Here is a 57,671-nt window from a genome sequence, read left to right as displayed (position 1 = left end):
AGGTGCGTCCACAGCTGCTTTAGCTTCAAGTAAAAAACCTCCAGTGATATAATAGTGTTGGTTCGCAGCCACACAAGCACATCTGAGGAGGTTATCCAAATGGATATAAGTAGTTTATCACATTCAAAATGGAATTGTAAGTATCATATAGTTTTTGCACCAAAATATCGCAGAAAGGTAGCGTACGGAGAATTAAAGCAGGATATAGCAAATGTGCTAAGTATGTTATGCAAACGAAAAGGTGTGGAAATAGTAGAGGCAGAAATATGTCCAGATCATGTTCATATGTTAGTGAGAATACCACCAAATATCAGCGTATCAAGTTTTATGGGATATTTAAAAGGTAAGAGTACGCTAATGATATTTGAGAGACATGCGAATTTAAAATACAAATATGGAAACAGACATTTTTGGTGTCGTGGATATTATGTAGATACAGTGGGAAAGAATGCAAAGAAGATACAAGAATATATACAAAATCAATTAAAGGAAGATTTAGAATATGATCAAATGACGTTAAAAGAATACATAGACCCGTTCACGGGTGAGCCGGTAAAGCAAAGCAAATAAAATGAGCCCTGTTGGGCTCAGCAGATAAATGTTTGTGCGGCTGTGGATTTTTTTCGAAGAGCCTTTAGGCTCCAACGTCGGTAATAACCCCTTATAGGGGTAGAGCAAACCACCCGTTCAACGGGTGGTTATGATTTTACTTACCAGGAAAAGGAATATGACCCTTTGATTGGGGGAATTATTCAATGAACAGTCATTTCTCGCCTATTCGTGTGAAATCTCTGTGAAAATGTAGAAATTCCCCTTTTCATTTGTTACAATATGGTCAGAAATAAAGGAAAAGAAAAAGGATCTGATTTCAGGAGGTTGCGATGGAACAGCTAAAAATATTAGTGGTTGATGATGAATCCAGAATGAGAAAGCTGGTAAAAGATTTTTTGAGTGTGAAGGGATTTACCGTAGTTGAGGCTGCCAATGGAGAGGAGGCTGTGGACGTATTCTTTGAACAGAAAGATATTGTACTCATTATCCTTGATGTTATGATGCCTAAAATGGACGGCTGGGAAACCCTTAAGACCATCCGCAAATATTCTCAGGTCCCTATCATCATGCTGACGGCAAGAGGGGAAGAAAGAGATGAGCTTCAGGGCTTTGACCTCGGTGTGGATGAATATATCTCAAAGCCTTTCAGCCCTAAGATTTTAGTTGCAAGAGTAGAGGCCATCTTAAGAAGAAGCAATGCAGTACCAGCCGACGAGGTAGAGATCGGAGGAATCTGTATTGATAAGGCGGCCCATCAGGTCACCATTGATGGAACCAACATTGAATTAAGCTTTAAGGAATTTGAACTGTTGGCCTATTTCCTTGAAAACCAGGGAATCGCCCTGTCCAGGGAAAAGATATTAAATAATGTATGGAATTACGATTATTTTGGAGATGCCAGAACTATAGATACCCATGTAAAGAAGCTTCGAAGCAAGATGGGGGAAAAAGGAGATTACATCAAGACCATATGGGGAATGGGATATAAATTTGAGGTGAGTCAATGAAACATTCCATAAAAGCACGATACGCCATTATTTTTGTAGGACTGATGGCGTTTGTGCTTATTTCGACCTGGTGCGTCAATAGCTGGTTTTTAGAAACCTTCTACACCATAGATAAAGTGCACATTCTGGAACGCGCCTATAATGAGATTGACCAAGTGGTGGCAGAAGCCAATGAAAGTGGAAAAGGAATCATTGGGTATTATAAGGATACCTATGATAAGGACTTTAAAAATGAAGGCCCTGTCCAAAAGATGTTTCGCATCATGGGAGAGAAATATAACCTTGCCATGGTCTTAATCGACAGCTCCACAGATGAAGCTCTTATGTCAACCAGCGGAGACCGACAGTTTTTAACCAATCGTGTGGAGGATTATATCTTTGGAAAAGATATGCCGCACACGAATATAATGAAGAAGTACGACAATTACGTGATTCAAAAGACCTATGATACCAGGTCGGATTCTTATTATCTGGAAAGCTGGGGATATTTCTCCGATAACAGGACCATTTTCCTCATATCCATACCCCTGGCCAGTATCCGGGAAAGTGTATCCTTATCCAATCGGTTCCTTGCTTATGTAGGAGGTGTCGCGCTTTTGGTCGGAAGCATTATTACCTATTTAACCACCAAAAGAGTCACTTCCCCCATACTTGCATTGTCTAACCTGTCGGAAAAGATGTCTGGCCTGGATTTTGATGCTAAGTATACAGGAAAAGAAGAGGATGAAATCGGCATATTAGGAAACAGTATGAACAAGCTTTCTGACCGGTTAAAGGATACCATAGGAGAGCTGCGGGCTGCCAATGAGGAGCTTCAAAAGGATATTGAAGAAAAAGTAAAAATCGACGACATGCGTAAAGATTTTATCGCGAATGTATCCCATGAATTAAAAACTCCCATTGCCTTAATTCAGGGATATGCCGAGGGGCTCAACGAGGGAATGGCAGATGATCCTGAAAGCAGGGAATACTACTGTGAAGTAATTATAGATGAAGCCAATAAGATGAATAAGATGGTCCGTCAGCTATTAAATCTTACTGCTATTGAATTTGGAAACGATGCTCTGCAGCTGGAGCGGTTTGATATAACGGAGCTCATTCGTGGAGTGATAAATTCAGCTGGAATCCTGATTCAGCATAACAATGCAACCGTAACGCTTGAGGACTGCGGGCCCATTTACGTCTGTGCCGATGAATTTAAAATAGAAGAAGTCATTACCAATTATCTGAATAACGCCTTAAACCATCTGGGGGGAGATAGAAATATTATCATTACCGCAGAAGAAAAAGGAACCGAAGCGCTTGTAACGGTGTTTAATACCGGTCAGAACATTCCGGAAGAAGACATACCTAAGCTTTGGACTAAATTCTTTAAGGTTGATAAGGCCCACACAAGGGAATATGGTGGGAGCGGCATCGGACTTTCTATTGTTAAGGCGATTATGGATTCTCATAAGAAATCCTGCGGGGTGCGCAATGTCTTAGGTGGTGTTGAATTTTGGTTTACCCTGGATTGCTATAAAGAATCGTAATTTCATACCAGCCTGTTATCAGAAGCTTATTAAGTCCGATATATAATAAGAAGCAAAAGATAATAAGGATTGCAGTTTCGACTGCATGAAAGGAGAACGAATATGGACGTCGCTGCATTTAGCATGGATATGAGCATGGCAAAGGTTCAGCAGGAGGCAGGTCTCTCTATAACGAAAAAGGCCATGAATCAACAAGAACAGCAGGCAGCCGGACTTCTCGATATGATAAGCCGCGCAGCTCCTGGCCAGATACCTTCTAGTGGTGTTGGACAGATCGTAGATACAAGAGCATAATGAAAAGACTCCCTGTTAAGGCAGAAGATATATTTCGGCCCTGACAGGGAGTTTTGTTTATTTTGGCTTTGTTGCAAGGACCAGATACCGATTTAGGTGTTCTGATCTGCCTGGATTTAATACCGCAGGCAGAATTGCCTCAAAGATACCATTGGCATTAGGCCTCAATCCCTGTCCGCTTAAAATAGATACGACTTCGTTTAAAGGAATGAGCGTGATTGAGTGCTTTCCATTTAACAGTCTCTCTTCCTCCAGCTCTCTTTTTAAGCCAAGAGAATAAGGGTTGGTTAAATAAAAGGATATCACTCCTCCAGGCTTCAAGCGAGATGCGCATTTCTTTAACAGTTCAGAGTAATCAGGGTAAAGAGATATCTCCTTTCCAATGGAGATATACTGAAAGCTTCCGTCCGGGAGAGCCCGGTGCATATCATACATAGATTCTGCAATGGAGACAGTCCCCTTTAAAGGCTTTAAGTCATCAGCTAGATTGGAATCACCAATGGCAAAGGAAAAGGTAACCTTTTTTCCCAAACGCCTTAATCCTGTCATAAGCTGTATCACATCAGCTCCAAAGCCGGGGTCGATCCCAAGAATCGGGGTATCCTCTGGAAGATCAGGAAAGGTGGTTTCTAAATGAGTCAAAAGGTAAGGATCATAGCAGAAGTTATGGCCCCATGGGTCAACACCGTGTTTCTGAATAAACAGACTTCTTCCATTTTGCAGCGTCCGGTACTTTAGCTGGTCTTCCTTTCCTGAAACACTGCCAAAGTGGTAACACCAGGTATCCTTGCACAGTATTTGCTTGTAACCAGCTCTCCGGGCCCGAAGGCTGAAATCATCATCCCAAAATTCCATGGTATAATAAAACCGGTCTGCAAACCCAATGGTATTTACTTTATCAATATCATAAAGGGCAATTACAGGCATTAGCCGGCATTTCTCTTCCCATAAGTAGGGACATTTGACGTTGTGGGACTTCGCTTTTTCTTCCGCATTCTCCGGTGTAAAATCATCCACCATGCCCTGTCGGTTACTGGTATTAGGCGTACTGGGAGCTACAGATATGATATCCGGATCAGATTGAATGCAGGTCAGCAGATTATCCAGCCAGTTGCTTGTTAATATGGTATCGTTATTAATAAAGGCAGCATATTTTCCTTCACAAACCCGGTACATTAGGGAAAAGATCATGGCTTTTACATTTCGTTTTAAGGTCAGTACCTTTCGAATGCCCAATTCCTTGAAATATTCTTCCGTTTCGTCCGTAGAACCATCATTCAGAAGAATCAGTTCGCAGGAGTGTCTGGTCAGGTTTGTATTTCGAAAAAGGCTTTCCAGACACTTTTTTGTATACTCTACCTTATTATAAACAGGAATGAAAATGGAGACCAGATAATCCTTTCCCCTGTCCTCATAGGTATTCCGGTGATTTGGTATAAATTCATGTTCATAATAATGGCTCATTTTTTCTTTATCAGGATAAATCAGCAGCCAGAAATAGGTATCCTCCTTCCATTCCTTAAGAAATGGGATCAATTGAAATTCTGCCAGATCCTCCGCTTTCTTTCGTTGGTCCGTCTCTATATATTCCGTTAATTTGTCAATGGTCCACTTGGTATTTTCATACATGGCTAGGTAGGAGACTGGAATTTCCAGTATTTTCGGATCGTGGCAGATGAATTCTAGTCGGGACAGACCAATGGAGAGGATTCTTATATGACTCATGCTATAAGTAAGCTCTTGATTTCTTATGGCAGCTGGCAGCTGGCTGGCAATGGAAATAAGAAACTCCTGAAGTCGGACCGCTTCTTCATACTGCTTTTCAGAAGTGTCTTCCTGAATGGCATCTGCAGTTAAATTTTCTATACTCATTATAACTTCCTCTTTCATTCTAAAATTTGCTTTCAGATTTCATAATTTTGTTTATCGTTCTATTATATGAAGACAAATCTCATTTCTTGAATCCAGCTTTTCATGTAAATATTTATCTTTTGCTCTTTATAATTTATGATTTTACATGGCCTGACAGCTGCATTTTCATGCTTTTATCCTTTATTCCTGGATAGCGGGTATTAAGATACTGATAAAATGACAAAAATCGACTAAAATCGCTTATTATTTTGACTTAGGTTTCGATATAAATATAGAAAAGTTAATAATTAATAGAAATATAACCAAAAAGTGAAACCAAAACTTATGGGAGGTATCAAAATATATGCCTTTGATACCATATATTATCTTGGTAACGTAACGTAAATGTTCCTATTAAAAGAATATGTAAAATTTATTGCGGATTCTTTGGATTCTCTTTTAGTAGTATTGGGTTTGAGGAATTTGCTGAATTTCATAAAAGAAACTATGTATCTAGGTCACAATGTGTGGGGTAAGGAAAGCGCAGCAAGAAGGGTTGTGCTGGAGGCGGCTTTTAAAGTAAGGGGGGAGAGGCTTGTACAGAATATTAGCAATTGATGACACTTCTTTTTTTCTTAGGGTATTAGAAGACATGCTCTCAGAATATTATGAGGTGTTTACTACTGTTTCCGGAGAAATTGCATTCCGGTATATGGAACAGATAAGTCCGGACCTGATTCTTTTGGATCTGGCAATGCCTAAGATTGATGGCTGGCAGATTATGAAACAACTAAAAACCAGACCGGACTGTTCTGACATACCAGTTATTTTCATAACGTCGCAAACGGATAAGGCCATTGAAGCGGAATGCCTAAAGATGGGAGCCTACGATTTCATCTCGAAGCCAGTGGTAAAGGAAGTCCTTTTATGCAGAGTCAGGCGGGCTCTGGAAACAAAAGATTCTAACAGACAGCTTAAGAGAAAGCTGGAGCAAAAGACAAAAGAGCTGGAAACCATTTCTCTGGCCTCTGTTAATGCAATAGCAGCTTTAATAGACGCCAGAGACAACTACACAAAAGGACACTCAGAGCGAGTGGCCAGATATTCTGTCTTAATAGGGGAGAATATGAATTGGTGTAATGAAGAAATCAGGCGTTTATATGAGATTGCCCTTCTTCATGATGTGGGAAAAGTAGGAGTACCGGACGAGATACTTCTTAAAACCACGGAGCTTACAGCGGAAGAAAAGGAGATCATGAAAACCCATACAGTCATTGGGGGAGATATTCTAAAAGACATTTCCACCGTCAGAGACTTGGAGCTGGGAGCAAGGTATCATCACGAACGGTTTGACGGGAAAGGATATCCGGAAGGACTGATGGGGGCTCAAATCCCTTTACTTGCAAGAATCATCTGCGTAGCTGATTCCTTTGATGCCATGAGCAGCAACCGATGCTACCGCCCAAAGCTTGACCCGGAGGTAATAAAAAAGGAGCTGCTTAGAGGAAGCGGAAAGCAGTTCGACCCGGAGGTAGTATGGGCATTTTTGAAAACCTGGGAGGACCTGCCTGTAATGGGAGAAAAAAAGCAACGGAGGGTCTGATGGCATTCCTGGTAAACTCATTATACAAAATGCCGGATAGTGAGTAATATTATAACCAGTATTTGGATATTGGCTTAATAGAACTTTCTTGACAATATATGTAATAAAATGTAAAATAAAGTAAGTTTTGAATTACAAAAAAAATATAATTTTGGAAGAGCTTGTCGAAATTTTAACTACATTTAGAAGTTTACAGCCCTAAAAAGTTTTAGGAGCATTTTCTGGAAGAAGTGAAAGTGAGGAACAATCCGATGAATTTAATATTTGGAAACAATATTTCCATGGCGGAGAAGACTCTGGATTATCTGTGGTCAAAGCAGAAGGTTACCCTTAACAACATAGCCAATGGAGATACTCCGGGATACAAAGCCCAGTATGTAACGTTTGAAGATGAATTCCGCAAACGTTTGATGACAGGAAAGAAGGGTACATCTCAGGACATAGGCAATATCATTGGAAGTTCCAGACATTTCATTAGAAATACGGATAATGAATCAGCAAGAATGGATGGAAATAATGTGAATATGGACGTGGAGAATGTGGAATTAGCAAGAACAACGTTGCAGTACCAATATGAACTTAATGCTTTAAACAGCGAGATAAGCAGACTACGTACGATAATTAAAGGTTAAAACAGGAGGTACATAATATGGAACAGATGTTCATAACACCCATCATTCCCTTGGATTCCATAGGAAATATTGGAAGTGACAAGAAGGTAACATCCGGAAATGCAGGAAGTACTGTATTTCAGGATGTTTTTAGAGAGGCCATTCAGAATGTAAAACAGACGGACAAGGATTTGACCACCCAGGAATATTTACTGTCCACAGGTCAGATCGATGACGCTCATACCGTTCCGGCAGCAGCAGCAAAAGCCCAGTTATCAGTAGAACTTTTAACAGCACTTCGTAATAAGGCACTGGAATCTTATAACGAAATGATGAGAATTAGTATTTAAGATGGATAACGGGGCGGACAGAGGCGATGGAAAAAATTAAGGATTTTATAAACGGTCTTAGCAGTAAGACAAAGAAGATAGCAATAGCCTCAATAGTAGGCGTATTGGTTGTGGCCGGATCAGTGATCCTGGCATTGTCCATGAGAGCTAAGCCTTTTGAAGTAATGTTTACAGGCATTGGCAACGAGGAAGCCAAGCAGATTATAGGTAAACTGCAAGAGGATGGGGTTTCTTATCAATATGAAAACGGAGATATTCTGGTACCGGTTGAGCAGATGGACACGACCAGAGCCAAGCTGGTTTCAGAAGGTTATCCCAAAAGTGGATTTACATACGATGTATTTAAAAATAATGTTAATTTAATGACTACGGATTCTGATCGTAAGACCTTTAAGCTTTACGATCTGGAGACCAGAATTGGTTCAACCATTCAGCTTTTTGATGGTGTAAAAGAAGCATATGTAACGATAGCCCTGGGAGAGACTTCCAAGTATGCGCTGTCTGAGGATAGTGCTAAGGAAGCGAGCGCCCAGGCTGTTGTTGTGATGAAAGACGGCGGTTCACCTACTGAGGAGCAGGCAAAATCCATTCAGCTCCTTATTTCCAGAAGTATTCCTGGAATGGTCATTGATAATGTTTCCGTCTTTGACGGGAACGGCAGAGAGATTACAGTAGATTCCGAAGAAGAGGATATTAATACAGGAAAAGCAAGCGAGGAAATTGCTAAGGTAATTGAAGACCAGATTTCAGCCAAGGTCATCAATGTGCTGGGACCGGTATTTGGCAACGGAAACGTAAAGGTATCTGCTAAATGTACGGTCAATATGGATAAATTGATCCGTGAGAGCATTGTATATAATACTCCGGATAAGATTGACGAGAAGGACAAAACAGGTATTATTTCAGAAGAGTCCATTAACAGAGAATTCTCCGGAGATAAGCAGACAGCATCTGGCGTTGCCGGATCAGAAGCAAATGCTGATATTCCGGAATATAATGCAGCAGGAACAGGAACCGGCGGAGATGGTTCCTACGCTTCCAGTGGTCTAAACAGAAAGTACCTCATTAATCAGATTAAGGAGCAGGGACAGGTAAATCCCGGAAGTCTTGAAAATCTTACAGTTTCCGTAGTTGTGAATGGGACTGATTTTGGTACACTGACAGTGGATGATATCCGTAACCTGGCTGGTAATGCAGCAGGCATTGCTCAGGCGGACAGAGCGGAGAAAATCACTGCAGTAGCTGCACCGTTCTATACGGTTGATGTGCCGAAACAGCCGGAAACATCAGAAGTAGCAGGGGCTAAGGGTATGATTGTGAATCAGTGGATACTGATTGCGGCTGCAGTCGGTGTGTTATTGCTTGTATTGATCGTCATATTGGCAATTAGAAGGGCAAACAAAAAGAAAGCCATGATTGTCGAAACGGAGGACAGTCAGGAGGATGTTCCGGTGATTCCCGACATACCAGAAGTGGAAGAAGAAACAGTGGAAGAAGAAGTGGAACCGGTTGAACCTGAGATTTTCGTTCCGGAAGTGGATCGGGGCGCAGAGCTGCGTGAAAGCATCCGTGAGTTTGCAGACCAAAATCCTGAGATTTCGGCCCAGTTGCTGAAAGCATGGTTGAACGGAGGAGACAATAATGACAACTAGTCTGAGACCAGAACAAAAAGCGGCAACTGTTATTGTTTCGCTCGGAGTAGAGAAAGCGTCGAAAATATATAAATATCTTTCAGAAGAGGAAATCGAAAAACTTACAGTCGAAGTGGCAAAGCTGGGACATGTAGAAGCTAAGGCCACAGAAGAAGTACTGGATGATTTCTATAAAACTTGTCTGACTCAGAAGGTCGTGACCGATGGTGGTCTTGAATATGCCAGAACCGTATTAGAGAAAGCATTTGGTGAAAGCACAGCAAGCAACCTCCTCCAAAAGGTGACACAGTCACTGAAATCCAGGTCCTTTGGATTTATCAGAAAAAGTGATTCTAAGAATCTGTTTTCTATCCTGCAGCATGAGAGGCCTCAGACCATTGCTTTGGTTCTCTCTTATACCACAGAGGATATGACAGCAGAGCTTATTTCAGAGCTGCCTCCTGAGAAGAGATTTAAAGTAGTAGAGGCCATAGCCCGAATGGAGAGTGCTTCTCCCGATGGCATTAAGATTGTGGAAGATGAGATCAAAAGAAAGTTCTCCGGTATCATTACCACGGATTACACAACTGTGGGCGGTATCGATTACATTGCAAACGTAATGAATCGTATGGACCGTGGAAACGAAAAGCTTATCTTCGAAGAGCTGGGGAAAAAGGATTCCGATCTGGCAGATACCATCCGCAAGAAGATGTTCGTATTCGAGGATATCGTTACCATGGACAATCGTTCCATTCAGCGTTTCATTCGCGAGTGCGATATGAAGGATATGGTTTATGCTCTTAAAGGAACCAATGAGCAGATTTCCGAAGCTATCTTTGCTAATATGTCCAGCCGTATGAGAGAGAGCATTATGTCTGATATGGAAGTTACCGTTAATGTTCGTGTGAAGGATGTACAGGAAGCTCAGCAGAGAATCGTTGCTACCATCAGACGTCTGGAAGAAGAAGGCGAGCTGATTATCAGCAAGGGTGGAAAGGATGATATCATTGCCTAATATTATTAAGGGGATAAAGACAGAAGATCGTGTTCTGGAATATGCATTTGACAGGACATTTGATGATATCATTAAAGTTGCAAAAGAAGAAGAGCATCTGGAAGAACTGGCAGTTGAGGAATTTGTTGATCATATTACTGATAAGCTGAAAGAAGAAGCGGAAATCATATACAAGCAGGCTTCTGATGCATATGAGGAAGCCACGCGGCGTTCGGAAGAGCTACTTTTGCAGGCCAGAGAAGAAGCCGCCAGGCTTTTAGAGGAAGCCAGAGAGAATGGTTACCGGGAAGGATATGAAGCAGGTCTGCTTGACGGAACCAACAAGGCATATGAGGATCATAAGATTGAACTGGATCTGCATATGGATGAGTTTAAGCAGGCTGTAAAGACTACCATTGAAAGCATTACGGTAGAAAAAGATAAGCTTCTTGAAAAGTATATTGACGATTTAAAGAAAATCACCTTGACCATAGCAGAAAAAGTGATCCAGACCAGCTTAAAATCAAGCGGCGAAATTATAAAACGAATGATCGTTGGTGCAGCTGGAAAGCTTAAGAAAACCCAGTGGGTCAAGATCTATGTGTCACAAAAGGATGCAGGAATGATGATACAGGGAGATGTGGGGCTTCTCAATGAATTATCCCACATCTCCGGTAATATTAAGATAATTGCAATGGATCATGCTGAGGATGGCAGCTGTATTATCGAGCTTCCGGAAGAGATTATTGATGTCAGCGTCAATACCCAGATTGAGAATATCAAAGGAATACTCAATAATGCCAGACTGTAGCAGGAGGAACCCCCATGTTTAAGGAACTTTCTGATCTTATAATGAAGACAGAGACAATTGACCATATCGGTAAAATTGAAAATATTGTTGGAATGTCCATGGAAGCATCGGGCGGTAAGGCAAGTATCGGTGACATCGCTTATATCTATAACGAGGACAAGCAGGAGCAGATACCGGTTGAAGTAGTAGGTTTTAAAGATGATAAAATTCAGCTTATGGCCTATGAAAATATGAATGGTATTGCAGCGGGCAGTTTTGTAAGAAATACGAAACGCCGTTTAAAGATACCGGTTGGTGAATTTTTGAGGGGACGTATTATTGATGCAAAAGGAGAGCCTATGGATGGAAAAGGTCCTTTTGAATCCCCTAAATTTTACTATGTAGAGAACCCGTACATAAATCCAATGGAGCGTCCTCCTATTTCTGAGAAAATGGAATTCGGAGTCAAGGCAATTGATGGAATGAATACCATTGGAAAAGGACAGCGTATCGGAATCTTTGCGGGCAGTGGTGTTGGAAAGAGTACCCTGCTTGGAATGATTGCAAGAAATGTAAAAGCAGATATCAATGTAGTGGCTCTTGTTGGAGAGCGAGGCCGAGAGGTCCGGGAATTTATTGAAAAGGATCTCGGTCCAGAGGGAATGAAGCGTTCTGTTTTAGTCGTAGCTACCTCTGACCAGCCAGCCATGCTTCGCATGAAGTGTCCGCTGGTTGCAACCACCATTGCAGAGTATTTTAAGAATCAGGGCATGGACGTTTTGCTCATGATGGATTCCCTTACCCGATTTGCCATGGCACAGCGCGAAATTGGTCTTGCCATTGGAGAACCTCCGGTAGCCCGAGGATACACTCCTTCCATTTATGCGGAGTTTCCCAAGCTTCTGGAACGCAGCGGTAATTTTAAAGAGGGTTCCATTACTGGAATCTATACGGTTCTGGTAGAAGGTGATGATACCAATGAGCCCATTGCAGATACGGTGCGAGGAATTGTAGATGGACATATTGTACTGAGCCGAAAGCTGGCGAATGCAAACCATTTTCCGGCCATTGATGTAAGCGCCAGTATTTCACGATTGATGAACAATATCGTATCAGACGAGCATCGGGAGATGGCTTCCCGTGTCAGGGATATTTTGAGCATTTACGAGAAGAATGAAGATCTCATTTCCATCGGTGCCTATAAAAGCGGTACCAATCCAAAGCTTGATTTTGCAATTGCTAAAATAGATAAAATCAATGAATTCCTGTGTCAGGGAATACAGGAAAACAACAGCTACGAAGAAATCCTTGATAAGATGAAAGAAATTTTAAGGTAAGGTTGAGAAAGCAGGCTGCAAATGAAAAAGTTTAATTTTCCTTTAGATACCGTTTTAAATTACAAAGATCAGACTTTGGATAATTTAAAAAGCGAACATGCCATCATCCTGGCTCAGGTCGTTCAACAGGAGCAGACCATTCATGCATTATCAGAACAGAGAATGGCCGCCTGTACCCGTTTCCGGGAGGAGACCCACTGTGGTATGACAGTAAGTGCCATGCGGGAATATGAGTCATATATCACTTACATGCAGCAGCGGATTCTATATGAAGAAGTAACCTTAAAAAAGCTTAGGCTGAAAGAAGAGCAAAAGCGCAATGAGGTTGTTGAAGCCAAAAAAGAAAAGTCTTCTATTGAAAAGCTAAAGGAAAAAAAGCTGGACCAATATAACAAAGAGGTACTGCGAAGCGAGGAGCTGTTCATTGAGGAATTTGTTTCCAATACCATGTCAGTTCGTAACAGCAGGTAATTCTGTCAGAGAAAACTCTGCCAGTTACCATATAAATAAGCCAGATGGCAAAAAAAGAAAGGAGGCGAAGAGATGAATATCAATATGAGTTATGTGGATCTGATTGAGAAACCGAAGCCGGAAGCACAAAAGAAGGATGGGAAAACGGAAGATAGTATCTCAGGCTTTAAAAATCTGCTGAAAGACAAGACCCAGAAGAAGAATACCGGTTCTGAAAATTCCAAACCGGAAGCAAAAGATAATGGGGAAGAAGCGGCAATGCAGTACATAGGCAGCAATCAATCTAATAATAGGGCTGTTGAAAATAATGCACTGGTCCAGGAACAAAAACTGCCGGAAGAATATATGCAGACCATGTTTTCAACTGGAATCCTTCAAGGGAACAAAAATTCTCTTGAGCTATCAGGAAAAGTCAACCCAGCTCAGCTTTTAAAATCACTGAATCCAAACAATGAGTCAGAAGAAACCAAAGGTCCAGGTATGATGGCAAATGGATTTGAAAATCTGATTTCAGACGAGGCACAAAAACAAACAGACGTTGTTTTACCAAAAGGCCCTGGATTACAGCTGATGGGAAAGAAGTCAGAACTGAAAGAAACCATTACTCCAGATAAGAACCAGGAAGTACTAAAAGACCCCGATGTTGTAAAAAAAGAAGCCTTAACCGGCCCTGGATTTGCTGAGGCTGTTAAAGAATCTGTTGGACCAGCATTTGTGAAAAATGAAAAGGCGGAAGCAAATGAAGGGAAAGATGGGAAAGAAGTCAAAGAAGAAGATGGAATTACGTTAAAGGCTTTTGAAAATCTTCAAAGCCGGAATACGCAGCCAGTTCATGCCGTACATGGACAAGAAGAAAAAACTGTGACCATGCCTGTGAATGAAAACGATCCGGAAGAGATGGAAGCCAGATTGTCAAAGCAAATCCTTAGCCAGATGAAAACTGGTAAAGACAGCATGGAGCTTCAGCTGGAGCCTCACAATTTAGGAAAGATCCTTCTTAAGATTTCCAATGAGAATAATCAGGTTCACGTATCGATTGTCTGCTCTGAAAGTAAGACATTAAAGCTTATTTCACAGTCAGCAGCTGAAATTGGAAACATATTGGAATCCAATATGGAACGTCCATTCCAGGTGGTAGTGGATAAATCAGAAGCCGATTATCTCAATAACCGGAATCAGGACCAGCAAGGCGGCGGACAGGATCAACAGCACCAGCAGCAGAACCAGAAACAATCCGATGACGGTGTCGATGATTTTGCTCAAAAGCTGAGACTGGGAATGTTTGGCTCCTACAGCGGAGAATTCAAAGAGGCAGAATAGGGATAAGGAGATGTAATAATGGCAGTGGACGCATTAAATTCAGCAGCTAAAACCAACCAGGTGACTGGGGAAACGACATCCAAAAAAAACAGTGATCTAAGTACGGAAAGCTTTTTTAAGCTGTTAGCAGCTCAGCTTCAGAACCAGGATATGTCAAGCCCCATGGATAATTCAGAGATGATGACCCAGATGACTCAGATTGCCATGATGCAGGCGATGCAGAACTTCTCAACAGCGATGGATGATTCTGCGAAGGTCAACACCATTAATTATGGTACTTCCATGATTGGTAAGAAAGTGTCGATCTCGTATATGGATAAAGATGGGAGTCTGGTCAAAAAAGAAGGAAATGTTGACCGGGTAGATATTTATAACGGTACTCCGAGGCTGTTCCTGAGTGGTGATACGTCGACAGATGGCTATGCTGTCTCAAGTATCATGTCTGTTTATAACAATGAATCTACAGCGATGGATGATTTTTCAAAGATAAACACCATTAATTATGGAACATCTATGGTTGGTAAAAAAATAAAGGTGACTGGTAAAGACAGTGATGGCAATACGGTAAATAAAGAAGGGATTGTAGCTAAAATAGAGATCCACGAAGGTGTTCCCAAGATTTATCTGGAGGGAGATACAACAAACAGCTTTAATGTTTCCGATATTGTCACTGTTTATGATACGGACACTGATAAAGGAACCACCGATGATAACACCAAAAAATAGACAGGTGATGCTACATGATTGAAAAGATAAACCAATATGAAGACGTCAGGCAGCTGAAGCTGCGAAGCTCTGCGGCAATGTCAGAATGTGGCAGCAGCTTTAGTGATATGCTTCATGACCGCATTCAAAAAAGCGGGGAGCTTCATTTCTCCCGACATGCGGCAGAACGGGTGAATGAAAGAGGGATTGAGATGTCTGATGCATTTTTAAATGACTTGAAATCCGCAGTTGAAAAAGCCCGTGTAAAAGGTGCAAAGGATGTGGTAATCATAAGTGAACGGGGAGCTTTCATTGTGAATGTACCCAACAACACAGTTGTAACTACCATGTCTGGAAATGAAATGAAAGATAATATTTTCACTAAGATTGACAGTGCCGTTTTATTATAGCCGGACCGTTAAGGGGGCTTATCCTGTATGTCCGATTGACATAAGGAGAACGGCGAAGGGAAGAAAGGAAAAAGCATATGGTTAAATCAATGTTCGCTGGTGTGGCAGGACTTAGAGCACATCAGTCAAAGATGGACGTTATCGGTAATAATATTGCGAATGTAAATACTTGGGGGTATAAATCAGCCAATATGTCCTTTAAGGATGCTATGTATCAGTCAACTTCTGCTGGATCAGCAGGTGATACTAAGAACGGAGGATACGGTGCGGTAAATGCAAACCAGATAGGTTATGGTGTTACAACTGGTTCTATTGCCTATGATTTTGGTACGGGCGGTATGTCTCCTTCCGCAAACGGACTGGACTGTATGATTGATGGAACAGGATTCTTCCTGGTAGGTCCAATGCTGAATGGTGGCAGCATCTCTCTTGATTCAGAAGATGCAGTAAAATCAAGTGGATTGTATTTATCCAGAGTTGGAAAATTTAAAGTAGATCCTAATGGTTATTTAGTTGATGATAGTGGTAATTATGTTTATGGCTTTCAGAATGGTAAGTATGATGGTGATGCAGAATTTGCAAAAGGCGCACTGTCACCACTAAAACTTCCTACGAATGCTGATATGGAAGCGGTTACGAAAGGTAAAAGCAGTTCAGCACTTACTAATGCGAAAGCAGCATTGGATAAAGCTCAGGCAGCAGTAAATACTGCGATTATTGCAGCGGGTACTGCTAGACAGGAATATTTTGAAGCGAAAGCAGTTTATGATGATGCATATAAGAATAATAGTATTGGAAATATAGGAACTCTCATTGGGGAAGCTAATACTCTGAAAGATACTATGGACAAATTATATTCAGAGTATAAGAATGATACGACTGGGGATCCGGGCGGAACTAAATTAAAAGCTTATACTCAGGCAAAGCTTGATTATGATAAAAAAAGTTATGAACTGTTAAGGGCGAAATCTAAGGTTAATTTGAAAGATCCACTTGGATCTTACGGACCTGATGAAACTAAACTAGATCAAGTCATGATAGACTATGCCCAAGCATATGATGACCTTCAAAATGGAGATCCAACTGATACAGCAGTTTATGCTGCTTTAAAGACTGCTTTAGCGACAGCAACTGTTAAGTTGGAAAATGCACAAACATTTCTTTCAAAAACAGATAGCGATTCTTTACAAGGAATCATGACATCAAAGGAATTGGATGTTGCTGATAAGGATGCAAAATTAAAAGCAGCCCAAGATGCTCTGAAATCAGCACAAAGTACATATGACACTGCATTAAAAGCAAATTCCAATTCCCAGGGAACTTCTTCCTCTGATCCAGAGGGAGTAGCTGAATTTTCAAATTATAAAATTCAGGAAGATGGAACCATTGTCGGAACAACAAGTGATAATGCACCCGTTGTTATCGGAAAGATTGCTTTAGGAAGCGTTCCAAACACCGGAGGTCTTGAAAAAGACAGTGGATATTATTACACCATCGGCGCCAGTGCAGGCAATGTAAGTGTCAATGAAGCAGGTGGTACTGAGGGAAGAATCCTTGGTAACTACTTAGAAATGGCAAAGGTAGACCTTGCAACTGAAATGACCGATATGATCACCACTCAGAGAGGTTTCCAGGCAAACTCAAAGATTATTACCGTAACAGACCAGATGTTGGAAGAATTAGTTAATCTGAAACGATAAAATTTCATAATGCGGAGAGGCAGGTAATGCCTCTCCAGACATAAGGGGAGGGGACCACGCTGTGATACGTTTGACTAGACTAAATGGGGAAGAGTTTGTGATTAACTGCGTGCAGATTGAGCGGATTGAATCCATACCGGAATCCAATGTCATATTGGTGAACGGAAAGCACTATGTTGTACAGGAGAGTGTGGAGGAAATTATTTCAAGAACAGTGGATTTCAATGCTAGAATCTTGGCCAGCGCACAGAGGTTGAAGGACTGATCCTGGATTAAATGAAAATGGGAGGTTATTCATGGATGTATCTTTGATAGTGGGGTGGATACTGGGAGCTGTCTTAATTGTCTTAGGAATTGGGACGGATAAAGTGGCAAATTTTATACATATCCCCAGTGTGATCATCGTTATCGGAGGAACAGCGGCAGCACTTATCGCCAGTTATCCATTTCGAATGCTTGCCCAGATTCCCAAACATATTGGAATCATGTTTGGAGCTCAAAAATACAATGCTGGTGAAGTTATTTATAAGTTTGCAGACATGGCGCAGACCGCCAGAAAAAGAGGACTTCTTATTCTGGAAGAACAGGCAGGGTCCATACGTGATCCATTTTTAAAGCAAAGTGTCATGCTCATTGTAGATGCAGTGGATGCGGAGCGAATCAGGGAAATCCTGGAAGGTGAAGTAAACGCATTGATTGACCGCCACGAACAGCAGATCAGCATCTTTGAGAGGTGTACCTCACTGGCACCGGCCTTTGGTCTTGTAGGAACGCTGGTAGGTCTCGTAAACATGCTGAAGGGCCTCAATGTAGAGCAAGGTGCAGGAGGCATTGGGGCAGATATGTCCACAGCATTGCTGGCTACATTTTATGGTTGTATCCTGGCCCATATGCTTTTTGCACCAATGGCAAAAAAGCTTCGTATCCGCAATGAGGAAGAGGTTCTTTATAAGCAGATCATTATAGAAGGTGTATTATCAATACAAGCCGGAGATAATCCCAAATTTTTGGTGGAGAAGCTTTTTTCTTATCTGTCCCAGGACCAGCAGAAAAAATATATGAAAAAAGGTAGTATCGGGACAGACGACACAGGTGCTGTTTCATAGACCGGTTCCAGCTACAAGATTAAAAAACAGGTGGTTATATGATAAAGAAGGACAGGAAACAGGAAGAGCCTGGAGGATGGCTGGATACATATGGCGGTATTGTTACTCTGCTTTTATGTTTTTTTATCCTTTTGTATTCTGTTTCTTACATTGACCAGAGTAAATGGAAGACACTTGTGGGGAGTGTAAATCCGGGCGCGGCTGTAGGAGAGGGACAGGAAATTCCATCGTCAGTAGCGCAGGGTGAGCCCACTTCTGACACAGCTTCAGAGGCTGGTACTATCACAGATTTTGACCAGCTTTCCATCGTGTTAAAGCAGGTGATTGAAGAACGGAATCTGCAGGATTCTATAGAGATTACCCAAGGAGATGACTTCACATTTATAGCATTTCGTGATAGAGTATTTTTTGATGGTGACGGCTCGGTTCTTCGCCAGGAGGGGAAAGAACTGCTTGATCAGTTTGCTGGTGTTCTATCAAGGGCAAACGATACGATAAAAGAAGTTAAGGTGTTGGGACACACTTCTCAGTTCAATCCGGAGCGGCCTAACAATATCCGAAGTGACAGGATGCTTTCTGCCCAGCGTTCCGCAGAATTGGTCATTTATCTACAGAGCAGGAATGCCGTATCTCCGGAAAAACTGGTGAGTATGAGTTTTGGTCAGTTTCGTCCTATCGCACCACTTGATACAGAAGATGGGGGAGAGAGAAACCGCCGTGTGGAGATCCTGATTACCCAAAGCAACAAGGTGGAGAGATCCCTGGAGGAATATTACCGTCAGGTATATCATCAGAATCAGTAAGAAACGGACAACAAATAAAAAGCGGGAGTGAAACAGATGGCTGAAGTATTATCCCAAAGTCAAATTGATGCACTGCTCAATTCCCTTCAGGGAGCAGATGAGCCGATCGATGAGATTGATAAAAAAGCAAATGACACAAAATACAGGAAGTATGACTTTTATAGTCCTAAAAAGTTTACCAAAGATAAACTGAAAATTTTAAAGAGCATATTTGATAATTATTCCAGAATGGCTGGCTCTCAGATTAACGGTTTATTCCGCACATCAAGTGAATTGTCAGTCGTAACGGTAGAAGAGCAGCGGTATTATGAATTTGCCAATGCTCTCGGTGATAATGATGTACTTACCATCGTTAATGTAACGGTGCCAAATATTTCCCAGAGTCCGCCTCTTTTGATCAATGCCAGCATGAGCCTGATGTTAAGTCTTATTGACCGTATGCTTGGAGGTGTAGGGGAAGAAGCTGATATCGACGAATATTATACATATACAGAGATAGAGATGGCTCTTTACCGCAAGGTAATTCAATATTTAATTGGAGCACTGAAGGATTCATGGTCCAGTTACATCAACCTTAATTTCGTAATGGACAGACTGGAAGAAAATCCAGGTATGTTTCAGGAAATTGGTGTTGATGAAACCATTGTCATTGTGGTGATTGATGTGGAATTAAAGGAATGTACCGGAAGACTGAATGTCTGTATTCCAGGATCATTGCTTATGAACATATTCGAAATTATGGATAAGAAGAAACACAATGCGCTGGGAGATGAGCTTAAGAGTCAGGATAACAGACAGGAAATCCTTAACAGCATAAAGAGTTCTGATCTTTTGGTTCAGGCAAAAGTGGGAGATGCTGCTATCACTCTTGATGATATTTATAATCTTCATGTGGGCGATGTCATCAATCTGAATACTCCAAAGGATTCGGATATTCAGCTTTATATAGAAAGCCAGCCATGGTTTAAAGGCCAGTTGGGAGTCCATAAGCGGAATGTAGCCGTACAGATTGATGATTTGATTGAAACGGGAAATTACCAGACCAGTGAAAACTGAGTCAGGGATTATATAAAGTAACATAGGATAATAAAGGAGATGTTAAAAATGGCAAAAATATTATTAGTAGATGATGCAGCTTTTATGAGAATGATGATTAAGGACACGTTATCTAAGAACGGATATACGGATTTATATGAGGCTTCTGATGGAGTTCAGGCAGTACAGATGTTTTCAGAAATCAATCCAGATCTTGTTATCATGGATATTACCATGCCAAATATGGATGGACTTGAAGCGTTAAAGGCTATTAAGGCAAAATCACCAGATGCAGCTGTTGTTATGTGTTCTGCCATGGGACAGGAAAGTATGGTTATTGAAGCAATCAAATCCGGAGCAAAGGATTTCATTGTAAAGCCATTTAAGCCGGACCGTATTCTTAAGACAGTAACTGGCATTATCGGCTAAAGCTGATATTTGAGGAGGGTACATATGTCATTTTTGAGTTCTATGAACATAAGTGCGTCAGCAATGACTGCACAACGTCTTCGTTTGGATGTCGCATCTCAAAACATAGCTAATATTGATACGACCAGAACAGAAGCTGGGGGTCCTTATCGAAGAAAAATGGTAGTACTTGAAGCCAGAAACGAAAACAGTTTTAAGAAAGTACTTATGAATGCAGCAGGTAAAAGCTGGCAGCAGAGTACAGGGGGTGTCAGGGTCTCACAGCTTGTGGAAGACACTAGTCCTCTAAAGTCTGTTTATAACCCGGAGCATCCCGATGCGGATGAAAACGGCTACGTGCAGATGCCGAATGTGGATTTGATCAAAGAAACCGTGGACAGTATGTCTGCAACCAGATCCTATGAAGCGAATATTACTGCATTTAATGCCATAAAGATGATGGCTTCCAAGGCGTTGGATATCGGGAAATAAGGCAAAATATGGCATAGAGGGCTAAATGAGTATAAAGGGAGAAAAGTTATATGGATTCGAAGAATTTTAGCGCATTTGAGATTGATGCCATAGGTGAAATACTAAATATAAGCCTGGGTGCCTCAGCCACTGCAGTATCTACCATGCTCAATGCCAGAGTTGACATAACTACACCAGTGGTCAGAGTATTAACAAGGGAAGAATTTGAAATATCAAATCTGGAGCCTGCAGTAGGCGTTGAAATTACATATACTGCTGGATTAAGCGGAAGCAATATTATGCTATTAAAAAAGCATGATGTAAAGATTATCGTAGATATGATGATGGGAATGGAAACTCCGGAAGAAGAGTTTGAGTTAAATGAGCTGAACATCAGTGCCATCTGCGAAGTCATGAACCAGATGATGGGAGCATCAGCAACAGCACTCTCCGAGTTCTTATCAAAAGCAGTTAATATTTCCACGCCCAGTTCCTTTGAAATTGGGGACCTTGATGATTTTAAGGAAAAGTATTATGACACAGATGAGGTCATGGTGGTCGTCGGCTTTACATTAAAGATAGCCGATCAGATGGAAAGTGAATTTATAAATGTTATGCCTCCAAGCCTGGCGAAGGAATTGGTAGGCGGATTTTTCACTGAGGAGGATCAGGTATCAGAGCCTGAACCTGTGAGTAAGCCTGAACCAGTGAGCGAACCGGAAAAGCCGGCGGCAGGTTCGGGAGGGGGCGTTCTTTCTCAGGAGGAGATTGAAAAGCTTTTATCAGGCGGTACAGCGAAAGAACCAGAAGTAGAGCCACAGCCAGTGGAAAAACCGCAGCCGGTTACTGAATCGTCAGGCGGAGCGTTATCACAGGCTGAAATTGAAAAACTTCTGGCTGGCAATCAGAATACTGAGCCTGCTAAAGTGGAACAGCCTTTAACAGCAGTACCTACAGCAGTACCTACAGCAGGAGGGCAGATGTCAGGAGCAGATCAAACAAACATGCAGAATCTGATGAATCAGTTACAGATGCAGCAGCAGATGATGAACCAAATGCAGCAAATGATTTCACAGCTTCAGGGTGGACAGCAGAATGCAGCGAAGGATACGCATGATCCTAAAACAATCAATGTGAAACCAATTCCTCAGAAGAATTTAAAAGATAGCGCTGGTAATTACGAAGAACAGGAAGAAAACAGAGAGTTAATTATGGGAGTGCCCCTGGAGGTTTCAGTAGAAATCGGAAGAACCAGAAAACTGGTAAAGGACATTCTCGAATTTACGAAAGGTTCCCTTGTGGTTCTTGATAAACTGGCTGGAGATCAGGTGGATTTATATGTAAACGGCCGCTGTATAGCAAAAGGCGATGTCGTAGTAGTAGATGATAATTTCGGTATTCGAATTACAGAAATCGTAAAAGGGAATATCCAGTAGAGAGGAAGTGGCAGTCGTTGAACAGTATAATTAGTCTGGCATCGGTATTAATTCTCACGATTTTAATTTTGTACTTAAGCTACATATTTACAAAGAGTCTTGGGAAGGGCATCGGGTTAAAGCGCGGGGGTACACATATGCAGATGCTGGACAGGCTTCCGCTGGGGCAGGATAAGGCGGTTGCTATTGTTCAATTAGGCAGTCATTACTATCTTATTGGTATTGCAGCTTCTCAGATTACACTTCTGGCTGAAATACCGGAAGAGGAAATAGATTTAGAAGGGTATGAATCCTCACCGCTTTCCGGCGCTGAGGGTTATCTCGATTTTAAAAAACTACTTAAGAAGTATTCAGACAGACACAAGAAAGATGAGTAAGGAGGAACAGAATGAATACAGATGCCTTGATTAATATCAATGGGGGCCGAATGCCAACACTTGAGTTGTTTCTCATTCTGACCATCATTTCGTTGATGCCTTCTATCTTAGTGATGATGACATCCTTTACAAGGATTGTCATTATCTTGTCTTTTACAAGAAATGCTCTGGGAATCCAGCAAACGCCGCCAAATATGGTTTTGGTGGGAATTGCATTGTTTTTAACTCTGTTTATCATGGATCCGGTGATAAAGGATATCAACACAAATGCTTATCAGCCCTATCTGAAAGAAGAGATAAAACAGGAAGAAGCCATAAAACGGGCAGAGGTTCCCATGAAACGTTTTATGCTAAAGCAGACAGAGACCTCCACGTTAAATGTTTTTGCTGATTTATCCAAAATAGAAAAGCCTGAAAACTTAGAAGACCTTCCAATGACCGTAGTCATTCCTTCCTTTATGACCTCTGAGCTAAAGAGAGCGTTTACTGCAGGCTTTATGATTTTCCTGCCATTTATGCTTGTGGATATCATTGTATCCAGTACGCTTATGTCCATGGGTATGGTAATGCTTCCGCCGGCAATGATCTCACTTCCTTTTAAGCTCCTTTTATTTGTGACGATCAATGGCTGGGAGCTGTTGTTTACGAATCTGGTTAAAAGCTTTCATTACTGACGGGAGGAAATAAAATGACAGAAGTTGCACTTAGCAGTCTGATGTATGAAATGTTTGGGGCAGCGGTAAAACTTGCAGGTCCCGTTTTAGTTGTAAGTATGATCATTGGTATCGTAATATCCATTTTACAGGCAGCAACCCAGATTCATGAGCAAACCATCACATTTGTACCAAAGCTGTTAGTAATTGGACTGATGCTGCTGATTATGGGAAGCAATATGATGGACATGCTTTGTGATTTTACAATCCGTATTTTTAATACCATGCTGGGGTAGGGAAAAGCGACAGAAAGGAAGAATTCAATGCCGGAAATAGGACAGATTATGCTGTTTTCCCTGATTTTTATGAGAATGTCAGGATTCATTCTGCTGAACCCTATTCTGGGAAGAAAAAACATCCCGGTGCAGGTAAAAGCCGGAATGGTCATGGTGTTCACGCTTCTTATTTACTCCTTTTCTTCCGCACAAGTACCGGAGCCAGTCAATTCCATTGAATATTCCGTGCTTCTCATGAAAGAGTTTGCTATGGGATATGCGGTCGGATTTGTAATTGATCTCTTTTTCTTAGTCATTACCTTTGCAGGTTCAATAATTGATTATCAGATGGGACTTTCCATGGCTACCATCTTTGATCCGCAAAGCAATGCTCAGATCGCTTTAAGCGGCAGCCTTTACCATACGTATTTCATGCTGTTGTTTTTTGCGGTTGACGGTCACCTGGCACTTTTTAAGCTTTTGATCACATCGGCCGAATTTGTTCCTTATGGCCAGGTGGTTTTAGGGCCCCAGGTAGCATGGGCGATGATTGAGGTGTTTATCCAATGCATGATCATGGCTGTTAAATTTTCATTTCCAATCGTGGCTATCGAGTTTCTGGTGGAAATTGCTGTTGGTATCCTGATGAAGATCATACCGCAGATCAACATTTTTGTTGTTAATATACAGGCAAAGCTCATTGTTGGCTTATTAATGCTTATTTTCTTGTTTTCACCCATGTCAGATTATTTGGGTGATATTATAAGCCAGATGCTTTTAACGGTGCAGCATATCATCAAGCTATTATAAGTGCAAAGGATGTGAGGAACGAAAATGGCAGATAGTTCAAAGACCGAGAAGGCCACGCCGAAAAAGCGGCGGGACGAACGAAAGAAAGGCCATGTTGCAGTCAGTAAAGATGTGGTAATGATATGTTCTCTTCTTGGAACATTTGTAATGTTAAAGATGCTGTTTCCTCTCATTTACCGAACCATGCGGGACTTTATGGTGAAATATATCAGCCTGGCACCAATGGCTGAAACACTTTCTGACCATACGAAGCGGGCATACTTAGACATGGCTACAGCAGTTTTAAAGGGGGCAGTCCCCATCGTGGTTGTTTCCATGGTGCTGGCGATCCTCGGAACAGCATTGCAGACTAGATTTATATTTACAAAAAAGAATATGGTACCTCAGTTTAGCAGACTGAGCCCCTTAAAGGGAATAAAAAACATGTTCTCTTTGAAAAGCCTGGTGGAGCTTACAAAGAATTTAATAAAGATCACACTTTTGATTGTCATTTTATATCAGATCATTATGGGAGATTTAAGAGGCGTTGCCAGAACCATTGATATGGACATCCGGGATTCCGCAGTTTTTGTACTCGATTCTGTCATGAGTATGGTATATAAGGTCTGCATTGTATTTCTAGCGGTAGCAGCATTTGACTATTTTTATCAATGGTGGGATTATGAACGCCAGATTAAGATGTCAAAGCAGGATTTAAAAGAAGAATTTAAACAGACAGAGGGTAATCCCGAGATCAAGGGAAAGATCCGAAGCATTCAGAGGGAACGGGCCAGATCCCGTATGATGCAGGCGGTACCCACTGCAGACGTTATTATCCGTAACCCCACCCACTACGCAGTGGCCCTGCGTTATGATCTGGAAAAGGACAATGCTCCAATGCTGGTTGCCAAAGGCCAGGATGAGCTGGCTCTCAGGATCGTGGCAGTTGGTGAGGAACATGGAGTATACGTACTGGAAAATAAACCTTTGGCCAGAGGTATTTTTGCCAGTACTCAGGTCGGGGCGGAGATTTCTCCGGAGTATTATGGTATGGTTGCAGAGATTCTGGTTTATGTATACCGTATGAATAACAAAATCATCGAATAGAAAAAAGCAGCAGAGATACTTGAAAGAAATGGTGTAAAAGAATGAAGAACTTACTGAAAAATTCCGTAGTAGTATTTGTCATTATGATTGTACTTCTGTTGATTATTCCATTGCCTCCGTTCTTTATGGATGTAATGATTATCATAAATATATCCCTGTCCATGATTATCTTGCTGATAAGCATGAACATTAGAGAGCCATTGGAATTTTCCATATTCCCTTCCCTGCTCTTGATTACTACCCTTTTACGTCTGGGATTAAACGTGTCTTCCACCAGAAATATTTTGTCGAACCACGGGGCCTCAGGACAGGTAATCAAAGCATTTGGCGATTTCGTTTTACAGGGAAATATTGTTGTTGGTTTTATCATATTCATTATCATTGTTTTGATGAACTTTCTTGTTATTACCAAAGGTACGGAGCGTGTATCAGAAGTAGCAGCCAGATTTACTCTGGACGCCATGCCTGGTAAGCAGATGGCCATAGATGCAGATTTAAGTTCTGGTTTAATCGATGAGCAGGAAGCAAAGCTTAGACGATATAAAATTCAGAAGGAAGCCGATTTCTACGGAGCCATGGATGGTGCCACCAAGTTCGTAAAGGGAGACGCTATCATGTCTCTTATTATCGCAGCGGTCAACTTTATCGGTGGTGCGGTAATTGGTATGGTTCAGGCTACTATGCCATTTTCCGAGGTAATGACGGTATACAGCATTGCTACGGTAGGTGATGGCCTTGTCAGCCAGATTCCTTCCCTGTTAATTGCAACGGCAACCGGTATGATTGTAACCAGAGCGGTATCCGAAGGCAGCTTAAATGAAGACGTATCCTCCCAGTTCACGGCACAGCCAAAAGCAATTATGCTTACGGGATTTGTCATGGTAGTACTTATGCTCGTACCTGGAATGCCTAAGGTACAGCTGGCTCTTATGGCAGTCTTGCTTGTTGCTTCCGGTTTTCATCTTGAGAGGAAAGTAAAACAGTCAGCCGTCAGAGACCAGATGTTAGAAGCCACTCAGGCAGTAGAGGAAGCAGCTCATCAGCCCTCTGATGAGGAATCCTATTACCGTGATGTAAATAATGTTTATTCTTTAATTAATGTTGAACCAATAGAGATGGAATTTGGTTACAGTTTAATCCCGCTGATTGATGAGAGCAGCGGTGGAAAGATGATTAACCGTATCGTTATATTCCGCAGGCAGTACGCCCAGGATATGGGATTTGTAATACCATCAGTCAGGCTGAGAGACAGTTCCAGTTTAAACACCAATCAGTATGTGATTAAAATCAGAGGAGAAGAAGTGACTAAGGGAGAAATTCTGGTAGACTACTATCTGGCCCTGGAACCCCCAATGCTTTCTGGAGAGGTAGATGGAATTGAAACCGTGGAACCTGCCTATGGAATTCCAAGTAAATGGATTCGCCCTGAGAATAAGGAGATGGCTGAGATTTACGGGTATACGGTTATTGATCCGTTGTCGGTTATGCTTACCCATCTTTCAGAGACCATCAAGCAGCATGCGTATGAACTGCTTGGACGCCAGGAGGTCATGCAGCTGCTTGATAATGTAAAGAAGCATTCAGCAGAGCTGGTTGATGAACTGATCCCCAGCCAGTTTACATATGGAAATCTTCAAAAGATCCTTAATAACCTTATAAAAGAGGGCGTGCCCATTAAGGATATGGAGACAATTCTTGCGACAATTGTAGATTCCATCCCTGTCACCAGGGATATCGATGTTATAACTGAAAATATTAGAATCGCCTTAAAGAGAACGATTACAAGAATGTTCTGTGACGGAGGGCAGATGAAGGTTCTAACCCTGGACGCGGATTTGGAGAAAAATATCATCAGCAGTATGGCAAAGGGTGAACAAGGAGTGTATCTTGCCCTCAGCCCTGATGTAATGCAGTCGGTAATCGGACAGATGGGTGAACACATCAAGAAATTCAGTGATTTAAATCAGAAGCCGGTCGTTTTAACAAGCCAGGTGGTCAGACTGTATTTTTATCGTTTGATTGAACAGTTCTATCCCAATGTATATGTCCTTTCGTTTAATGAGATTGCAAATAATATTCAGATTCAGGCAGTCGGAAATATTACCGTTTGACAGGATTTTATGTCAGAAAGGCAGTGTTAGTCGGAATGGAACAGGATTTTAGCCAAAGCACCAATGAAGAGTTACTAATTAAATATAAGCGGAGCAAGGATATTAATATCAAGCATGAGCTGGTAATGCGTTATATGTATATGGTCAAGAGTATATCCATTCAAATGCGGGATGTATATTTAAGCTTTGCTCAGGTGGAAGATATTGTAAATGAAGGTGTGCTTACAATCATGAGCGGGATTGAGAAGTTTGATCCTGAAATGAATGTAAAGTTTGAAACGTATATTTCCAAGCGGATACGCGGTATGATTATTGACATGGCAAGAAAACAGGACTGGATTCCTAGAAGTGTGAGGAAGAATGCCAAGGATCTTGATAATGCTGCCATGGAATTGTGCAACCGTCTTGGCCGTTTTCCAACACCCAAGGAAACCGCAGACCACATGAATATCAGTCTGGAAAAGTATCAGGAGGCTGTAGGTAAAACCAATATTTACAGCGTGCTCTCCTTAGATATGGTTTTAGAGGCCGGAAGTGAGAATAAAAAGGTGCTTCAGCTTCCTGCCATCAATGAAAATGATCAGCCAGAGGACCATTATCTCCAGGAAGAATTCAAGCAGGTTCTTGTTTCTGCCATAAATAATTTAAAAGAAAATGAACAAAAGGTTATTTCTTTGTATTATATGGACGAATTAAATATGAAGGAGATTGCTCAGGTTATGAGTGTCAGTGAGCCCAGAATCTCCCAGATTCATTCGAATGCCATACAAAAGCTAAGGCTTTATTTGACCAATTTTATAAATGGGAAATAAGGAAGGGGATAAAAATATGTTTCATGGGTTTTATAATCTGGCGTCTGGAATGCTATATCAGAACCGGAACTTGAATACAATCAGTAATAACATGGTAAACGTGAGCACCCCAGGATATAAGTCCGACCAGATGGTCAGTACTACATTTAAGGACGAATTGCTCTACCGCAATGGAAACCGTAACAAAAGCAACCCCACCCAGATTGGTTCTGTCTCTATGATACGTTCCGTAGGAGAAACCAAAACCAGCTATAATCAGGGCAATGTGGAAGAAACAGGTAATAACCTGGATTTTGCATTGACACAGCCTGGTTTCTTTGCCGTTCAGGATAAAGATGGTAACCGGCTCTATACGAGAAATGGTTCTTTTTCCACAGACCAGGAAGGTTATTTAACATTACCCTCTATCGGAAGAGTACTTGGTGAAGATGGAAATCCCATTGAGATGACTTCAGACCGTATTTCTGTAGATAAATCAGGAAATATTTATGAAGTGCCGGTAAAGGGATTAGGCGGCGATGAAGAAGGTACTGAATCTGAAGAAAGCGAGCCGGTACTTCTTGGAAAGATAGGCGTCTTTAACTTTAATGACTATACCCAGTTGGTAAAAGGAAACAATGGAACCTTTAAAGCAACAGAAGACGGTACAGCAGTGAATGGCGGAATTCAGTGGAAATCCCTGGAACGTTCTAACATTGATCCCATAGATCAGATGACAGCGATGATGACCAGTCAGAGGGCATCTCAAAGTGCAGCCCAGGTACTTAAAATGTATGACCAGCTTATGGGAAAAATCGTAAGTGATATAGGCAGAATCTAAGGGAGGAATATCCGATGAATCAATCTTTTTACATAGGAGCATTGGGGGCAATGAATCAGCAGACAAAGCTGAATATTGTGTCCAATAATATTGCAAATGTCAACACCGTTGGTTTTAAACCTCAAAACGGTGTATTTTCTGATTTAGTATATGAAAAAGTGAGAAATGCCAAAGGTGAAAATGGTGCTATGTCAGGAAGCGGTACCAGAATAGAGAATGTAAAGTCAAATATGAGCACCATGCCATATACTGAAACAGGTCTTGAAAACGATTATGCCATTCCAGGAGAAGGATTTTTCATGTTAAAGGATCCGGTGACCGGAGAAGTAACTTACTCAAGAGATGGCCGGTTTCAGCTTGCAAAGACAGAAGATAAGTTCTATCTTGTAAACACAGAAGGAAAGAGGGTCATGAACATGGATCAGGAAGAAGTATCCTACGATGTGAAGCCAGCTTCCTACCCTGAAAACCAAGAGGACGCAGAGGACGAAGAGAAAGAAGAGCTAAACGAGGGAGAGCACGATCCTAAGGCAATTGGTGTCTATACATTTTCAAGAATGGACGGCCTTCAGGACGTAGGCGGAAATGCTTTTGTGGCTTCTGCTAAAAACGGTGATCCCATACTTCTTGAGAAAGCAAAAGTAGTAAAAGGCGCTCTGGAGAGTTCAGGCACTGATTTTGCCCTTGAAATGACAAGAATGATGGAGGCGCAAAGAGCCTATTCCTATGCACTAAAGATGGTACAGACTTCAGACGAAGTAGAAACCACAATCAATTCGCTGCGGTAAATATCGTAAGCGTTAAGGAAAGAGGGCGATGAAATGAAAATTAGACGTTATGATGAAATGAATGGATTGGGCCTTGATTTGATTCGTGAGATAGGCAGCATTGGAACAGGAAACTCTGCAACAGCGTTATCATCCATGCTTGGAAAATCCGTGAGAATGACACTGCCGGATGTCCAGATCCTTGGTTATAACGAAGCCATTCAATTCCTCGGTGATCCGGAAGAAATTGTTGCGGCTATTCTTGTAAAAATGACAGGTGAAATCAACGGACTGATGCTGTTTATCCTGAAGCTTGATTTTATTAATGAAGTGCTTAGCAGCGTTCTGCAGAAAGAAATCGAGGATTACTACCAGCTGAATGTACTTGAAACCTCTGCTCTTGAAGAAATTGGAAATATTATAATTTCATCCTATGTTAATGCCATGTCAACCTTAAGTGAGGTAACCATAAACTTATCCGTTCCCGACATTGCTGTTAACATGTTAGGAGGAATTTTAAGTGTACCGATGGTAGAATTCGGTTATCAGACAGATAAAATGATGATGATCAGCGGCCAGTTTGTGATTGGCGGAAAAGTACTTCACAGTGACCTCCTCATGATGCCGGATATTGAATCACTGAACTTTTTAATGGAGAAACTGGGGATTACGAATGGATAAGCAAATTACAGTAGGGATCGCAGATATGAAGTTTGCCAGACAGGAAGGGACTCTTATTACATATGCCCTTGGTTCCTGTATCGGCATCAGCTTATATGATCCCATGATTAAGCTGGGAGCTCTCGTACATATTATGCTCCCGGAAGTGTACGGCACTGGTGACGGCAATATATTTAAATATGCAGATACCGGTCTTAATGAGACCTTTCGAAAGATAGAGGTTCTTGGGGCCAGAAAGCCTCGTTTGGTGGCAAAGATAGCAGGCGGAGCCAAGATGTTCGAGCTGCAGGGAAACAGCACTCTTGGTAATATTGGCGCAAGAAATATAGTCAGTGTAAAACAGATATTAAAAAATGCTGGTGTCAGATTGGCAGCGGAAGATGTTGGCGAAAATTACGCCCGCACCATGTCAGTTGATATCAGCACTGGGGCGGTAAAGATTCGTACCTATGGGAGAGCGGAAATTGTTTTGTAAGCATTATGAACCAGCAGAAAAATGTCGATAATTAGGTAAGCAGTTGTTTTTGCTGGATTATATTGGGATAAAGGAGAAAGAGTATGGCAGAAACAGAGATTTTGTTAGAATCAGGGACCAATGAAATTGAGATAATGGAATTTACCATATATGGTGAGTTGTATGGTATTAATGTTGCTAAAGTACGTGAAATTATGATGTCAGAGAAGGTAAAGCCTATTCCGCATTCCCATCCTTCTGTAGAAGGTATTTTTAAACCCAGGGATCTCTTACTTACAGTCATTGATCTTCCTCACTATCTGACAGGAAGTGTTTCTGAGAAGCAGCCTAAGGATCTATTTATAATTACCAACTTCAATAAATTACATATTGCATTTCGTGTCCATAGTGTGGTTGGTATCAGCCGTATTTCCTGGGAGAGCATTCAGAAGCCTGACGACACCATCAGCCGCGGAGAAGAAGGCGTAGCCACTGGAATCGCTCAATGCGGAGATAATCTGGTTACCATACTGGACTTTGAAAAAATTGTTGCAGAGATAGCACCAGAGACAGGAATTCAGCTGGACGAGATTAATAAACTTGGAAAAAGAACAGAAGTGAATTATCCTATCTTAATTGCAGAGGACTCCATTCTTCTTACGAAAATGATTGAGACTGCTCTTAAGAAAGCCGGTTATGAAAACTTAATGTTCAAGAATAATGGACAGGAAGCATGGGATTATCTGGAGAAGATCAAGGATGATTCTGATTTAAATGATAAGGTAAATCTTATTATTACTGATATCGAGATGCCTGTAATGGATGGACATCGTTTGACCAAGCTGGTTAAGTCCGATCCAAAGCTGAAAGAGATACCATTGGTTATTTTCTCCTCCATGATCAATCAGGAATTGATGATAAAAGGAAAACAATTAGGAGCAGATGAGCAGCTGAGTAAGCCCGAGATCGCACACTTGGTTGAGGTGATCGATCATCTGATTCAGAGGAGGGGATAAGATGGATAAATATGTCACTCGTCAGCCCATTAAGGCTTTGAAAGAGGACAGGATCGTCGGATATGAAGTATTGTTTCAGAAGGACTATAATTCCATTTACAGCAATTCCGACGTGGCGGTTGCGGATACTATTTCGGACTTTCTTATGCAGAACTCCGATAACTTTGCGGATGATAAGCTCACTTTTGTAACTTTTACTCCGGCTTTGCTGTTTCGTAATACGCCAAAGATCTTTGATAAAGAAAAGATGGTAATCCAGATTGAGGATCATGTGATGATACACCCTCTGGCTCCAACCATTATTCGAAAATATAGAGCAGAAGGCTATGAGTTCGCTATCAATGATTTTCAGTTTTCTCCAAGCTTTTTCTCTATGCTGGATTTTGCAACTTACATAAAGATTGATATAGGAAACAAACATGATTCCAAAGATAAAACATCTCTCATCAATCTCGTTAATACCATGAGGGGCCTGGACAAAAAATGTATCGCGACCGGCGTCAAAAACAAAGAGGATTACGAACTGGCTCTTGAGATCAATACAGACTTTGTAGAGGGAAGTTATGTTGCCGAAGCTCTTGCTAAAAAAGTAAACCGTATGGAATTTCTCCAGGGAAACTTTTTTCAGCTGGTCGTGGAAGTTTCGAAGGACGAACCAGATATTGAGCAGATCGAAGAAATCATTAGCCATGATGCAGCTCTAACCTATGCCCTGCTTAAAATTGTAAATTCCGCATATTTTGCTTTGCGCCGGAGAGTATCTTCCATTCGCCAGGCGCTGGTAACTATGGGAATCAGCCAGTTAAAACAGTGGGTATATCTTTTAAGCTTTAATAACGACTCTCATCATGATGAGGCTTTGGAAGCGGTCATGAAGCTTTCGTTTTTAAGAGCCAATTTTGCTATGGCTCTCTCTGACCATGTGGAGGATTTTCCAATTATCCGGTCAGAAGCATATATGATGGGTATGTTTTCAACCCTTCAGTATTTAATTAATGCACCTTTAGATGAGATTCTGGCTGAGATACCAGTTGCCGAGGAAATCAAAGCAGCATTAATTAATAAAGAAGGAATTTGTGGAACCCTCTATAAACTCATACTCAGCTATGAAAATGCAGAGTGGAAGAATGTAAAAGCAATGTCTGATGAATTAGGTCTTCCTTCCGGATTTTTAGCCCAGACCTATATGGATTGCGTCGAAGCTGTAAACGGCATATGGAACAGCCTTACCATCAGTGCAGAACAGGAACCAGACTTAACAGAAGAAAGAAAAACCCACGCCTAATGGTGTGGGTTTTGTTTTACCGTGAAGCAGGCTTTTGTTATTTCTACAATTACCTGCTGGGAATAACGATTCATGTAAAAATTCAAAAGAGGTGATGCAGTAGGTGGTTTCACCACAACATACTTTGGCGGAAGATTGGTCAAAGTCAGTGCTGTTATATCTGCAATGCAATGCCCGCAACAACAGGTATCAAATTTAGCTGCATATTCATGCACCTTACTTTGAACCACATGTTCCATAACATTCAGATATTTAAATGTTGCCTTTTCAGGCTCAGGGATAGATGCGCTATCCTTGCTTTTCATAGCCTCAGTCTCCGGAGCTAATGCGCTTTCCTTGCTTTTCATAGCCTCAGGCTCAAGAGATGGATTCCTCTTTGGTTCTTCAAAGTCTGCCTCAATGACTTTTACTTCAGAAGCAGTAAGGATCATTGGAGCGTTCTCTTCTTCATAGCCTATATTTCCTTTAACATCAGATCCGCTGTCAAAATTACCCAAGGCTTCCGTGCTGCCAGTGGAGTTGGCATTGCTTTCGTTACTATCTCCAGCTACAGCATTTTTCTTACGATCATCAATAGGGGTCTCAGTCTTTAGTTCTTCTGACCCAATTCCTGTAGATTCAATTCCTTCAGTTATTGCTTTCTCAGTAGTTGTTTCTTCAGATTCAATTCCTTCAGCTATTGTTTTCTCAGCAGTTGTTTCTTCAGCTTCAATATCTTCAGTTACTGCTTTCTCAGCAATTGTCTCTTCATCTTCAATTCCTTCAATTTCAGCTTTTTCTACATAATTTTTACCAGCTTCCGTTTTTTCGGATCTGGCATTTTCGTCCACAGCTTTTTCTGATTCAGTATCTCCTGTCTCAGTTACATTTGCTTCAATAGCCGTTTCTCGTGAAGATTCAGTGGTGATTCCTTCCTCTTCTTCTAACTGCTGTCTGATCATCTCAGAAACTGGATCAGGTGAGGAAGAAGACATATCTATGATTGATATAGGGGAGGGCGTTAATGGTCCCTCCTGTGTCTGAATGGAAGCCTTGTGAGCTAATACGGTTAGTTCTTTTATCGTTTCAGAAGAATCTGTATTCAGACTGGCAGCCTGGTTTTCCTTTGCTGCTTCTGATTTGGAAGTCTCAGGTTCATCACCCGCTAATAAATTCATTACATGAGCTGTCTTGCTGCTTTTTCTGGCCATAGTCTCATACCCCTCTCATATATACTAATTTTTACGCAGCCTGATCCGTTCTAGAACTTCCTCGACCAAAGCTTTGTAATCCAAGGCTGGATTGGAGCGGGGAGCATAGTCCAAAAGGCTTTCTCCCTGAGCAGGAGCTTCCGCTACGCTGACGCTGGAGCGGATATGAGTGTCAAATACAACGGTACCAATCTGGGCAGCGATATTCTCAGCCATTTCCTTAACTTCCCTGGAAAGGAGAGTTCTCGGGTTATATTTGTTAAGCAAAATTCCAAGAACATAAAGATCCGGATTCACAGAGGCACGGACCGTGTTAATGGTATCTTTTATCTGGGATACGCCAAGCAGACTAAGGATTTCTGGTACCATAGGAATTACCAGATAATCAGCCGCAGCGTATGCATTGACCGTAAGAATATTAAGAGCAGGAGGTGTATCAATAATGATATAATCATAGTAACCTGCTACGGTAGAAAGAATATTCTTCAACATACTTTCCCGCTGCTTCCCGGTAAATTCCAGCTCCGCACCGCTAAGGAGTATGTTGGATGATATAACATCACAATACTTTGCTGGCCGAATGGCTTCCTGCAAGGATGCAGTTCCTTTAAAAACTTCATATATGGTAGCGCAGGATTCGATCTCAAGTCCAAGGCTAAAGCCCAAGTTACCCTGTGGATCTAAATCAACTGCCAAGACTCTTTTTTTCTTCATAGCCAAACCGCAGGCAAGAGAGCAAGAAGTGGTTGTTTTGCCTACGCCGCCCTTTTGATTTGTAATGGTAATTACCGTTGACAAGTTCTATTCCTCCATTCGTAATTTGAGATAATACTATTATCTTTAGTATACAATATGTCGATAAATAAGTATAGCAAAAACAAGAAAAAAACCGATTTTTGACGAAAATCGGATGTGGATATAAGAAAGGAGTTTATGTATGGCATCAGTATCAACGACAAATAAAACCAGCGCAGCATCATCCATTCGTGGTTATGGCGGTCTTGCCAGCGGACTGGACAGAGATACTCTGATTGAAGGAATGACAGCGTCCACCAGAGCTAAGATAGCAAAACAAAATAAGAGTAGACAGACTATACTCTGGAAGCAGGAGGCATATCAGTCAGTGAGTTCCAAACTAGTGGAATTTTCTAGAAAGTACACTTCCTATACTTCTCCTGCAACAAATATTTCAAGTTCTAGCTTTTGGGCAAAAAGCAGTATTACAACCAATGGTGCTAACAGTAAATACGTAAACGTTACAGGTAACTCCTCCATATCTGACTCTCTTTCTATTGTTGGAGTAAAAAGTATGGCACAGGATGCGTATAAGATTTCCAATAAGGGAGTGAGCGATCAGGCAATTAATACTGGCACTATTAATTTTAGTGACAAGGATGTAAGTAATTTAGAGGGTGAATACATAACATTTAAATATGGAAGCAAGACTTATAATGTAACATTAAAGTCTGGAGAAGATTACGATTATTCAAATGCAGAGGGTGCCGCAAAAGCTATTAATGAATCCTTGAAAACGGTATCAATAGGTGGGGATAAAACACTGGCCAGTGTAATTAATGTTACTGCAGAGACAATAGAAGGATCTACAAAGTTAAATATGACGCTAGATGAAGAGAAAACAGCTGGTAATACAGTTTTGTTTGCAGGTGGAAGTACATCTGCGTTAAAAGCCTTTGGAATTACTGATATAAGCATGATTTCTGAAGAAGCTAGAACCTTAAGTAAGGATGGTTTTTCAGAAGATATGAAGAAACTTACCCAAGAACTTAATTCTAGAAAAACATTCTTAGAAAGAACGCAAGATAAAAATATTAGTTTTACCTATAATGGTGTTACAAAATCTATAAAGCTTGGAGATAAAACCAATATAACTGATTTGGCAAAAGATTTAGAAGAAAAATTAGAAAAGCAGTTTGGTTCAGGAAGAATAAGTGTAGAAAATATAGATAATAAACTGGTATTTAAGACTTTAGTAGCAGGAACTGATAAGGTCGACACATCTTCTGTTTTATCAATTACTTCAGCGGATAAAGGGCTGTTGGGGACTAAAGGAGAATTTGGCATTTTAGGAGGAGAATCTAATCGCCTAAATCTTGAATCATCTATTACAAAAGCAGGGTTAGATAAGATATTAACACCCACTGCAGATGGCAAATTAAGCATGGAAATTAATGGAACAGAGATTGAAGGATTAACATATGAAATGTCGATGAAGGAGATTATGGATAAGATTAATTCTTCTAATGCTGGTGTAAAAGTCAGCTATATGGCAAATACTGATAAGTTTTCATTTCTGTCTACAGTAGCCGGAGTTTCTGGCAAAATAGAGCTTGATGAGAATGCTAAAGCTATCTTTGGCTCAGATGATGATTTTAATTATGAAAAAGGTAAAGATGCTGAGATTACAGTTCGGTATGGTAACGGCCCAACAGAAACGTTGGTGCGCGGAAGTAATTCCTTTAATTTAGATGGTCTTAATATAACAATTAATGGAAAGTTTGGTTATGACGATAATGGTAATTTAATTACTGACTCAGAACCTGTAACATTAAGTTCTAAAACTAACAGTGACCAAATTGTTTCAACTCTCACTGATATGATTAAAGATTTTAATGAAATTGTAGATTTAGTAAATAAACAAGTAAGCACAAAACCTAATAGGGATTATGCTCCGTTAACGGATGAACAAAAAGAAAATATGTCAGAAGATCAGATAAAAAAGTGGGAAGAGAAGGCAAAAGCTGGAATTCTGTTTAATGATAGCGAATTAAAATCGTTGTCGGATAGCCTTCGTTTTATTTTTGATGCGGGATCAAATGACAAGGCAATGTTAAGCTCCTTTGGCATTAGTACAAGCACTGACTATGCAGATAAAGGTAAGCTTAAACTTGATGAGACTAAATTTCGTGCTGCGCTTGAAAAAAATCCTGAAGATTTACAAAAGCTATTTACCAAAAAGAAAGACTCTTCAACTGGTGAAGGCGATGGATTTATGGCAAAGCTAACTTCTATAACTGATCGATACGCATCAACCACCACTGCAACAAAAGGTATTTTGATTGAAAAGGCAGGCTCTCAATATGCGCCTAACAGTGTGTTAACCAATACTTTACAAAAATCTATAGACAGCATTGATACTTATATCAAAAATCTTCAAGCTCAGTTAAAAACAGAGACGGACCGATATGTAAAGCAGTTCACAAACCTGGAAAACGTAATATCCCAGATGAACTCCCAAAGCAGTTGGCTCAGTTCATTCGGTGGTTAGGAATGGCGGTGTAAATAATGAATATGAATGGATACCAGCAATATAAAGAGCAGTCAGTTAATACTATGACGCCGGGGGAGATGCTGAATCTTTTATTTGACGAATTGTTAAAGCGTTTGACAAGAGCGGATCTGGCTTTAGAAAAAAAAGACTATGAATCTTTTGAACAATCCATTCAGCGGTCAATTGATATTGTAACTTATCTAAAAAACACTTTAAATTTCAATTATGAGATTAGTGGAGAGTTGAAACGACATTACGATTTTTTCCTTTTTGAGTTCAGTAGAATTAAAGCAGGAAGAAACCGACAGGTCATTGCAGAGGTACGTCCTTTGATTGTTGATTTACGGGATGCATTTAAAGAAGCTCAGCGACTAAGTAGTTAAAATAAGGCTGGAGAGGTTATCCTCTCCAGCCATTTATCAATAAGACGAGTATTCAGGAGGCAGATATGGAAGATGAGATGCTGATGGAAATATTAAAAGAGATGCAAAAGAAATATCAATGTATTTCTGAAATAGAACGAATTACAAGGGATATTGGAGATGCATTGTCCAGAAACGACAGGACATCAGTTCAGATATTGCTTGGAATGCGTCAGGATGAGATGGATAAAGCTGATATCAATGAGAGAAATGTAATGCACCTGTTGTCTTATATGGCCCCTGGTGAAGCGGATCAGATTGCCAGGTTGATTAATGGAGCGCAAGAGAATATACCTGATCACCCATTCATCAAGAAGCTGGCAGAAAAGGGCAATAGCATACGAATGCTGCTTCAGCGGACCATAGAACTGGACCGCCATATCAGCATACGTCTGGCAGGAAAAGATTCCTACTATCAAACATTACCTTGAAACATCGGGAAGGCCGATAGCCCACAGAGGGCCTCCATTAGAGGCGCGATGATTCAGCTCCTTTAAGATAATTCCAGGATCCCAATCCATGGATGTATTTCCATAGCTGTTAGGATCAGCAATTCTTACATTTCCATCCTCTGTCATGCGGGTTATAATTAGGAAATGCCCGCGCTGCGTAAAGTGCCCTCTGCCAACTAATGCCACTACCAGATGGCCGGAATTAAGAGCCTGCTGAATGCCATTTACCGAATAATCCCTAATAGGGGTCGCTTCTATTCCAAAGGCAGAAGAAGCGTGCTGTATTAAACAATGATAGGAGCCATCTCCTGGAGCCCAGCATCTATTAGAAGCTGCCCAGTTTGCTGCATCTGCCGGAAGCACCTGATTTCCAGTCAGGCTGGTAATTAACATTGCCATGATGGTAGGACCGCAGCCATAGATCGATAAGGAATCTTTTCCGCCCCAAAGATAATTTCCCCATCTGGAATCACCTTGATTATAGTACGTAAGAGGACCGGCCACACTACCTAGCATTACATCATATTTACCCTCTTGCGGAATCTCTGCTTCTTCAAAACCATTACCGATTAATTCCTGAGTAATGCTAGTTGGCTTTGTCAGTTCTGTACTTTGTGTATTAAGAGAAAATGATGTTGATAATGGAACGGTAGTTAAGAGCAGTGTTTTAAGCATGATATTATAAAATCCATTCACTGAATTCACCTTTTCTATCATAAATTTATATCCAAGTATACAATATCTATCGTACATTTCCATACTAAAGTTAAGATATTTATATAAAAACCGATATATAAGTGTAAGATGTAACCTTCTGCGCGTAACAATAGATGTTTTTAACTTGAATAAACAAAAGAGTGCATTCATCAAGATCATGTGATCATGAATATAATATGGAGATACATTAATACATGATTTGCTGATTAGGTTTGTACCTTCGCAATAAAGGATGGAAGTGTGTAATGAGAAAAGGATACGAGGAACGATACTTAATAACCATACTATCTTCTGTTATGAATCAAAAGACAACACCTGAGCCAATGCGCCAGCTGGACTGGGAAAAGATGTTTCGGCTTGCGGATTTTCACCACGTTGCTCATATCATTCATTACGGAATTTTGGGATTAGATGAGATAATCCCTCAATCTGTACGCAATCGTTTTTTTGAAAAATATTTAGAAGCAGTCCACCGTACAAATCGATTAAGAAAGGTGGAAAAGCAGCTTAGATCATTGCTGGAGCGGGAGAAAGTTAATTGCTTTTTTATAGATTATTCGGAGAATGTTAAAAGCTATCCCATTGAAGAAATGTGCTGCCAGGAATATATTGAAATTGGTTCCGATAAGAAAGGTACAGAAATAATCGCAAATAAACTGCGAATCCGAGATTTTATGGAAAGACCACAGGATGAAGAAGGCTATCTCTATTACCGGATACCAGGTATTAAAGTGTTTTTCTATAATTATAATATTTTTTTAAGCAGACCCATGCGAAAGTTCTATAAGATGATGTTACGTGCGATACCATGTAAAGAGGGATACAAGTATGTCAAAGAAATGAATCCTAATGACCAATATCTCTTTTATATGTGTAGATTGACAGATCGCTATGCTAAAGGCGAAATCAGCATGAACCAGATTATAGATTTCTGGTTTTTTTATAAACGTTATGCAGAAGAGTTCTCCTGGAAATATATTTATGAGCGATTAAAAAAGTTAAAGATTGAAGCCTTTGCTGAAAAAATGGAGTATCTTGTACTTCGCTGGTTTGGAACTGGAGCCGGTGCAGACTTTACGGAAGTTTATGATGCCATGGAATCTTATATCTTATCAAAAGGGGAGGAAGGGAGAGAAGTCAGCTCTCAATTTCTTCCGCTTATTAAAACGGTAGCGGACTGTTATGCTCGTAATCGCCGGGCTGAACAATTTCAAAAACTATTGGAATGGACATTTCCAGATAGAGAATATATGGAGACTATTTATCCTGAGTTAGAGAGAGCTGGAGCTTTACTGCCCTTATTTTGGGTATTCAGGCTGGCACGGTACGGGTCACGATTATTCTATCATAGATTTTTTGAAAAATATTTTATAAAACCTATGAATAAGCTTAAAGGGTTCATTCAAAATATATCAATTGTCAGATTTGTATGGTTAAAACTTAGGGGATTTAAACAGAAGAATAGTGATATAGAGACAACTGCTGCAGAAGAAATAACAGTTAAAAACAGTGATACAGAACAAAATAGTAACAAAGAGGATATTAAAGAAGAAGCGGAGGAACTGAAATAATTTCAGTTGTCTCCGCTATCTTTTTTTATTTTTAATAATTCATTTATTTTAGATATTGATCCTGGGCTCAGAGAGACGGCTGCAGCTTCCTTATTTGCAGAAGCTGCCTCAATCAATTCTGAACGTAGTATAGAAACATCTCTAGGAGCATCAATAGCAAGTTTTACCCAGTCATTTCCCATATCCAGAACAGTGATACTGATATTATCGCCAATCTTAAGTTCCTGACCTTTTTTTCTTTGAAGGATAAGCATGTTATTTCTCCTTTTTTACGAAATCTTTCACTGGATGGCGAAATTTATAAAGTACGTTATCTAAAATAACCTGACGAGCTTCTCTGGTATCTGTATTTACAGCGATAGGACATTTTAAATTTACTGTACTATTTTCCATAGATTCATGTATGACACAGATAACATAGTATGAAATATTGTCTTCATTATAAGAGACATCTAATAGCTTTTTATCCTCATCTGATAATACAGGCATATATTCTGCATAAAGCTGAAAGGGATTCATGAGTATAAAAGAGATGGAGGCATCTTCTACAGACTGAAGAGAGATAAGGGCATCACTGTTATCCTCAAAAGCTAAAGGTACGTAATATTTTAAATCAGCAAAGCCAAATAGCCCATCAGGAAAATGGATGAACTCTTTCTCTGAACAAGAAATGGTACCAAAATATTGTGTTTTGATTTCCATAGAAACCTCCGGGATTAAATTATGCTAGCACATCTACTGGAGAGTGATTAAAAAAATCTGCAGCACTGGGTGGAACATACATAGGTCCGCCAGTATACTCAATTTCTACATCTGGCATTTGGGTAATGGAGATAGAAACATCACCAGGGATAAACTCAAAGTCGCCATTTGCGATTCTAAAGTCAAAATTTAGTCGATCCATTTGATACCGCATATTTAAATCAGGATTGGACCATTCTATTTCCGGACCTGTGGTAGGCAGGAAAGTTAAGCCAAAGTCTCCGGTTGGCACTTGAGCACGCTGCTGATTGATGATATCTAGAGCATTCGAAATATTTGGGTCTAACAACATAGCACTCTCCTCTGCATAGGCTGCGGTAGCTTCTTGAACGGCCTGTCTGCCCTCCTGGGCGGATCGACGAACGCTTTCCATTGTAGTGGGACAAACGGAATTTCGAGCATTATAAGTATCTAATTTTACTTTAATGGGACGGCTTTCCATCTCAAAGCCGCCTCTTTCTCTGGAAGCCACCATTTCAGCCTTTGAATTTGAATATTCTAACCGGGCTTTTGTAATCGTAAGTTCATACTTAATAGGTATGGTGGTTATTTTTAATAACGGTTCCATAGAATTACACCCCCAATCAAGACTATTTCATGAAATCAATAAACGATGGTGACAGGATAGAAGTACCTACTTTCAGTGCTGCATTATATGCGTATTGATTCCACATATAATCCGTAATTGCCTTTGCCATATCAATTCCTTCTACATTCTCCATCTGCTCCTGGAGAGAAATATCTGTATTCTCCAGACGATCTTTTGTTGTAGTCAGGAATTCAGATTTAACGCCTAGTTCTGTAATTTGGTTTAAGATTCCTGTACTTACGTTCTCAAATTTAGCGGATAATTTTTGGTAAGCCTGAGCGTCAAAGGTCTCTGCACTAAGTAAATCAGCCATCTGACCGGTTAATACTATAGCATTGTTGCTCATGTCGTCACTGTCTTTTCCATAACCAATAGCATTGATACCTGGCAGAGACATATTAAATGCACTGGAGGGAACAACTTTGTTGTTTTCATCAAGAGATAGTCCCATACCCAAATCAACATAGAGTTTTTCTGTGGAAAGTCTGTCTAATGAATTCTTATCTGCAGTACCAATAGCGGCATCTACATTAATACCGCGATATGTCAGCGTTCCGTCGTCAGCTAAGTTAAAAGGCGGATTTTTCCCGTCAGAGCCTGCGAATAAAAACGTATCCTCGTAACTAGAATTAAGGCTTAATATCATTGATTTTTGAAATTCTCTTAAAGCTGAAGCATACCCTTCTCTGACTTCTAATGTTTGATTGGTACCATTCATAGCTTGGATGCCGTAATCCTTATTAATGGTTTTTAGCATATCAGATATCTGTCGCAGGGCATCTTCCTGTCCATCCTGTCTGGATTGAACGTCGTTTAACATACTTAAGTTATCCTGGTTCGCATAATACTTGCGGTGTAATTGGGAAGCTCTTGCAGCAGCACCTGGATTTTCAGCCACAGAATTAAAGCTGCGCTGAGTCATTACCTTTGTTCTTGAGCTATTTAATGAATTTATTGTTGTAGAAAGATTATTTTTATAATTTCTTAAAATTGCGTTAGTAGTAATTCTCATATCAGTTCCTCCTATCGGCCAACCATACCAGTGTTATTAATGAGTACATCCAGTGCCTGGTCAAGAGTAGTCATTAAACGAGCAGCAGCTGTATAAGACCTCTGAAACTGCATCAGGTTAATGCCTTCTTCATCAAGAGATACACCAGAAACAGCATCTTTATTATTAGATGTTTCTGATAATACAGAAATATGATTATTCAGGATAGCGGTATTTGCTGAGCTATCGATACCCTGCATGTTCTCCATATTAGAATAGCACTGGGAGAAGTTACCATTATAAAAAGAAATGGTTTCCGTATGGGTATTTCCTGATAAATCAGTTTTCGTATAATCATATTTAAACTCACGGCTGTCTGTTAGCGATTTAATCATTAGTATAATGTTATCGCTAGCTGTTGAACCTGCATTTGAATCATGAGAGGAGATAATATGTATACTGCCATTCATCCAGTCATCTGATATTTTAATATTGCCTGCAGTAAAAATATTGCTGCCATCAGATGTTTTAAATAAGTCAAAATTCTTAACATTCACAGGGTTGGCAGAATAAACCAAACTATCAATATCATTATTTGCTGTGGTTTTAATACTATTAGAAGTTATAACTTCGTTTACTGATAAGAAAGATGAACTAGTCCATGTGAGTTTTTTGCTGCTCTCATTATAACTCCAGTTACCAGCGAGACTAATGCCATTAACATTAAATTCTGTTTCTGGTAATTTATCTGCTAGGTTTTTAAGACTATCCTCTATGGTATCTCCAAGAAGAATCGTACCGTTGCTTCCATCCCCAAACGTGTAGTTCTGACCATTGACATTAATTATTTCGTGTTTTAGGAAATTACCTTTTGCATTGCTAAAATTATAAACATATTCCGCATGATTTGAGCCATTGCCAACCATTTGCTCTGCAGAACCTTTGGAAGGAGCACTTGTAACTCCTGTATAAGGAACTGTATTCTGATTCAGCGCATTAAATGTTTTTGCAAAGGTCTGAACAAAAGCGTCAAAGGATTTCTCGTAGTATCCAATTCCTCTGTAATCACTTGCAGGATCATCTAGTTCTCCTGACTTGTTTAACATATCAATCGTACCTTTAAGTGTTCCTTCTTTTAAAGAATCGGTTATGTTTGTTTTTAATGCTGAAACATCTGCATAAGAAGGAAAATCAGATGCTGGTATCAGATTTATAGATACGGTTCCATCCTCGACTCCCTGGGAATTTTTATTTCTTTCTACAGAGAGAGAAGCGTAGTTTTCTCCATGATAACCTGCGGTTAAATTATATGTAACTCCATTGGAACCATTTAATTTTACTACAGGGTAGTTATACTTGGCTCCGTCAGATATCTGCACTTCTTTATAAGATACGCTGATGGGAATATAGCCGGCAAGTTCATCCAGCTTGTTATTTCTCTCATCCATCATCTCAAGCGCCGGATTTCCCAGCATCTGGCTTTTCCAGATTGCATCATTTAATTCACCAATGTCAGATAATAAGCTGTTTACAGCTGGTAAACTGGTTTTTTCCAGACCGCTTATGGTTTCTTCCCGTGTGCTCTTTAAATCTGCACTTTTTTGATGGATATAATTCATTAATACCTGACTGCGAGAACGTACAATACTGTCAAACTCACTGCTGTTTGCATTGGCAGACAACTTGTCCAAGCTGCTGCTCAAATCACTAAGGGCAGTCTTTAAAGCATTTTTATCTGTCTCATCAAATATATCGCCAAGCTGATCTAAAACAGCCTGACGTGCGTCAGCTGTTCCGACTTTTGCTACCTGGTTTCGATACTGTACATCCAAAAATGGATCACGGATCTGAGATACATTAGTGGTTTCTACACCATATCCAATCTTTGAACTTGGATTGCTGCTGTATAGATCCCCGCCTCTTAAATTCAGGCTGACTAAATCCACCTGCTGCTTGGTGTATCCTACCGTATTAATGTTAGCAATATTCTGACCGGTTACGTCAAGTGATCTCTGGCTGGCAGCCATAGCCAGGCGGGCAGTGGTAAAACCGGCAAAGGTTGATCGTGTCATATTTGTCCCCCCCATAGTTTATTATCTGGTGTTGTTCCATTTTGGGAATTGTTAATAGCTTTATTGATCATGTGAAGATTTACTTCAATCATGGTACGTGCACTGTCATTGATATCCTGGAAAAGACGGACATGGTCGGTAAGAGTATTGAACATGTTTTTTAACATATCATGTTCACTTCCAGTCGTTTTTGATAGAATCTCCTGGAAGGTACAGCCTTCAAAGCCCATCTTTTCCTGGCAGAGTTCACGTTTCCGTTCAAGACCTCTCAGCTTTAAGATAGCTGCCTGTTCTTTGTTCATGCAGTCTTCTACATGAGTAATACGATTCTTTTTGGCTGCTTCCAGTTTTGTCTGTTCAATCTGTATCAGTTCCTGGAATAACTCAGTCAAACCTTCGATTACGGTAATAAATTCATTCATATTCATTAGGCTCCTTTGTATAGAAGAATCTTCTCGGCTAACTTATTGGCATCTACCTGATAAGTTCCATTCTCAATTCTCTGCTTTAAAAGATCCAGTTTTTCCTCCGAAGCTGGCTGCTTTATCTCTTTTACCATAAGATTTTTCAGAGTAGAAGCGAACTTCGAGTCTATTTCTTCCGGTGATGCAGAACGGATTGTGATTTCATCATATTTGTTTTTTGAGGATTCCGAAGCGGTTACTGCGGAAGTATCCTGACTTTGTCGTATCATGGATGTATTATATAGCGTACTATAATAGTTCGGTGAAATACGCATTTAACGACTCCTTTCTAAGAGCTTATATACCAAAGGTTCTATTTATATTATCGTCATAAGTAAAAAAATATTAACTTTGGATTCAGTAATTTCTTATACTAAAGTGAATATAAATGTTTCAGCAACACATTGGAAATATTAGCACAGGAAGTCTGAGTGACCACAGCTCCAATATTATAGGCCACCATAGGCATTCCGTATACAACACAGCTTTCTGCGTCCTGCCCTATGGTAAATGCACCTTTTTTCTTCATACTGAGAAGACCATCAGCACCATCGCGTCCCATTCCAGTCATAATAATTCCAACAGAATTTGGTCCCGCCGTATCCGCTATGGACTGAAAGAGAACATCTACAGAAGGGCGGTGGCCGCTTACCTTTTCTCCGGAATAACAGCTTACGGAATATCGGCTTCCTACACGCACTACCTTCATTTGTAAATCACCAGGAGCAATAAGCACTTGTCCTCTTTCTATGATATCTCCGCTCTGAGCCTCTTTTACATTCATCTGACAAAGACGGTTTAAACGGTCCGCGTACATTTTTGTAAATCCCTCGGGCATATGCTGAGTCACCACTATCCCCGGAGTATCGGCGGGAAGGTTTTTTAATACCTGCAAGGTTGCCTCGGTTCCGCCAGTAGATGCCCCAATTCCTATAACTGTATTATAAGCATTCAATGAAAATGGCCTCCCACTGTTTAATGTATTTTTCGGAACCACAGGTGCTGTTTGCGGTACCTTAATCTTAGCCCGGGAGGCAATAAATATTTTACTCATTAATGTGTTTAAAAAGGTACTGGAGGAATTTCCAGTCGTCATATCCGGCTTCCGGACAAAATCCACAGCTCCTGCGGAGAGAGCTTCAAATACATTCAAATTAAGAGAAGAAACTAAAATCACTGGTACGGCATAAATTGGCAACAGTTTTTTTACAAAATCAATTCCATTTAACCGGGGCATCTCCACATCTACGGTAACCACGTCAGGTTTTAAGAGAGGAATCTTTTTTTCGGCATCAAAAGCGTCAATCGCATAGCCAATGACTTCAATATTCGGATTTTTGGAAAGATTATCAATCAACACCTTGCGAAACAGCAAGGAGTCATCTACGATAAGAACACGGATTTTTTCGTTCATATTTTACTCCATTCTTGGCAGGTAATAGACACAGCCAGGCTGATGTAAGTTTTACATTTTCCTGATATTTAATTTTAAATCTGTGTAATATAAAATCCATTTACCGATACATCGCAGCAGTAAATAGATTTTATATTAAACAGATTATTCTTTTCGATAGGTAGCTGGCATTATATACTTGAAAGGAGTCTTTTCTTTATTAATGGTCTCAGAATGACCAATGAGTAAATAGCCTCCCGGCGCAGCTGCATCATAAAAACGCTGAATCAGGCCATCTTTTGTATTCTGATCAAAATAGATCATGACATTTCTGCAAAAAATCACATCAAATTTCAGACGAAACCGAATGGGGTCCATTAAGTTAAAGGTCTGAAAAATAACATTGGATTTAATCGCAGGAGAAACGGAATAAATACCTGGCTCTGCAGTTTTTACAAAATACTTGGATTTCCAGGAAGGAGATAAGTTCTTCAATGACTCTTCATCGTATACTGCCTGCTTTGCTGCATTTAATGCATTCTGCGATATGTCAGTAGCAAGAACCCTGGTATCCCAGAGGGCGGCCTGCGCCCCCAGGGATTCTTTTAATAACATTGATATTGTATAAGGCTCTTCTCCAGAAGAGCAGCCAGCACTCCATATGCTTAGAACTTTATTCTTTTTTGTACTTAAGAGGTAAGGAAGAATGGTATCCCGAAAGAAATTAAAATGAGCTTCCTCCCTCATAAAATAAGTATAATTTGTTGTAAGCTTATTCAGCATTACTTCCAGATCAGCTGGATTCTTAGAAGAGGTTACGTGGTCTATGTATTCTGTAAAAGAAGAATAGCCCATAGTAATGATTGTATTTGATAGCCGTCCCATAATCAGCTGCATCTTTTTTGACAAGTCAATTCCATAGTTTTTTTTCACGAACTGAACCAGCCGTGTGAAGTCTTGCTGTGAAAGTGTTAACATTGAAAGGCCGTCCTTTATGAGTTATTAACTAAAGTTACACAATCCATAAGCAGAACAACATTGTTGTCTGGCATGGATATCATACCACTTACCAGTTCTTCCCGGTTGTTAGCAGGAACAGAGGAAATCTGAGAATAATCAATGTCCAGAACCTGCTCGACTGCGTCAACAATGATTCCGATAAAGACAGAATCTACATTTAATACGATCACGCAGGTGGTGTTGGTATATTCAATCTCAGATTTTCCAAGTCTTAAGCGGATATCAATAATAGGAACGATCTGTCCTCTTAAGTTGATGATTCCCTTTACATAATTAGGCATCATCGGCATGGTGGTAATTGCATGGTTCGTGATGATCTCTATAATATAGTTTGTGCTTACTCCAAAAATCAGGTTATCTGTGCGGAACGTAAGGTACCGCTCCGTGGCTTCAGAGCCAGACATAGTAGTTTGAGTATTCTCTGCTGACATTTGTATTCCTCCAATTCCAATTAGTATTGATTGTGTGCTGCAGCATACAGATTTAAAACGTCTAAAATGATGCTGATATTACCATCACCCAGGATAGTACAGCCGCAGATTCCTGAATTTTTAATGTTAAAGCTATTTAAATAAACTGGAAGCGGTTTTACAACTACCTGCTGTTCTCCAAGCAGATCATCAACAAACAGGCAATAGGACTTGTCACCGGATTCTACCCAAACAAGGATTCCATCTTCAATATTCGTGATTTCTGTATTAATATTATAGAGGGTATGTATACGAATAATTGGATAGAACTGATTCATACATTTGATGATCTCGTTCCCCTCAGTATCGTAAATAACGTCTTCGTTCTTAACCTTAAAGGACTGACGGATGTTAGCAATCGGAATGGTAAATACAGATTTGCCTACAGCGATTTCCATACCATCTACAATTGCCATGGTAAGAGGAATCTTTAAAGTCGTACACATTCCTTTTCCTAATTCACTTGTAACAGTAACGGTACCGCCTACTGCCTCTACATTCTTCTTAACAACGTCCATACCAACACCACGGCCGGAATATTCCGTTACCACTTCGTTGGTAGAGAAACCAGGTGCGAGAAGAAGAGCAAGGATTTCCTTTTCAGTGTATTCGTTTTCCGGCTTTGTAAGAATGCCATTCTTTTTGGCCTTTGCAAGAACGCCGGCAGGGTCTACTCCGTGACCATCATCTTTAATAGAAATAATAACTTCGTTGGTAGTATGACTGGCGGAAAGAATAATCTCTCCCTGAGGATTCTTACCAGCTTTAATACGTTCCTCTGCGGTTTCTTCAATTCCATGGTCCATGGAGTTACGAACGATATGCATAATAGGGTCGCCGATGCTGTCTACTATGGACTTATCAACTTCGGTATTCTCGCCAACGATTGTAAGGCGAACGTCCTTTTTCAGCTTTTGCTTCATATCTCTGACAATTCGGTTCATCTTCTGGAATACACCGGATACCGGTACCATGCGCAGGGACATAACGATATCCTGAAGATCATCTGTGAGCTTGCGAAGCTGTCTGGTTGCCTTTAAAAAGTTATCCATGTTTTTTAAATTCTGAATGTCAGGAGATGAGGTCACCATAGATTCTGTGATAACGATTTCACCAACAATTGCAACAAGATTGTCAAGCTTAGCCAGATTTACACTGATTAAATTCTGCTTATTTGGTGTCTGATGTCCGGAAGCAGCAGCAGGAGCGCTTGCAGCAGCACTTTCCCGTACGGCAGGAGCAGTGGCAGCTGGTGCCTGAGCTTCATCAGCGGCGGCATTTTTAACACGAACATTTTCTATCAGTTCATAAGAGCGGATATTATTTAAATTACTTACCTGGGTAATGGCAGATTCTGCATCATTTTTAGATTCAAAGGTCAAAAAGAAACCTTTCTCAATAATGGTTGCGCAGGTCTGACTGTTTGTTTCGATATCAGACGGATAATAGTTAAATTCTAGTCCGGATTCCTTCAGTGCACTTATAAGCATAAATGCTCTTAAGTTTTCCATTCCACAGCCTTCATCAAAAAAGAGGCGGAGGAAGAAAGCAGCATTGTCATCTGGACATTCAGCCAGATCCATCCGGATTTCGTCTAAATTAGCGGCCTGGACAGCAGGGGCGGAGACCTTTTTTGGCTCTTCGGGCTTTTTTTGCTCAGGAGCTTTCTCGCTTTTAGCTTCGGCATCCTTTTGTGTGTTATCCTTACTGATTTTTTTCAGGAAGCTATTAATTTCCTGAGTTAGATTGTCGACATTATCACTAAGTGGTTCATTGTTTTCTACCTTTGAAACCTCTGCTCTAAGCATATCGGTAGAACGGAACATTAAATCAAAAAGGGTGCTCTTGTGGGAAATGTCAAGAGAATCCAAACCATTCTCACGAATAAAGAAGAATAAATCTTCAATGTGATGGGCAATCTGCATCAGGGAAGAAAACTCCATCATAGCAGAGGAACCCTTGACGGTGTGCATGATACGAAAGATTTCGTTTACATCGTCCACCGTAAAATCTCCTGCTTTTTCGGCTTCTATCAGGAGTTCATCCAATTGCTCCAGAAGGGAATTGGTTTCAAAGAGATACATATCAAGCATATTATCCATGCCGTTATCCATAATATTTACACCGCCTTGTCTAATTAGTATATATCTATTTATCGGTATGGTTGTTTAAAAAATAATAGCAAATAGAAGAACGTTTGGAAAAAAATGTATGATTTACCACATAGATGGAGGCATAATATGGCAGATGTTTTAAAAGTAACAACACCGCTATCAGGTTACGATAATTCAACCATTAAAAACAATCCCCAGGCAGGTCAGGGACCCCAGATACAGAACCCAGTGGATCCCTCCAGAGTGACAAGGGGAGACAACAGGACCAATGCCGGAGGAAATGGAGAGCAGCAGCTGGCATTTCAATACAGATCCAATTTTGGTTCATTTCTCAACATGGTTCGAAATATTCCGGATCTTTCTAAGATTTTTACGGACATATTTTTCCAGGGAGAGGAGATGCTTACCGGAGGAGTAATGGGGCAGGAAGCTGCAGAGCGGATTGCTGCATTTTTTAAAGCTGCCCAGATGAACGAGGAAGACATTCTGCCGTTCTTAAAAGAGCAGGCAGAATCCAATGTGAAATTCAGCGGTGGATTATTCGATCAGCTTAGAATGGTAATGGCTGATACAAATTCTGTGGATTTAAAATCAGACGTCCTTAATTTTATTCGGAAATTTAATGACATGTCATCTGGAAAGCATATTCTTGGTGACATTTTCCGTACATTAAGGGAGATGGAAAGTTATGTTTATAAGCAGACCAGAGAACAGATCCAGGAGATGTTAAAAGAACTGGATATGTTGGCGCAGGAAGGAGATACCTCAAAAAACAGTGCTCTTCTGAAAGATAAGATTATGCCGTTCCTTGGGCGATATATCTCTGCCAACCATGATATGGGTACCATAAGAGATAAGATTTCCATGCTGACTGTACTGATTTCCAGATATGAAAACGGAAACAGGGAAGAGGTCTTACAGGCATTTCAAAGGCTGACGGGATATCAGGGCTTCCGCAAATATTTTGGTACCGTGACCATGGACCAGTTCAGCAGCCTTCTCGATCAGGTGGATATGGATCAGGCGGCAGGTAAAAATGAGTGGTCCGAAAAGTTTCTGGATTTTCTGCGCACAGGGGTAAGCGGAGGAACCGGACTTGAAAATAAACAGACCTTTTTAAACATGATGAACTCCATGATACTCAATGAAAGTGTATATATGCCCCTCATACATCTAGCCTTTCCATTTAACATCAATGGCAAGAAGCTATTCACAGAAATGTGGATTGATCCAGATGAACAAGGCAGCAGCACACAAGCAGGCATAAATCGAGTATCCAGAATTTTCGTGAAATTTGATATCCGTGAGCTGGGCCAGTTTAAATTGCTGCTGGTCTATGGAGGAGACGCATCCTCTCTCCAGCTATATTATCCGGAACGGATGCAAAGATCAGAGGGGGCGATTCAAAAAGGGATGAAGGCCATACTCGAGCAGCACCATTTACGGATTGATAACCTGTATCTCCAGGCAGGCGGAGGTCCCAATTCTCCTGTGGAGGTATTTCCTAAAATACAGGAAAGGAAGAATTCAGTCGATGTCAGAATTTAAAAACACATTAAACAAAAAAGCAGTTGCGATTAAATACGATGAAAATAAAAATGCTGCCCCTGTCATCGTTGCTTCCGGAATGGGTTATATGGCAGAACGAATCATCGAGACCGCCAACGAAAGCGGTGTCCCGGTGTATGAGGATAATTCCCTTGCGACGATTCTGACTCAGCTAGAGTTGGGAGCTAAAGTTCCGGAAGAGCTATACCAGGCAATTGTAGATATTTATTTATATTTTTTAGACTATGTACCAGACATCAAGGAAAAATTGTTGACAGAAAACTCCGATGATTCAAACACTGACGAAATTGAATCACCTGAGACGGAGGAATAAAATTATGTTTATGGAATGTAAAAAAGCCTGCATCTATTCATTTGCAGGCTCATTGCTTGCGCAAGTAGAAGTCATGAATGGTGACAAGGAGGTCATGGAGCTGGTCATAGATGAAAATGATATATGGAACATCAGTGGTGAGACCATGATCGAATTTTATGATGGCAAACAGGGCCTTGTGACCTGCAAATGCAGGATTTCAGGAATGACAAAGCTACCGGATCAGCCTGCTTATCGTGCCACCTGCAAGGTAGTGAAAATGGTCAGCGAAAATGAAAGGCGACAGGCATTGAAGGTCAGAATAGAGCAGCCTGTAACCATAGAAACATCAGGAGACAGCGGCACTCTTTTACATATCCAGGCAGAGATAAAAGATATCAGTGTTGGGGGCGTAGGCTTTGAGTCAAAAGAAAACCTTATGGAAAACCAGCCTTTTTCTTTCCTGATCAACACCAATTACGGCTGCGTCCGTCTAAAAGGCTATGTAGTATGGAAGAAAGATGTTTCAGAAATGGAGGAGAATATAGGCTATCGCTATGGTGCTCAATTTCTGGAAATGACTCCTCATCAGGAATCTATGATTAAAAAATTCACTCTCTCTGAGCGGCTGAAAAAGCAGTAATATCCGTTGACGGCTTATGTTCCATACCAAACATGACGATAGGAATTATATACTGTAATTTATTAAGTCAGCAAAGAAAAGGAGTGATTAGATGAAGAAGCGGACAATGGCCATGGTGATATTGACGGCCTTTTGTTTGTGCTTGATACCAGAAAAAGTAATGGCGACGGATGCGATTAATTCAGTCAGCATTAAAGTAGGTCTTAATATTGAGGCAGGGGACCGCCTGCCGGATATACAGATTGATAAGACAAGTGCAGACTGCTATGTAACAGCTGGAAGCAAGGAGTATAAGGTGACAGAGGCAGCGTGGGTAACATCCACCTCAAAAGATATGACGATTGGGGAGGAACCCAAGATGAATGTTACTCTGACCCCATCGAATGAGTCCGATGCTTACTTTAAATCATCCTATGAAGCCACCAAAATCAAAGTAAATGGAGGTTCCTATGTCAGTGCAAAGCGCCAGGGAAGCGATTTAGTCGTTACACTGCGTGCCAAAGCAATCAAAGGACTTTATGCAGAACCTGAAGATGTGGGCTGGAAGGACACAAGACTCGGTTTGGCAGTCTGGTCCAAGGGAGATAATACTTCCGGTGCCTACGAAGTATGGCTCTATCAAGGAAAGAAAATTATATATAAAAAGGAGCAGGTAACTGCGACTACCTATAATTTTTATCCTTACATGACAGAAGAAGGAACCTATTCCTATAAAATCCGTTCCATACCGTTTAAGCAGGATGAATTAAAGAACGGCAAAAAAAGTAACTGGGTAGAATCCGATGAGCTTGTCATCAGAGACCGGGATGTGTCTGATGGAACAGGCAAGGAAGCTGACCGTAAAACAGATGGTACAGCAAGCACTGAGCCGAAAAGCGGCTGGGAACAACAGTCAGGTGTCTGGTTTTACCGCCATAAAGACAGCACTCTTCAGGTCAATTCCTGGATGGCACTTGATAATGTATGGTACCGTTTTGACCAGAATGGTAAGATGGTAACCGGCTGGTTTATCTTAGATTCCGATATTTATTATTTAGATGCCAATGGAGCCATGTTGACTGGCTGGCAGAAGATTAATAATGTCTGGTACTATTTCTATCCTGATAACGGCCATGAGGGACCTCAGGGAGCCGCTGCTGTCAATTGGCAGGTAATCGATGGCTATACCTATTTCTTCAGCAATCAGGGAGCGATGCAGAAAGGCTGGATCAATCAGGCCGGAAGATGGTATTATTTAAATGCCATACCTGCAAATCTTGAAGGTGTTATGATGAAAGGTCTTTTTACACGGGAAGAAAAGACTTATTATACAGGAGAAGATGGAGTAATGGCTACCGGCTGGCAAAAAGTGGATGGTTATTGGCGCTACTTTAACCAGGATGGAAGCATGGCAGTGAAAACCACAGTGGACGGATATCTGATCAATGAGGAGGGAGTATGGGAACAATGATAAGAAAAGAAGGAATGAAACCATATTTTATATTATTATCCCTACTGGCTGTTATGATGATCATTCTGCCCCCTCTAAAGGTTCAAGCTGCTGAATCCATTGTAATCCGCAGCCTAAATCTGACCTTTAAGAGCCAATTCGGCGATGAAGAAATTCTCATGCCTGAGATTACAACCACAACCTCAGGAGTTACCATTCAGGATACTCTATGGAAGAGGGATATCAGTAAATGGAAAGCGGCTTCCAATGAGAGAGTCAGTGTGATTTTGACTTCAGATACTATGATTTTTGCAGAATCCTATAACCGTTCTGAGCTAAAAGTGACCGGAGCCAAATTTGTTTCAGCCAAAGCTTTGGATAATAATACTCTTGAGGTTAAAGTTGATTATGTACCAGTAGTGAAATTAGGAAAAACCGCTAAAGCTGGCTGGAGCGACAGCAAGAAGACGAAAGCTGTATGGAAAAAAGTTGAATTCGCCACCGGTTATCAGGTAGCGCTTTATGCAGACGATAAGCTAAAAAAACGTATTTCCGTCCAGACAAACATAGCAGATCTTTCTGAACTTATGGACAAGAACGCAGTTTATTACTATGAAGTTCGTGCAATCGGATTTACTGCCGATGATCGAAAGTATATGAAAGAAGGAGATTATGTAACTTCTGACGATACTATCATGGAGTATGAAGGAGATACCACCGGAGCGTGGAAGGGAAATACTTATAAGCAGGAAGATGGCGGTGTACCAAGAAACAGCTGGAAGCAGATTTTAAACGACTGGTATTATTTCGATGGGAATGGAACTCGTCAAACCGGTTGGTTGCAGTCAGGACAAAGGTGGTATTATTTAAACCCTGCTGATGGCAAACTAATGACTGGCTGGCAGCAGATTGATGGTAAATGGTATTATCTAAATACCCAGGGTGGAGAGATGATGACAGGCTGGGTAGAAATTCAACCGAAAGTCTGGTATTATTTTCATATAGATGGAAGTATGGCATACCACACGAATATAGGACAATACTGGGTAGATGCTTCTGGAAAATGGATTTCATAATTGCCTTAAAAGGCGGGAGGAATATATTTTGGCAACAATCGACCAGCTAAAACTGTCTGCCCTTACAGGAGCAGGGGTAGGACGTACAAACAATACAGCATCCAAATCCGGAAATGAATTTAAAAATGTACTGAAATCAATTGTAAACGCCCCTCAGAATCTTGAGGAGATCTTTAAAGAAGCCGCTAACAAATATGGAGTGCCTGAAAAGCTTTTAAAGGCAGTTGCCAAGGTGGAATCTAATTTCAACCCCTCCGCAACTTCAAAAAAGGGAGCAGCAGGTATCATGCAGTTGATGCCCGCAACAGCAAGATCCTTAGGAGTATCGGATCCATATGATGCCAAAAGCAACATCATGGGTGGAGCCAAATATTTAAAAGAACATCTGGAGCGGTTCAACGGTAACGTAGAACTAACTTTAGCAGCTTACAATGCCGGCGGTAATAATGTAAAGAAATACGGAGGGATACCGCCTTTCAAAGAAACTCAGGAGTACGTGAAAAAGGTAATAGGTTTTATGGGTAACGATGATTCATTAAAGACCGGTTCCTTATACTTTTCCAGCAACTCAAAATCCTCAGATAATTACGTGAATCAAACATCTTCCAATTATAATTCCTATTCCTCTCAGGGAATGACAGGAATCAATGAACTGTTTCAGACTCTGACGTCTCTCACTGGACAAGCTTCTGAATCAGATGGAAATTCACTGCTGGCTAATAAAACGAACTACCTCTATCTAATAGAGTTGATGAAGATGCGTATGCAGATGTCATCCCACAGCTTAGGAAATCAGGATAATACTCAGAATTCCACGAGCGGATTACTATAAATCATAAAAGGCCCTGGAATGCCATAAAAAACATTTCAGGGTCTTTCTATTATAACTATGACTTAAAACATCACCTATATACTCCTGATAATACCCGCTTTTTAATCTTCTTTATTCCTATATCTGTTTTACAGTCAATGAATTTTTAACAAATCTCAACAGAAGGTAATCTATTCCTGTTAACAACAACATAGTCTATGGTATTCTTTCGCTCTACAGATGCAATCCATATTTTAATCGAACAATCATTAGCTTACTCTCTAAAGGCCATAAAGTCTATTAGTTAGAACATAGGTTAATTATTTTAATCATAACTGTTTCGTTATTATTAGATTAAGGAAACAAGGTTCAGCACAGTATTATATATGTTTATAATAAAGATGGATAATTAAGATACGCATTCAAAAATTATATCTTTACCTATTTCGGGTCTGTACCTTATAATATCATTGCCATTGCCATTGCCATTGCCATTGCCATTGCCATTGCCATTGCCATTGCCATTGCCATTGCCATTGCCATTGCCATTGCCATTGCCATTGCCATTAAGTAAATATATATAATATAGAAGATTACGATCCAATTCCTCTGTATTATAGATTCTATTATTTCAGTGTCTAATAATATAAACTATTAATCTTGTAATTCTAGCATCTTCATTCCGTATTTTCATATCCAAGATTCCATAGATAACACTCCTACAATTAAATATAGTCTGTCTTTTTCCTAGTGTTCAATATAGACTTTTCC

The 57,671-nt window shown here is 40.5% G+C and carries 61 protein-coding genes; 46 read left to right on the top strand and 15 right to left on the bottom strand.

Annotated features, from left to right (window positions below; genetic code table 11):
- Window positions 1–99: 99 nt before the first annotated feature.
- The 4 genes from tnpA (at window position 100) to T546_RS0118080 (ending at window position 3,385) form a co-directional block, all read left to right on the top strand.
- Window positions 100–570, top strand: a complete 471-nt coding sequence (gene tnpA, locus T546_RS0118095) for an IS200/IS605 family transposase (RefSeq protein WP_026892834.1) — start codon at window positions 100–102, stop codon at window positions 568–570.
- Between the two features lie 311 nt (window positions 571–881).
- On the top strand, window positions 882–1,559 hold the full coding sequence (locus T546_RS0118090) for a response regulator transcription factor (RefSeq protein ID WP_026892833.1): 678 nt from the start codon (window positions 882–884) through the stop codon (window positions 1,557–1,559).
- Window positions 1,556–3,091, top strand: coding sequence for a sensor histidine kinase (locus T546_RS0118085; protein WP_026892832.1), 1,536 nt, complete (start codon window positions 1,556–1,558; stop codon window positions 3,089–3,091). Before T546_RS0118090 ends, T546_RS0118085 begins: the two co-directional genes overlap by 4 nt.
- A 102-nt stretch (window positions 3,092–3,193) precedes the next feature.
- Complete coding sequence (locus T546_RS0118080; RefSeq protein WP_026892831.1) at window positions 3,194–3,385, top strand: YjfB family protein; 192 nt, start codon at window positions 3,194–3,196, stop codon at window positions 3,383–3,385.
- A gap of 57 nt (window positions 3,386–3,442) precedes the next feature.
- On the opposite strand, the gene T546_RS0118075 is transcribed toward T546_RS0118080, so the two are convergent.
- Complete coding sequence (locus tag T546_RS0118075; protein ID WP_026892830.1) at window positions 3,443–5,257, bottom strand: glycosyltransferase family 2 protein; 1,815 nt, start codon at window positions 5,255–5,257, stop codon at window positions 3,443–3,445.
- A 574-nt stretch (window positions 5,258–5,831) separates the two neighbouring features.
- On the opposite strand from T546_RS0118075, the gene T546_RS23960 reads away from it, so the two are divergent.
- From T546_RS23960 to T546_RS0117910, 32 genes are all read left to right on the top strand, one after another.
- Window positions 5,832–6,839: an HD-GYP domain-containing protein gene (locus tag T546_RS23960; RefSeq protein WP_051629952.1), complete on the top strand. Its 1,008-nt coding sequence runs from the start codon at window positions 5,832–5,834 to the stop codon at window positions 6,837–6,839.
- Between the two features lie 251 nt (window positions 6,840–7,090).
- Window positions 7,091–7,471, top strand: a complete 381-nt coding sequence (gene flgB, locus T546_RS0118060) for a flagellar basal body rod protein FlgB (protein ID WP_034599859.1) — start codon at window positions 7,091–7,093, stop codon at window positions 7,469–7,471.
- A gap of 17 nt (window positions 7,472–7,488) precedes the next feature.
- Window positions 7,489–7,800, top strand: a complete 312-nt coding sequence (locus T546_RS0118055) for a flagellar hook-basal body complex protein FliE (RefSeq protein WP_026892827.1) — start codon at window positions 7,489–7,491, stop codon at window positions 7,798–7,800.
- A gap of 26 nt (window positions 7,801–7,826) precedes the next feature.
- Complete coding sequence (gene fliF / locus T546_RS0118050; RefSeq protein ID WP_026892826.1) at window positions 7,827–9,452, top strand: flagellar basal-body MS-ring/collar protein FliF; 1,626 nt, start codon at window positions 7,827–7,829, stop codon at window positions 9,450–9,452.
- Window positions 9,442–10,446: a flagellar motor switch protein FliG gene (gene fliG, locus T546_RS0118045; RefSeq protein ID WP_026892825.1), complete on the top strand. Its 1,005-nt coding sequence runs from the start codon at window positions 9,442–9,444 to the stop codon at window positions 10,444–10,446. Before fliF ends, fliG begins: the two co-directional genes overlap by 11 nt.
- Window positions 10,439–11,236 (top strand): FliH/SctL family protein, encoded by a 798-nt coding sequence (locus tag T546_RS25375; protein ID WP_051629950.1) that lies wholly within the window; start codon window positions 10,439–10,441, stop codon window positions 11,234–11,236. Before fliG ends, T546_RS25375 begins: the two co-directional genes overlap by 8 nt.
- Before the next feature lie 14 nt (window positions 11,237–11,250).
- On the top strand, window positions 11,251–12,552 hold the full coding sequence (gene fliI, locus T546_RS0118035) for a flagellar protein export ATPase FliI (RefSeq protein ID WP_026892824.1): 1,302 nt from the start codon (window positions 11,251–11,253) through the stop codon (window positions 12,550–12,552).
- Window positions 12,553–12,573: 21 nt separating this feature from the next.
- Window positions 12,574–13,023 (top strand): flagellar export protein FliJ, encoded by a 450-nt coding sequence (fliJ, locus tag T546_RS0118030; protein ID WP_026892823.1) that lies wholly within the window; start codon window positions 12,574–12,576, stop codon window positions 13,021–13,023.
- Window positions 13,024–13,095: 72 nt separating this feature from the next.
- Window positions 13,096–14,343, top strand: coding sequence for a flagellar hook-length control protein FliK (locus T546_RS24755; protein ID WP_026892822.1), 1,248 nt, complete (start codon window positions 13,096–13,098; stop codon window positions 14,341–14,343).
- Between the two features lie 18 nt (window positions 14,344–14,361).
- On the top strand, window positions 14,362–15,069 hold the full coding sequence (locus tag T546_RS24750; protein WP_051629948.1) for a flagellar hook assembly protein FlgD: 708 nt from the start codon (window positions 14,362–14,364) through the stop codon (window positions 15,067–15,069).
- 14 nt (window positions 15,070–15,083) lie between these two features.
- A complete protein-coding gene (locus T546_RS0118015) occupies window positions 15,084–15,458 on the top strand; it encodes a TIGR02530 family flagellar biosynthesis protein (protein WP_026892821.1) in 375 nt (124 codons plus the stop codon).
- 77 nt (window positions 15,459–15,535) lie between these two features.
- Entirely contained in the window at window positions 15,536–17,158 is a 1,623-nt protein-coding gene (locus T546_RS0118010; protein WP_026892820.1) for a flagellar hook-basal body complex protein, read from the top strand.
- 61 nt (window positions 17,159–17,219) lie between these two features.
- Window positions 17,220–17,423, top strand: coding sequence for a flagellar FlbD family protein (locus T546_RS0118005; protein WP_024837167.1), 204 nt, complete (start codon window positions 17,220–17,222; stop codon window positions 17,421–17,423).
- A gap of 31 nt (window positions 17,424–17,454) precedes the next feature.
- A complete protein-coding gene (locus tag T546_RS0118000) occupies window positions 17,455–18,264 on the top strand; it encodes a motility protein A (protein ID WP_026892819.1) in 810 nt (269 codons plus the stop codon).
- A 38-nt stretch (window positions 18,265–18,302) separates the two neighbouring features.
- Window positions 18,303–19,067 (top strand): OmpA/MotB family protein, encoded by a 765-nt coding sequence (locus T546_RS0117995; protein WP_026892818.1) that lies wholly within the window; start codon window positions 18,303–18,305, stop codon window positions 19,065–19,067.
- 36 nt (window positions 19,068–19,103) lie between these two features.
- Window positions 19,104–20,123, top strand: coding sequence for a flagellar motor switch protein FliM (locus T546_RS0117990; RefSeq protein ID WP_026892817.1), 1,020 nt, complete (start codon window positions 19,104–19,106; stop codon window positions 20,121–20,123).
- 48 nt (window positions 20,124–20,171) lie between these two features.
- Complete coding sequence (locus tag T546_RS0117985; RefSeq protein ID WP_024837163.1) at window positions 20,172–20,531, top strand: response regulator; 360 nt, start codon at window positions 20,172–20,174, stop codon at window positions 20,529–20,531.
- Window positions 20,532–20,555: 24 nt separating this feature from the next.
- The gene (flgC, locus tag T546_RS0117980) at window positions 20,556–21,002 is read left to right on the top strand and encodes a flagellar basal body rod protein FlgC (RefSeq protein WP_024837162.1); all 447 of its coding nucleotides are present in this window, start codon (window positions 20,556–20,558) and stop codon (window positions 21,000–21,002) included.
- 50 nt (window positions 21,003–21,052) lie between these two features.
- Window positions 21,053–22,417, top strand: coding sequence for a flagellar motor switch protein FliN (fliN, locus tag T546_RS0117975; protein WP_026892816.1), 1,365 nt, complete (start codon window positions 21,053–21,055; stop codon window positions 22,415–22,417).
- 17 nt (window positions 22,418–22,434) lie between these two features.
- Window positions 22,435–22,794: a flagellar biosynthetic protein FliO gene (locus T546_RS0117970; protein ID WP_156951365.1), complete on the top strand. Its 360-nt coding sequence runs from the start codon at window positions 22,435–22,437 to the stop codon at window positions 22,792–22,794.
- A gap of 11 nt (window positions 22,795–22,805) precedes the next feature.
- On the top strand, window positions 22,806–23,468 hold the full coding sequence (gene fliP / locus T546_RS0117965) for a flagellar type III secretion system pore protein FliP (protein ID WP_026892814.1): 663 nt from the start codon (window positions 22,806–22,808) through the stop codon (window positions 23,466–23,468).
- Between the two features lie 14 nt (window positions 23,469–23,482).
- Window positions 23,483–23,743 carry a flagellar biosynthetic protein FliQ gene (locus T546_RS0117960; protein ID WP_026892813.1) on the top strand — a complete coding sequence of 87 codons (261 nt, stop codon included), beginning with the start codon at window positions 23,483–23,485 and terminating at the stop codon, window positions 23,741–23,743.
- A 27-nt stretch (window positions 23,744–23,770) separates the two neighbouring features.
- Complete coding sequence (gene fliR, locus T546_RS0117955) at window positions 23,771–24,532, top strand: flagellar biosynthetic protein FliR (RefSeq protein WP_026892812.1); 762 nt, start codon at window positions 23,771–23,773, stop codon at window positions 24,530–24,532.
- 24 nt (window positions 24,533–24,556) lie between these two features.
- Window positions 24,557–25,618: a flagellar biosynthesis protein FlhB gene (flhB, locus tag T546_RS0117950; RefSeq protein WP_026892811.1), complete on the top strand. Its 1,062-nt coding sequence runs from the start codon at window positions 24,557–24,559 to the stop codon at window positions 25,616–25,618.
- A 41-nt stretch (window positions 25,619–25,659) separates the two neighbouring features.
- Complete coding sequence (gene flhA, locus T546_RS0117945) at window positions 25,660–27,729, top strand: flagellar biosynthesis protein FlhA (protein ID WP_026892810.1); 2,070 nt, start codon at window positions 25,660–25,662, stop codon at window positions 27,727–27,729.
- Window positions 27,726–28,541, top strand: coding sequence for a sigma-70 family RNA polymerase sigma factor (locus T546_RS0117940; protein ID WP_330371956.1), 816 nt, complete (start codon window positions 27,726–27,728; stop codon window positions 28,539–28,541). The genes flhA and T546_RS0117940 overlap by 4 nt, the downstream gene beginning before the upstream one ends.
- Before the next feature lie 16 nt (window positions 28,542–28,557).
- Window positions 28,558–29,361, top strand: a complete 804-nt coding sequence (locus T546_RS0117935; protein ID WP_026892808.1) for a flagellar hook-basal body protein — start codon at window positions 28,558–28,560, stop codon at window positions 29,359–29,361.
- Window positions 29,362–29,375: 14 nt separating this feature from the next.
- Window positions 29,376–30,149: a flagellar hook-basal body protein gene (locus T546_RS0117930; protein WP_026892807.1), complete on the top strand. Its 774-nt coding sequence runs from the start codon at window positions 29,376–29,378 to the stop codon at window positions 30,147–30,149.
- 33 nt (window positions 30,150–30,182) lie between these two features.
- Entirely contained in the window at window positions 30,183–30,809 is a 627-nt protein-coding gene (locus tag T546_RS0117925) for a chemotaxis protein CheC (RefSeq protein WP_026892806.1), read from the top strand.
- Window positions 30,802–31,284 (top strand): chemotaxis protein CheD, encoded by a 483-nt coding sequence (locus tag T546_RS0117920; protein WP_024837150.1) that lies wholly within the window; start codon window positions 30,802–30,804, stop codon window positions 31,282–31,284. The genes T546_RS0117925 and T546_RS0117920 overlap by 8 nt, the downstream gene beginning before the upstream one ends.
- A gap of 83 nt (window positions 31,285–31,367) precedes the next feature.
- Complete coding sequence (locus T546_RS0117915; RefSeq protein ID WP_026892805.1) at window positions 31,368–32,279, top strand: chemotaxis protein; 912 nt, start codon at window positions 31,368–31,370, stop codon at window positions 32,277–32,279.
- A 1-nt stretch (window position 32,280) separates the two neighbouring features.
- Entirely contained in the window at window positions 32,281–33,564 is a 1,284-nt protein-coding gene (locus T546_RS0117910; RefSeq protein ID WP_026892804.1) for an EAL and HDOD domain-containing protein, read from the top strand.
- Here the strand turns inward: T546_RS0117910 and T546_RS24745 are convergent.
- Both T546_RS24745 and T546_RS0117900 read right to left on the bottom strand, forming a co-directional pair.
- Window positions 33,561–34,721: a late competence development ComFB family protein gene (locus tag T546_RS24745; protein WP_166429837.1), complete on the bottom strand. Its 1,161-nt coding sequence runs from the start codon at window positions 34,719–34,721 to the stop codon at window positions 33,561–33,563. The genes T546_RS0117910 and T546_RS24745 overlap by 4 nt on opposite strands.
- Window positions 34,722–34,778: 57 nt before the next feature.
- Entirely contained in the window at window positions 34,779–35,552 is a 774-nt protein-coding gene (locus tag T546_RS0117900) for a ParA family protein (protein WP_024837146.1), read from the bottom strand.
- 139 nt (window positions 35,553–35,691) lie between these two features.
- Here T546_RS0117900 and fliD point away from each other — a divergent pair, with 139 nt between their 5' ends.
- The 3 genes from fliD to T546_RS0117885 all read left to right on the top strand — a co-directional run bounded on the left by fliD (window position 35,692) and on the right by T546_RS0117885 (window position 38,896).
- On the top strand, window positions 35,692–38,040 hold the full coding sequence (gene fliD, locus T546_RS0117895) for a flagellar filament capping protein FliD (protein ID WP_026892803.1): 2,349 nt from the start codon (window positions 35,692–35,694) through the stop codon (window positions 38,038–38,040).
- Between the two features lie 17 nt (window positions 38,041–38,057).
- Complete coding sequence (gene fliS, locus T546_RS0117890; protein ID WP_024837144.1) at window positions 38,058–38,426, top strand: flagellar export chaperone FliS; 369 nt, start codon at window positions 38,058–38,060, stop codon at window positions 38,424–38,426.
- A gap of 65 nt (window positions 38,427–38,491) precedes the next feature.
- Window positions 38,492–38,896, top strand: a complete 405-nt coding sequence (locus tag T546_RS0117885; protein WP_026892802.1) for a hypothetical protein — start codon at window positions 38,492–38,494, stop codon at window positions 38,894–38,896.
- On the opposite strand, the gene T546_RS23935 is transcribed toward T546_RS0117885, so the two are convergent.
- Window positions 38,888–39,634 carry a C39 family peptidase gene (locus T546_RS23935; protein WP_051629945.1) on the bottom strand — a complete coding sequence of 249 codons (747 nt, stop codon included), beginning with the start codon at window positions 39,632–39,634 and terminating at the stop codon, window positions 38,888–38,890. The genes T546_RS0117885 and T546_RS23935 overlap by 9 nt on opposite strands.
- 296 nt (window positions 39,635–39,930) lie before the next feature.
- Here T546_RS23935 and T546_RS0117875 point away from each other — a divergent pair, with 296 nt between their 5' ends.
- The gene (locus T546_RS0117875) at window positions 39,931–41,205 is read left to right on the top strand and encodes a nucleotidyltransferase family protein (protein ID WP_166429836.1); all 1,275 of its coding nucleotides are present in this window, start codon (window positions 39,931–39,933) and stop codon (window positions 41,203–41,205) included.
- Between the two features lie 2 nt (window positions 41,206–41,207).
- Here the strand turns inward: T546_RS0117875 and T546_RS0117870 are convergent, their stop codons facing one another.
- The 11 genes from T546_RS0117870 to T546_RS0117820 all read right to left on the bottom strand — a co-directional run bounded on the left by T546_RS0117870 (window position 41,208) and on the right by T546_RS0117820 (window position 51,080).
- The gene (locus tag T546_RS0117870) at window positions 41,208–41,459 is read right to left on the bottom strand and encodes a carbon storage regulator (protein WP_026892800.1); all 252 of its coding nucleotides are present in this window, start codon (window positions 41,457–41,459) and stop codon (window positions 41,208–41,210) included.
- Window position 41,460: 1 nt separating this feature from the next.
- Window positions 41,461–41,907, bottom strand: coding sequence for a flagellar assembly protein FliW (gene fliW / locus T546_RS0117865; protein WP_026892799.1), 447 nt, complete (start codon window positions 41,905–41,907; stop codon window positions 41,461–41,463).
- Between the two features lie 19 nt (window positions 41,908–41,926).
- The gene (locus T546_RS0117860) at window positions 41,927–42,535 is read right to left on the bottom strand and encodes a DUF6470 family protein (protein ID WP_026892798.1); all 609 of its coding nucleotides are present in this window, start codon (window positions 42,533–42,535) and stop codon (window positions 41,927–41,929) included.
- Window positions 42,536–42,557: 22 nt separating this feature from the next.
- Complete coding sequence (locus T546_RS0117855; RefSeq protein ID WP_026892797.1) at window positions 42,558–43,568, bottom strand: flagellin N-terminal helical domain-containing protein; 1,011 nt, start codon at window positions 43,566–43,568, stop codon at window positions 42,558–42,560.
- A gap of 11 nt (window positions 43,569–43,579) precedes the next feature.
- Window positions 43,580–45,619, bottom strand: a complete 2,040-nt coding sequence (locus T546_RS0117850; protein WP_026892796.1) for a flagellar hook-associated protein FlgK — start codon at window positions 45,617–45,619, stop codon at window positions 43,580–43,582.
- Complete coding sequence (locus T546_RS23930; RefSeq protein WP_166429835.1) at window positions 45,616–46,041, bottom strand: flagellar protein FlgN; 426 nt, start codon at window positions 46,039–46,041, stop codon at window positions 45,616–45,618. Before T546_RS23930 ends, T546_RS0117850 begins: the two co-directional genes overlap by 4 nt.
- 5 nt (window positions 46,042–46,046) lie before the next feature.
- The gene (locus tag T546_RS0117840) at window positions 46,047–46,358 is read right to left on the bottom strand and encodes a flagellar biosynthesis anti-sigma factor FlgM (protein WP_026892795.1); all 312 of its coding nucleotides are present in this window, start codon (window positions 46,356–46,358) and stop codon (window positions 46,047–46,049) included.
- 98 nt (window positions 46,359–46,456) lie between these two features.
- Window positions 46,457–47,497 (bottom strand): protein-glutamate methylesterase/protein-glutamine glutaminase, encoded by a 1,041-nt coding sequence (locus T546_RS0117835; protein ID WP_026892794.1) that lies wholly within the window; start codon window positions 47,495–47,497, stop codon window positions 46,457–46,459.
- A gap of 144 nt (window positions 47,498–47,641) precedes the next feature.
- The gene (locus T546_RS0117830; RefSeq protein WP_026892793.1) at window positions 47,642–48,454 is read right to left on the bottom strand and encodes a CheR family methyltransferase; all 813 of its coding nucleotides are present in this window, start codon (window positions 48,452–48,454) and stop codon (window positions 47,642–47,644) included.
- Between the two features lie 14 nt (window positions 48,455–48,468).
- A complete protein-coding gene (locus T546_RS0117825) occupies window positions 48,469–48,927 on the bottom strand; it encodes a chemotaxis protein CheW (protein ID WP_026892792.1) in 459 nt (152 codons plus the stop codon).
- 20 nt (window positions 48,928–48,947) lie between these two features.
- Window positions 48,948–51,080, bottom strand: a complete 2,133-nt coding sequence (locus T546_RS0117820) for a chemotaxis protein CheA (RefSeq protein ID WP_026892791.1) — start codon at window positions 51,078–51,080, stop codon at window positions 48,948–48,950.
- Between the two features lie 126 nt (window positions 51,081–51,206).
- On the opposite strand from T546_RS0117820, the gene T546_RS0117815 reads away from it, so the two are divergent.
- From T546_RS0117815 to T546_RS24740, 6 genes are all read left to right on the top strand, one after another.
- Window positions 51,207–52,628, top strand: coding sequence for a hypothetical protein (locus tag T546_RS0117815; protein ID WP_026892790.1), 1,422 nt, complete (start codon window positions 51,207–51,209; stop codon window positions 52,626–52,628).
- Window positions 52,615–52,962, top strand: a complete 348-nt coding sequence (locus T546_RS0117810) for an EscU/YscU/HrcU family type III secretion system export apparatus switch protein (protein ID WP_026892789.1) — start codon at window positions 52,615–52,617, stop codon at window positions 52,960–52,962. Before T546_RS0117815 ends, T546_RS0117810 begins: the two co-directional genes overlap by 14 nt.
- Before the next feature lie 10 nt (window positions 52,963–52,972).
- On the top strand, window positions 52,973–53,584 hold the full coding sequence (locus T546_RS0117805; protein WP_166429834.1) for a PilZ domain-containing protein: 612 nt from the start codon (window positions 52,973–52,975) through the stop codon (window positions 53,582–53,584).
- A gap of 91 nt (window positions 53,585–53,675) precedes the next feature.
- The gene (locus T546_RS0117800; RefSeq protein WP_026892787.1) at window positions 53,676–55,034 is read left to right on the top strand and encodes an N-acetylmuramoyl-L-alanine amidase family protein; all 1,359 of its coding nucleotides are present in this window, start codon (window positions 53,676–53,678) and stop codon (window positions 55,032–55,034) included.
- Entirely contained in the window at window positions 55,022–56,089 is a 1,068-nt protein-coding gene (locus T546_RS23925) for an N-acetylmuramoyl-L-alanine amidase family protein (protein WP_051629941.1), read from the top strand. Before T546_RS0117800 ends, T546_RS23925 begins: the two co-directional genes overlap by 13 nt.
- 28 nt (window positions 56,090–56,117) lie before the next feature.
- On the top strand, window positions 56,118–56,921 hold the full coding sequence (locus T546_RS24740) for a lytic transglycosylase domain-containing protein (RefSeq protein ID WP_330371955.1): 804 nt from the start codon (window positions 56,118–56,120) through the stop codon (window positions 56,919–56,921).
- Window positions 56,922–57,671: the final 750 nt, after the last annotated feature.

The sequence above is a fragment of the [Clostridium] aerotolerans DSM 5434 genome (assembly GCF_000687555.1).
Classification (GTDB): Bacteria; Bacillota; Clostridia; order Lachnospirales; family Lachnospiraceae; genus Lacrimispora; species Lacrimispora aerotolerans.
The sequence above is the reverse complement of the archived record's forward strand: the minus strand, read 5'-3'. Positions and strand labels throughout refer to the sequence as shown.

What these genes read in the sequence shown, in the direction of transcription:
- tnpA (WP_026892834.1), top strand. Translation starts at nt 100, where the DNA reads ATGGATATAAGTAGTTTATCACATTCAAAATGGAATTGTAAGTATCAT.
- T546_RS0118090 (WP_026892833.1), top strand. Translation starts at nt 882, where the DNA reads ATGGAACAGCTAAAAATATTAGTGGTTGATGATGAATCCAGAATGAGA.
- T546_RS0118085 (WP_026892832.1), top strand. Translation starts at nt 1,556, where the DNA reads ATGAAACATTCCATAAAAGCACGATACGCCATTATTTTTGTAGGACTG.
- T546_RS0118080 (WP_026892831.1), top strand. Translation starts at nt 3,194, where the DNA reads ATGGACGTCGCTGCATTTAGCATGGATATGAGCATGGCAAAGGTTCAG.
- T546_RS0118075 (WP_026892830.1), bottom strand. Translation starts at nt 5,257, where the DNA reads ATGAGTATAGAAAATTTAACTGCAGATGCCATTCAGGAAGACACTTCT.
- flgB (WP_034599859.1), top strand. Translation starts at nt 7,091, where the DNA reads ATGAATTTAATATTTGGAAACAATATTTCCATGGCGGAGAAGACTCTG.
- T546_RS0118055 (WP_026892827.1), top strand. Translation starts at nt 7,489, where the DNA reads ATGGAACAGATGTTCATAACACCCATCATTCCCTTGGATTCCATAGGA.
- fliF (WP_026892826.1), top strand. Translation starts at nt 7,827, where the DNA reads ATGGAAAAAATTAAGGATTTTATAAACGGTCTTAGCAGTAAGACAAAG.
- fliG (WP_026892825.1), top strand. Translation starts at nt 9,442, where the DNA reads ATGACAACTAGTCTGAGACCAGAACAAAAAGCGGCAACTGTTATTGTT.
- fliI (WP_026892824.1), top strand. Translation starts at nt 11,251, where the DNA reads ATGTTTAAGGAACTTTCTGATCTTATAATGAAGACAGAGACAATTGAC.
- fliJ (WP_026892823.1), top strand. Translation starts at nt 12,574, where the DNA reads ATGAAAAAGTTTAATTTTCCTTTAGATACCGTTTTAAATTACAAAGAT.
- T546_RS24755 (WP_026892822.1), top strand. Translation starts at nt 13,096, where the DNA reads ATGAATATCAATATGAGTTATGTGGATCTGATTGAGAAACCGAAGCCG.
- T546_RS24750 (WP_051629948.1), top strand. Translation starts at nt 14,362, where the DNA reads ATGGCAGTGGACGCATTAAATTCAGCAGCTAAAACCAACCAGGTGACT.
- T546_RS0118015 (WP_026892821.1), top strand. Translation starts at nt 15,084, where the DNA reads ATGATTGAAAAGATAAACCAATATGAAGACGTCAGGCAGCTGAAGCTG.
- T546_RS0118010 (WP_026892820.1), top strand. Translation starts at nt 15,536, where the DNA reads ATGGTTAAATCAATGTTCGCTGGTGTGGCAGGACTTAGAGCACATCAG.
- T546_RS0118000 (WP_026892819.1), top strand. Translation starts at nt 17,455, where the DNA reads ATGGATGTATCTTTGATAGTGGGGTGGATACTGGGAGCTGTCTTAATT.
- T546_RS0117995 (WP_026892818.1), top strand. Translation starts at nt 18,303, where the DNA reads ATGATAAAGAAGGACAGGAAACAGGAAGAGCCTGGAGGATGGCTGGAT.
- T546_RS0117990 (WP_026892817.1), top strand. Translation starts at nt 19,104, where the DNA reads ATGGCTGAAGTATTATCCCAAAGTCAAATTGATGCACTGCTCAATTCC.
- T546_RS0117985 (WP_024837163.1), top strand. Translation starts at nt 20,172, where the DNA reads ATGGCAAAAATATTATTAGTAGATGATGCAGCTTTTATGAGAATGATG.
- flgC (WP_024837162.1), top strand. Translation starts at nt 20,556, where the DNA reads ATGTCATTTTTGAGTTCTATGAACATAAGTGCGTCAGCAATGACTGCA.
- fliN (WP_026892816.1), top strand. Translation starts at nt 21,053, where the DNA reads ATGGATTCGAAGAATTTTAGCGCATTTGAGATTGATGCCATAGGTGAA.
- fliP (WP_026892814.1), top strand. Translation starts at nt 22,806, where the DNA reads ATGAATACAGATGCCTTGATTAATATCAATGGGGGCCGAATGCCAACA.
- T546_RS0117960 (WP_026892813.1), top strand. Translation starts at nt 23,483, where the DNA reads ATGACAGAAGTTGCACTTAGCAGTCTGATGTATGAAATGTTTGGGGCA.
- fliR (WP_026892812.1), top strand. Translation starts at nt 23,771, where the DNA reads ATGCCGGAAATAGGACAGATTATGCTGTTTTCCCTGATTTTTATGAGA.
- flhB (WP_026892811.1), top strand. Translation starts at nt 24,557, where the DNA reads ATGGCAGATAGTTCAAAGACCGAGAAGGCCACGCCGAAAAAGCGGCGG.
- flhA (WP_026892810.1), top strand. Translation starts at nt 25,660, where the DNA reads ATGAAGAACTTACTGAAAAATTCCGTAGTAGTATTTGTCATTATGATT.
- T546_RS0117935 (WP_026892808.1), top strand. Translation starts at nt 28,558, where the DNA reads ATGTTTCATGGGTTTTATAATCTGGCGTCTGGAATGCTATATCAGAAC.
- T546_RS0117930 (WP_026892807.1), top strand. Translation starts at nt 29,376, where the DNA reads ATGAATCAATCTTTTTACATAGGAGCATTGGGGGCAATGAATCAGCAG.
- T546_RS0117925 (WP_026892806.1), top strand. Translation starts at nt 30,183, where the DNA reads ATGAAAATTAGACGTTATGATGAAATGAATGGATTGGGCCTTGATTTG.
- T546_RS0117920 (WP_024837150.1), top strand. Translation starts at nt 30,802, where the DNA reads ATGGATAAGCAAATTACAGTAGGGATCGCAGATATGAAGTTTGCCAGA.
- T546_RS0117915 (WP_026892805.1), top strand. Translation starts at nt 31,368, where the DNA reads ATGGCAGAAACAGAGATTTTGTTAGAATCAGGGACCAATGAAATTGAG.
- T546_RS0117910 (WP_026892804.1), top strand. Translation starts at nt 32,281, where the DNA reads ATGGATAAATATGTCACTCGTCAGCCCATTAAGGCTTTGAAAGAGGAC.
- T546_RS24745 (WP_166429837.1), bottom strand. Translation starts at nt 34,721, where the DNA reads ATGAATTTATTAGCGGGTGATGAACCTGAGACTTCCAAATCAGAAGCA.
- fliD (WP_026892803.1), top strand. Translation starts at nt 35,692, where the DNA reads ATGGCATCAGTATCAACGACAAATAAAACCAGCGCAGCATCATCCATT.
- fliS (WP_024837144.1), top strand. Translation starts at nt 38,058, where the DNA reads ATGAATATGAATGGATACCAGCAATATAAAGAGCAGTCAGTTAATACT.
- T546_RS0117885 (WP_026892802.1), top strand. Translation starts at nt 38,492, where the DNA reads ATGGAAGATGAGATGCTGATGGAAATATTAAAAGAGATGCAAAAGAAA.
- T546_RS23935 (WP_051629945.1), bottom strand. Translation starts at nt 39,634, where the DNA reads ATGATAGAAAAGGTGAATTCAGTGAATGGATTTTATAATATCATGCTT.
- T546_RS0117875 (WP_166429836.1), top strand. Translation starts at nt 39,931, where the DNA reads ATGAATCAAAAGACAACACCTGAGCCAATGCGCCAGCTGGACTGGGAA.
- T546_RS0117870 (WP_026892800.1), bottom strand. Translation starts at nt 41,459, where the DNA reads ATGCTTATCCTTCAAAGAAAAAAAGGTCAGGAACTTAAGATTGGCGAT.
- fliW (WP_026892799.1), bottom strand. Translation starts at nt 41,907, where the DNA reads ATGGAAATCAAAACACAATATTTTGGTACCATTTCTTGTTCAGAGAAA.
- T546_RS0117860 (WP_026892798.1), bottom strand. Translation starts at nt 42,535, where the DNA reads ATGGAACCGTTATTAAAAATAACCACCATACCTATTAAGTATGAACTT.
- T546_RS0117855 (WP_026892797.1), bottom strand. Translation starts at nt 43,568, where the DNA reads ATGAGAATTACTACTAACGCAATTTTAAGAAATTATAAAAATAATCTT.
- T546_RS0117850 (WP_026892796.1), bottom strand. Translation starts at nt 45,619, where the DNA reads ATGACACGATCAACCTTTGCCGGTTTTACCACTGCCCGCCTGGCTATG.
- T546_RS23930 (WP_166429835.1), bottom strand. Translation starts at nt 46,041, where the DNA reads ATGAATGAATTTATTACCGTAATCGAAGGTTTGACTGAGTTATTCCAG.
- T546_RS0117840 (WP_026892795.1), bottom strand. Translation starts at nt 46,358, where the DNA reads ATGCGTATTTCACCGAACTATTATAGTACGCTATATAATACATCCATG.
- T546_RS0117835 (WP_026892794.1), bottom strand. Translation starts at nt 47,497, where the DNA reads ATGAACGAAAAAATCCGTGTTCTTATCGTAGATGACTCCTTGCTGTTT.
- T546_RS0117830 (WP_026892793.1), bottom strand. Translation starts at nt 48,454, where the DNA reads ATGTTAACACTTTCACAGCAAGACTTCACACGGCTGGTTCAGTTCGTG.
- T546_RS0117825 (WP_026892792.1), bottom strand. Translation starts at nt 48,927, where the DNA reads ATGTCAGCAGAGAATACTCAAACTACTATGTCTGGCTCTGAAGCCACG.
- T546_RS0117820 (WP_026892791.1), bottom strand. Translation starts at nt 51,080, where the DNA reads ATGGATAACGGCATGGATAATATGCTTGATATGTATCTCTTTGAAACC.
- T546_RS0117815 (WP_026892790.1), top strand. Translation starts at nt 51,207, where the DNA reads ATGGCAGATGTTTTAAAAGTAACAACACCGCTATCAGGTTACGATAAT.
- T546_RS0117810 (WP_026892789.1), top strand. Translation starts at nt 52,615, where the DNA reads ATGTCAGAATTTAAAAACACATTAAACAAAAAAGCAGTTGCGATTAAA.
- T546_RS0117805 (WP_166429834.1), top strand. Translation starts at nt 52,973, where the DNA reads ATGGAATGTAAAAAAGCCTGCATCTATTCATTTGCAGGCTCATTGCTT.
- T546_RS0117800 (WP_026892787.1), top strand. Translation starts at nt 53,676, where the DNA reads ATGAAGAAGCGGACAATGGCCATGGTGATATTGACGGCCTTTTGTTTG.
- T546_RS23925 (WP_051629941.1), top strand. Translation starts at nt 55,022, where the DNA reads ATGGGAACAATGATAAGAAAAGAAGGAATGAAACCATATTTTATATTA.